The organism is Streptomyces sp. NPDC096136 (assembly GCF_044763325.1).
Taxonomy (GTDB): Bacteria; Actinomycetota; Actinomycetes; order Streptomycetales; family Streptomycetaceae; genus Streptomyces.
In genome coordinates this window covers 1-56,154 of record NZ_JBIWFZ010000013.1, presented here as the reverse complement: position 1 = coordinate 56,154, position 56,154 = coordinate 1, and the positions used below count along the sequence as shown (strand labels likewise).

General features: G+C 69.7%; 52 protein-coding genes and 6 pseudogenes (1 of these 58 only partly in view). 29 read left to right on the top strand and 29 right to left on the bottom strand.

All coding sequences use genetic code 11. The annotated features are described in order from the left end of the window. Positions 1-33 carry the start of a serine hydrolase domain-containing protein gene (locus ACIRBY_RS25055; protein ID WP_403904131.1) on the bottom strand. The gene continues 1,203 nt to the left of window position 1, outside the view, so 33 of the gene's 1,236 nt are visible here — the first part of the coding sequence; the start codon lies at positions 31-33; its stop codon lies beyond the left edge, outside the window. A gap of 716 nt (positions 34-749) precedes the next feature. After that, positions 750-1,079 (bottom strand): hypothetical protein, encoded by a 330-nt coding sequence (locus ACIRBY_RS25050; protein ID WP_403904445.1) that lies wholly within the window; start codon positions 1,077-1,079, stop codon positions 750-752. Between the two features lie 5 nt (positions 1,080-1,084). Here ACIRBY_RS25050 and ACIRBY_RS25045 point away from each other — a divergent pair, with 5 nt between their 5' ends. Next, positions 1,085-2,047, top strand: coding sequence for a ricin-type beta-trefoil lectin domain protein (locus tag ACIRBY_RS25045; protein WP_403904442.1), 963 nt, complete (start codon positions 1,085-1,087; stop codon positions 2,045-2,047). Positions 2,048-2,602: 555 nt separating this feature from the next. Here ACIRBY_RS25045 and ACIRBY_RS25040 read toward each other — a convergent pair. Next, positions 2,603-2,827, bottom strand: a complete 225-nt coding sequence (locus ACIRBY_RS25040) for a hypothetical protein (protein WP_403904129.1) — start codon at positions 2,825-2,827, stop codon at positions 2,603-2,605. Positions 2,828-3,221: 394 nt separating this feature from the next. Further along, entirely contained in the window at positions 3,222-3,551 is a 330-nt protein-coding gene (locus tag ACIRBY_RS25035) for a hypothetical protein (protein WP_403904127.1), read from the bottom strand. 119 nt (positions 3,552-3,670) lie between these two features. Between ACIRBY_RS25035 and ACIRBY_RS25030 the strand changes: the two genes are divergently transcribed. Then, positions 3,671-4,576: an IS256 family transposase gene (locus ACIRBY_RS25030; protein ID WP_403904124.1), complete on the top strand. Its 906-nt coding sequence runs from the start codon at positions 3,671-3,673 to the stop codon at positions 4,574-4,576. A 5-nt stretch (positions 4,577-4,581) separates the two neighbouring features. After that, the gene (locus ACIRBY_RS25025) at positions 4,582-5,022 is read left to right on the top strand and encodes a hypothetical protein (protein WP_403904121.1); all 441 of its coding nucleotides are present in this window, start codon (positions 4,582-4,584) and stop codon (positions 5,020-5,022) included. Between the two features lie 22 nt (positions 5,023-5,044). Here ACIRBY_RS25025 and ACIRBY_RS25020 read toward each other — a convergent pair. Beyond that, positions 5,045-5,664: pseudogene (locus ACIRBY_RS25020) on the bottom strand (IS110 family transposase); the annotation flags it as partial. A 921-nt stretch (positions 5,665-6,585) separates the two neighbouring features. On the opposite strand from ACIRBY_RS25020, the gene ACIRBY_RS25015 reads away from it, so the two are divergent. From ACIRBY_RS25015 to ACIRBY_RS25005, 3 genes are all read left to right on the top strand, one after another. Beyond that, positions 6,586-9,186 (top strand): PEP/pyruvate-binding domain-containing protein, encoded by a 2,601-nt coding sequence (locus ACIRBY_RS25015; RefSeq protein WP_403904118.1) that lies wholly within the window; start codon positions 6,586-6,588, stop codon positions 9,184-9,186. Positions 9,187-9,228: 42 nt separating this feature from the next. Continuing rightward, positions 9,229-10,302: a cell division protein ZapE gene (zapE, locus tag ACIRBY_RS25010; protein WP_403904115.1), complete on the top strand. Its 1,074-nt coding sequence runs from the start codon at positions 9,229-9,231 to the stop codon at positions 10,300-10,302. Positions 10,303-10,498: 196 nt separating this feature from the next. Continuing rightward, positions 10,499-11,731 carry a phosphatidylserine/phosphatidylglycerophosphate/cardiolipin synthase family protein gene (locus ACIRBY_RS25005; RefSeq protein WP_403904113.1) on the top strand — a complete coding sequence of 411 codons (1,233 nt, stop codon included), beginning with the start codon at positions 10,499-10,501 and terminating at the stop codon, positions 11,729-11,731. A 154-nt stretch (positions 11,732-11,885) separates the two neighbouring features. Here ACIRBY_RS25005 and ACIRBY_RS25000 read toward each other — a convergent pair whose 3' ends face one another. Together ACIRBY_RS25000 and ACIRBY_RS24995 are read right to left on the bottom strand one after the other, a co-directional pair. After that, complete coding sequence (locus tag ACIRBY_RS25000) at positions 11,886-12,281, bottom strand: CocE/NonD family hydrolase (protein ID WP_403904110.1); 396 nt, start codon at positions 12,279-12,281, stop codon at positions 11,886-11,888. A gap of 158 nt (positions 12,282-12,439) precedes the next feature. Continuing rightward, a complete protein-coding gene (locus tag ACIRBY_RS24995) occupies positions 12,440-13,447 on the bottom strand; it encodes a hypothetical protein (protein WP_403904107.1) in 1,008 nt (335 codons plus the stop codon). A 687-nt stretch (positions 13,448-14,134) separates the two neighbouring features. Here ACIRBY_RS24995 and ACIRBY_RS24990 point away from each other — a divergent pair. Further along, positions 14,135-14,272: pseudogene (locus ACIRBY_RS24990) on the top strand (transposase); the annotation flags it as partial. A 258-nt stretch (positions 14,273-14,530) separates the two neighbouring features. Here the strand turns inward: ACIRBY_RS24990 and ACIRBY_RS24985 are convergent. From ACIRBY_RS24985 to ACIRBY_RS24975, 3 genes and pseudogenes are all read right to left on the bottom strand, one after another. Continuing rightward, on the bottom strand, positions 14,531-15,073 hold the full coding sequence (locus ACIRBY_RS24985; RefSeq protein WP_403904104.1) for an SMI1/KNR4 family protein: 543 nt from the start codon (positions 15,071-15,073) through the stop codon (positions 14,531-14,533). Between the two features lie 450 nt (positions 15,074-15,523). Next, on the bottom strand, positions 15,524-15,880 hold the full coding sequence (locus ACIRBY_RS24980; RefSeq protein ID WP_403904101.1) for a hypothetical protein: 357 nt from the start codon (positions 15,878-15,880) through the stop codon (positions 15,524-15,526). A gap of 355 nt (positions 15,881-16,235) precedes the next feature. After that, positions 16,236-16,754: pseudogene (locus ACIRBY_RS24975) on the bottom strand (PP2C family protein-serine/threonine phosphatase); the annotation flags it as partial. Between ACIRBY_RS24975 and ACIRBY_RS24970 the strand changes: the two are divergent. Then, a complete protein-coding gene (locus ACIRBY_RS24970; protein WP_403904098.1) occupies positions 16,727-16,915 on the top strand; it encodes a hypothetical protein in 189 nt (62 codons plus the stop codon). The pseudogene ACIRBY_RS24975 and the gene ACIRBY_RS24970 overlap by 28 nt on opposite strands. 190 nt (positions 16,916-17,105) lie before the next feature. Here ACIRBY_RS24970 and ACIRBY_RS24965 read toward each other — a convergent pair whose 3' ends face one another. After that, positions 17,106-17,267 carry a hypothetical protein gene (locus ACIRBY_RS24965; protein ID WP_403904096.1) on the bottom strand — a complete coding sequence of 54 codons (162 nt, stop codon included), beginning with the start codon at positions 17,265-17,267 and terminating at the stop codon, positions 17,106-17,108. Between ACIRBY_RS24965 and ACIRBY_RS24960 the strand changes: the two genes are divergently transcribed. The 3 genes from ACIRBY_RS24960 to ACIRBY_RS24950 are packed head-to-tail and all read left to right on the top strand — an operon-like array spanning position 17,254 to position 19,258. Next, a complete protein-coding gene (locus ACIRBY_RS24960) occupies positions 17,254-17,946 on the top strand; it encodes a LysR family transcriptional regulator (protein WP_403904093.1) in 693 nt (230 codons plus the stop codon). The two genes, ACIRBY_RS24965 and ACIRBY_RS24960, sit on opposite strands and share 14 nt — an antisense overlap. A 28-nt stretch (positions 17,947-17,974) precedes the next feature. Then, on the top strand, positions 17,975-18,412 hold the full coding sequence (locus ACIRBY_RS24955) for an endonuclease/exonuclease/phosphatase family protein (protein WP_403904090.1): 438 nt from the start codon (positions 17,975-17,977) through the stop codon (positions 18,410-18,412). Between the two features lie 6 nt (positions 18,413-18,418). Next, positions 18,419-19,258 carry a methyltransferase domain-containing protein gene (locus tag ACIRBY_RS24950; RefSeq protein WP_403904087.1) on the top strand — a complete coding sequence of 280 codons (840 nt, stop codon included), beginning with the start codon at positions 18,419-18,421 and terminating at the stop codon, positions 19,256-19,258. An 88-nt stretch (positions 19,259-19,346) separates the two neighbouring features. Here ACIRBY_RS24950 and ACIRBY_RS24945 read toward each other — a convergent pair whose 3' ends face one another. After that, the gene (locus tag ACIRBY_RS24945) at positions 19,347-19,664 is read right to left on the bottom strand and encodes a nucleoside triphosphate pyrophosphohydrolase (protein ID WP_403904084.1); all 318 of its coding nucleotides are present in this window, start codon (positions 19,662-19,664) and stop codon (positions 19,347-19,349) included. A 703-nt stretch (positions 19,665-20,367) separates the two neighbouring features. Further along, positions 20,368-20,997, bottom strand: coding sequence for a winged helix-turn-helix transcriptional regulator (locus ACIRBY_RS24940; protein WP_403904083.1), 630 nt, complete (start codon positions 20,995-20,997; stop codon positions 20,368-20,370). 81 nt (positions 20,998-21,078) lie between these two features. On the opposite strand from ACIRBY_RS24940, the gene ACIRBY_RS24935 reads away from it, so the two are divergent. The 4 genes from ACIRBY_RS24935 (at position 21,079) to ACIRBY_RS24920 (ending at position 24,171) form a co-directional block, all read left to right on the top strand. Further along, positions 21,079-21,831, top strand: a complete 753-nt coding sequence (locus tag ACIRBY_RS24935; RefSeq protein ID WP_403904080.1) for an MBL fold metallo-hydrolase — start codon at positions 21,079-21,081, stop codon at positions 21,829-21,831. A gap of 23 nt (positions 21,832-21,854) precedes the next feature. After that, positions 21,855-22,499 carry an NAD(P)-dependent oxidoreductase gene (locus ACIRBY_RS24930; protein ID WP_403904078.1) on the top strand — a complete coding sequence of 215 codons (645 nt, stop codon included), beginning with the start codon at positions 21,855-21,857 and terminating at the stop codon, positions 22,497-22,499. A gap of 3 nt (positions 22,500-22,502) precedes the next feature. Then, positions 22,503-23,813, top strand: coding sequence for a multidrug effflux MFS transporter (locus ACIRBY_RS24925; protein ID WP_403904076.1), 1,311 nt, complete (start codon positions 22,503-22,505; stop codon positions 23,811-23,813). A 133-nt stretch (positions 23,814-23,946) separates the two neighbouring features. Next, on the top strand, positions 23,947-24,171 hold the full coding sequence (locus tag ACIRBY_RS24920) for a hypothetical protein (protein WP_403904072.1): 225 nt from the start codon (positions 23,947-23,949) through the stop codon (positions 24,169-24,171). 703 nt (positions 24,172-24,874) lie between these two features. On the opposite strand, the gene ACIRBY_RS24915 is transcribed toward ACIRBY_RS24920, so the two are convergent. After that, positions 24,875-25,489: a ferredoxin gene (locus tag ACIRBY_RS24915; RefSeq protein WP_403904069.1), complete on the bottom strand. Its 615-nt coding sequence runs from the start codon at positions 25,487-25,489 to the stop codon at positions 24,875-24,877. Between the two features lie 111 nt (positions 25,490-25,600). Between ACIRBY_RS24915 and ACIRBY_RS24910 the strand changes: the two genes are divergently transcribed. The 6 genes and pseudogenes from ACIRBY_RS24910 (at position 25,601) to ACIRBY_RS24885 (ending at position 29,615) form a co-directional block, all read left to right on the top strand. Next, positions 25,601-26,056 (top strand): hypothetical protein, encoded by a 456-nt coding sequence (locus ACIRBY_RS24910; RefSeq protein WP_403904066.1) that lies wholly within the window; start codon positions 25,601-25,603, stop codon positions 26,054-26,056. A gap of 415 nt (positions 26,057-26,471) precedes the next feature. Beyond that, a pseudogene (locus ACIRBY_RS24905) lies at positions 26,472-26,900 on the top strand (3,4-dihydroxy-2-butanone-4-phosphate synthase); the annotation flags it as partial. A gap of 197 nt (positions 26,901-27,097) precedes the next feature. After that, positions 27,098-27,451: a hypothetical protein gene (locus ACIRBY_RS24900; RefSeq protein WP_403904063.1), complete on the top strand. Its 354-nt coding sequence runs from the start codon at positions 27,098-27,100 to the stop codon at positions 27,449-27,451. 44 nt (positions 27,452-27,495) lie between these two features. Continuing rightward, entirely contained in the window at positions 27,496-27,792 is a 297-nt protein-coding gene (locus tag ACIRBY_RS24895) for a hypothetical protein (RefSeq protein ID WP_403904061.1), read from the top strand. 797 nt (positions 27,793-28,589) lie between these two features. Beyond that, a complete protein-coding gene (locus ACIRBY_RS24890; protein ID WP_403904058.1) occupies positions 28,590-28,865 on the top strand; it encodes a hypothetical protein in 276 nt (91 codons plus the stop codon). Positions 28,866-29,144: 279 nt separating this feature from the next. Beyond that, positions 29,145-29,615, top strand: a complete 471-nt coding sequence (locus ACIRBY_RS24885) for a hypothetical protein (protein WP_403904055.1) — start codon at positions 29,145-29,147, stop codon at positions 29,613-29,615. Between the two features lie 119 nt (positions 29,616-29,734). On the opposite strand, the gene ACIRBY_RS24880 is transcribed toward ACIRBY_RS24885, so the two are convergent. After that, positions 29,735-31,177 carry a TerD family protein gene (locus tag ACIRBY_RS24880; protein ID WP_403904052.1) on the bottom strand — a complete coding sequence of 481 codons (1,443 nt, stop codon included), beginning with the start codon at positions 31,175-31,177 and terminating at the stop codon, positions 29,735-29,737. Between the two features lie 370 nt (positions 31,178-31,547). Between ACIRBY_RS24880 and ACIRBY_RS24875 the strand changes: the two genes are divergently transcribed. Then, positions 31,548-31,724: a hypothetical protein gene (locus ACIRBY_RS24875; RefSeq protein ID WP_403904050.1), complete on the top strand. Its 177-nt coding sequence runs from the start codon at positions 31,548-31,550 to the stop codon at positions 31,722-31,724. A gap of 721 nt (positions 31,725-32,445) precedes the next feature. Here the strand turns inward: ACIRBY_RS24875 and ACIRBY_RS24870 are convergent. The 5 genes from ACIRBY_RS24870 to ACIRBY_RS24850 all read right to left on the bottom strand — a co-directional run bounded on the left by ACIRBY_RS24870 (position 32,446) and on the right by ACIRBY_RS24850 (position 37,832). Next, the gene (locus ACIRBY_RS24870; RefSeq protein ID WP_403904047.1) at positions 32,446-32,628 is read right to left on the bottom strand and encodes a hypothetical protein; all 183 of its coding nucleotides are present in this window, start codon (positions 32,626-32,628) and stop codon (positions 32,446-32,448) included. Positions 32,629-33,337: 709 nt separating this feature from the next. Then, complete coding sequence (locus ACIRBY_RS24865) at positions 33,338-33,691, bottom strand: hypothetical protein (protein WP_403904044.1); 354 nt, start codon at positions 33,689-33,691, stop codon at positions 33,338-33,340. A gap of 137 nt (positions 33,692-33,828) precedes the next feature. Next, entirely contained in the window at positions 33,829-34,563 is a 735-nt protein-coding gene (locus ACIRBY_RS24860) for a hypothetical protein (RefSeq protein ID WP_403904041.1), read from the bottom strand. A 291-nt stretch (positions 34,564-34,854) separates the two neighbouring features. Further along, positions 34,855-35,778 carry a D-alanyl-D-alanine carboxypeptidase family protein gene (locus ACIRBY_RS24855; RefSeq protein WP_403904440.1) on the bottom strand — a complete coding sequence of 308 codons (924 nt, stop codon included), beginning with the start codon at positions 35,776-35,778 and terminating at the stop codon, positions 34,855-34,857. Between the two features lie 239 nt (positions 35,779-36,017). Beyond that, positions 36,018-37,832 (bottom strand): FG-GAP-like repeat-containing protein, encoded by a 1,815-nt coding sequence (locus ACIRBY_RS24850; protein ID WP_403904438.1) that lies wholly within the window; start codon positions 37,830-37,832, stop codon positions 36,018-36,020. 578 nt (positions 37,833-38,410) lie between these two features. Here ACIRBY_RS24850 and ACIRBY_RS24845 point away from each other — a divergent pair. The 6 genes from ACIRBY_RS24845 to ACIRBY_RS24820 all read left to right on the top strand — a co-directional run bounded on the left by ACIRBY_RS24845 (position 38,411) and on the right by ACIRBY_RS24820 (position 46,389). After that, the gene (locus ACIRBY_RS24845) at positions 38,411-42,574 is read left to right on the top strand and encodes a DddA-like double-stranded DNA deaminase toxin (RefSeq protein WP_403904038.1); all 4,164 of its coding nucleotides are present in this window, start codon (positions 38,411-38,413) and stop codon (positions 42,572-42,574) included. Then, positions 42,571-43,068: an Imm1 family immunity protein gene (locus ACIRBY_RS24840; protein WP_403904036.1), complete on the top strand. Its 498-nt coding sequence runs from the start codon at positions 42,571-42,573 to the stop codon at positions 43,066-43,068. The genes ACIRBY_RS24845 and ACIRBY_RS24840 overlap by 4 nt, the downstream gene beginning before the upstream one ends. A gap of 1,222 nt (positions 43,069-44,290) precedes the next feature. Further along, the gene (locus ACIRBY_RS24835; protein WP_403904435.1) at positions 44,291-44,773 is read left to right on the top strand and encodes an endonuclease domain-containing protein; all 483 of its coding nucleotides are present in this window, start codon (positions 44,291-44,293) and stop codon (positions 44,771-44,773) included. Continuing rightward, on the top strand, positions 44,691-44,900 hold the full coding sequence (locus tag ACIRBY_RS24830; protein ID WP_403904468.1) for a hypothetical protein: 210 nt from the start codon (positions 44,691-44,693) through the stop codon (positions 44,898-44,900). Before ACIRBY_RS24835 ends, ACIRBY_RS24830 begins: the two co-directional genes overlap by 83 nt. A 381-nt stretch (positions 44,901-45,281) precedes the next feature. Next, positions 45,282-46,199, top strand: a complete 918-nt coding sequence (locus tag ACIRBY_RS24825) for a hypothetical protein (protein ID WP_403904034.1) — start codon at positions 45,282-45,284, stop codon at positions 46,197-46,199. Beyond that, a complete protein-coding gene (locus tag ACIRBY_RS24820) occupies positions 46,186-46,389 on the top strand; it encodes a DddA-like double-stranded DNA deaminase toxin (RefSeq protein WP_403904432.1) in 204 nt (67 codons plus the stop codon). The genes ACIRBY_RS24825 and ACIRBY_RS24820 overlap by 14 nt, the downstream gene beginning before the upstream one ends. A 90-nt stretch (positions 46,390-46,479) precedes the next feature. Here ACIRBY_RS24820 and ACIRBY_RS24815 read toward each other — a convergent pair whose 3' ends face one another. The 9 genes and pseudogenes from ACIRBY_RS24815 to ACIRBY_RS24775 form a co-directional block, all read right to left on the bottom strand. Further along, the gene (locus ACIRBY_RS24815; RefSeq protein ID WP_403904032.1) at positions 46,480-46,971 is read right to left on the bottom strand and encodes a hypothetical protein; all 492 of its coding nucleotides are present in this window, start codon (positions 46,969-46,971) and stop codon (positions 46,480-46,482) included. Between the two features lie 166 nt (positions 46,972-47,137). After that, positions 47,138-47,689 carry a transposase gene (locus ACIRBY_RS24810; RefSeq protein WP_403904029.1) on the bottom strand — a complete coding sequence of 184 codons (552 nt, stop codon included), beginning with the start codon at positions 47,687-47,689 and terminating at the stop codon, positions 47,138-47,140. Then, complete coding sequence (locus tag ACIRBY_RS24805; protein WP_403904027.1) at positions 47,686-48,225, bottom strand: winged helix-turn-helix domain-containing protein; 540 nt, start codon at positions 48,223-48,225, stop codon at positions 47,686-47,688. Before ACIRBY_RS24805 ends, ACIRBY_RS24810 begins: the two co-directional genes overlap by 4 nt. A gap of 448 nt (positions 48,226-48,673) precedes the next feature. Then, entirely contained in the window at positions 48,674-49,888 is a 1,215-nt protein-coding gene (locus ACIRBY_RS24800; protein WP_403904024.1) for an IS110 family transposase, read from the bottom strand. A gap of 181 nt (positions 49,889-50,069) precedes the next feature. Beyond that, positions 50,070-50,567, bottom strand: a complete 498-nt coding sequence (locus ACIRBY_RS24795) for a hypothetical protein (RefSeq protein WP_403904022.1) — start codon at positions 50,565-50,567, stop codon at positions 50,070-50,072. Positions 50,568-50,584: 17 nt separating this feature from the next. Next, positions 50,585-50,945 (bottom strand): annotated as a pseudogene (locus ACIRBY_RS24790) (transposase); the annotation flags it as partial. A 167-nt stretch (positions 50,946-51,112) separates the two neighbouring features. Continuing rightward, complete coding sequence (locus ACIRBY_RS24785; protein ID WP_403904019.1) at positions 51,113-54,184, bottom strand: hypothetical protein; 3,072 nt, start codon at positions 54,182-54,184, stop codon at positions 51,113-51,115. Positions 54,185-54,583: 399 nt separating this feature from the next. Next, complete coding sequence (locus ACIRBY_RS24780) at positions 54,584-54,976, bottom strand: hypothetical protein (protein WP_403904017.1); 393 nt, start codon at positions 54,974-54,976, stop codon at positions 54,584-54,586. Positions 54,977-55,069: 93 nt separating this feature from the next. Further along, a complete protein-coding gene (locus tag ACIRBY_RS24775) occupies positions 55,070-55,399 on the bottom strand; it encodes a hypothetical protein (RefSeq protein WP_403904014.1) in 330 nt (109 codons plus the stop codon). A 104-nt stretch (positions 55,400-55,503) separates the two neighbouring features. Here ACIRBY_RS24775 and ACIRBY_RS24770 point away from each other — a divergent pair. Continuing rightward, positions 55,504-56,051: pseudogene (locus ACIRBY_RS24770) on the top strand (IS5 family transposase); the annotation flags it as partial. Between the last annotated feature and the right edge of the window lie 103 nt (positions 56,052-56,154).

The following is a 56,154-nucleotide window of genomic DNA, read 5'->3' as shown; positions in this document are numbered from 1 at the left end:
TGCCAGGACGGTGGGCGTGCGGTACCGGCCCATGGAGGATCACCCCCTGGCTTTCGTCCCCGAGCGGTCCCCGACTCCCCGAGCGGACCTTCCCATCGTAGGAACCCGGGTCCGCGGTGGCGACCGGACACCGGGCGGAGGCCCGCCTCTGGCCAGCGTAGTCGGTGGTGCCGTGCATGATCGGCGCCATGAAGTCGTCCGTGCCGCCGCTCGGATTGCCCTGGGACCGCATCGACTGCTGGCTGCGTGAGCACGCCCCCGCCTCGTACGAACCCCGCGGTGCCGACCGATCCTGCCGCGGTCGAAGCTTTCCGGCGAAGGCCGTGGTGGGTCTGTCGCGTACGGCCCACACGCGCGGGACGACCGGCATACAGCTCGGTCGTGTGGTACTAGGCAAAAAGCTGGGGCGGTGCGGTCCGTCGAGGAGGGTGCCCGCGCGGCGCTCGCCCGGCGGCACGCGACCGCCGGGGAAGAGTGCCTGGTGGAGGACCTCCCGGTGGCCTTCAATTTTCTTCGGACCGTCGCCCGGGGCTACGCGGGTAACGGCGACGCCGCCCCCACCCCTGGGGAGCGCGGGGTGGGGCGCGGGAATTCGCACGGATTCATGCTGCTCGAGCGCGAGCGGCGGCGGACGGCCCCCCGTGCGCAGGGGACGACCGGGCGGGCTGTGCTCGGCCTGATCCCTCGGGCGTACGGTTCACACGGGCAGGAGACATCTGGTGAGCGTGGCCATCGAACCCCCGGGGACTTCAGTGTTCGCTGCTCAGGTGTGCCGCGAGGCGTTCCGTGAGCTCGGCGGTGGGGTGGGTGCCGTCGAGGACGATGTCGGCCTGGTCGCGGGTCGGTGCGACGTGATGGGTGTAGGAGTGGCTGCTGGTGGTGTAGCCGCGGAGCCCGGGGGCGGGATCTTGTCCTTCGTTGATCTTGCGGAGGGTTTTGCGGACGATCCGGATGTCCGCGGGGGTGTCGACGAAGACCTTCCGGGTGGTGATCGTGGTGAGCTCGGGCAGGGTGAGCGCGAAGGTGCCCTCGACGATGACGAGCGGGGCGTCGTTGTGCGCGGCGAGGGCGGCTTTGATGCGGGCTGTGTCGAGGGCGCTTCGAAGTTCATGCCGCCAACGGCAAGTGCCTCGATGTCGAGAACTCCGGCACGAACGACGGCACCGCGGTCCAGATCTGGACGTGCAACGGCACGGCGGCGCAAAAGTGGCGGATGTTCGGTGACGACCACGGCCTGCACTTGCAGAACCTCAACTCCTACAAGTGTCTGGACGTGTCGAACAATGATGCGGCGAACGGCACTCGGGTCCAGATCTGGACGTGCAACAGTTCCCCGGCGCAGACGTGGGAGTACAACCTGCGCGCAACCACAAGCCTGAAGAGCGTCGGTACGGGCAAGTGCCTGGACCTGCACACGTACGAACCTGGCTACGACGCATGGTTGTGGGTGTGTAACGACACCGGCCCGCAGCAGTTCGATGTGAAGCCCTCCGGCAACGGAGCCGTTCCGGCGCAGAGTGAGTTCACCAAGGCCAAGGCAGCCGTCACCGGGGCCCAGGCAGGCGCGAAGCAGCAGCTCGACGTCCTCAGGGCCCAGGCTGCGAAGGCGAAGAAGGCAGCGACGACCACTGATACCGCTACGCAGGCCGCCTACACGATCGCGGACGCGAGCGGTGCTCCGCGGGGCCGTGGTCTGCTGGTCGGTCAGCAGAAGGCGCAGGTCACCAAGGGCGCTGTCGCTGCGTTGGACGCGATGGTGAAGGCCGGCGAGACCGCAGAGGCAGCCACCCGGGCCTCCGGCGCGGACAGCGAGACCATCGCCCACCGTGCTCTGGCGCAAGCCGCTCAGGCCAAGGCCGAGTTCCGCAGGGAAGCGGCGCACACGGCGGAGCTCCAGGCGAAGGCCGCATCGGAGGTGGCCAAGATGCGGACCGGAATCGGCATCGCCGACGCCCTGCGCGCTGCGGTCGCTGAGGCTCAATCCGGAGGCCCTGGCGGCCACCGAGTACGAAGCGAACATGGCCGAGGCCGTCTTCACCTCCTGTAAGACGAACAGCTTCCCGGCCCACACACGCGCCCTCATGGCCGATGGGTCACATCGCCCGATCGGCTCACTGCGGTCGCCCAGCAGGTCGCCCACGCTCTGGAGGTAGTCGACGCCGTTGCGGATGGGCGGGTAGTGCAGTTGCCCGGCGTGCGGGTCCCGGAAGCGCTTCCGGACGGGGCGCTGGCTCGGGATGGTGGAGTCGGTGTCGGTCATCGGATCGCCTGGAAGCAGCTGGCATGCTTGTGCCACACCGCAGCCTGACCGCCCAGCCACAGTCATTGCTTGGCGGCGCCATCGGGGTCACCGTGGTCCAGGCAGGCCTCCGCGTAGCCGTAGGCCCAGCCGAGGGAGCGGTGGAGGCGGGTCTCGTACTCGGGTACGGGTCTTCCAGGCGGGCGGCGATGGAGGTGGCGACCCGCTCGATTCGCTCGCGCAGCTTGTCCGCGCCGTCGGCGGCGGCCACGGTGATGTTTGCCTCGCGTTCCTGGTGGTCGGCCTCGGAGCGAAGCGCGGCGGGCGTAGGGAGCGTGCCCTTCTCCTCTGTGGGGGTGTCGCTCACTGCTGCCCTCCATCGCGAAGCGGGGCTGCGGACGGCCAGGAGACGGCCGGGTACCCGCGCTTGGCCCAGTGGTCCTGGAGGTCACGCAGGTAGGTGTCGGGGCTGCGCAGTTCCCAGTTTCCGTGGTCGTGGTTGCCACTGATGATGAACCCCAGAGCGGTGCCGGGGTGGTTCTCCGGGTACAGCGGCCCCAACGGACGGACCAGCACGTCGCGCTGCACGCTCTCGTGGTAGCTGGGGAACCAACGAGGCCCCTGTGCGGGTGGGTTGAGACTTCGAACACCTCCCCCAACGGCACGGGAGCCTTGTGCGTTGCGGCCCTCACCTCGGGCTCGCCGCCGTCACCCGATCGGTGGCCACGCTGAAAACGCTCAATGCTGAAAAGGCTCAGTGCCTCACCCAGCCGGTGAAGACGCCAGACCTGCTCGGCAATCAGGTAAACAGATCAGCGCGCGAAGATCATCACTACTGTATTCGCCCTGGTGATCGATGGTTTCGTCGCGGGCCCCTCCGCCCCCGATTCTGGGTTGTTGCCGGCGGGAGGGCTTGCCCGCAGCCGCAGCTGGGCCCTCCGGCGAGGGGTGGCTGGGTCGGTGAGTGCCTGAGTGCGCCGGGTCAGTGAGGCGGGCCGAAGCCGGCTGACTGGTCGAGGTGGAAGGGGGATCCGGGGGTCTGGGGGGTCCAGCCGTCGGTGAGAGCGGTGCGGATGCTGTCGGCTACCTGGGAGGGCAGGACCGGGCTGCCGGCTGCCGCGAACCAGTTGCTCGGGTGCGGCTGGTTGGTGGTGACCACCAGTGTGGTGCCGGGTGTCCGGGCATGTTCGACCGCATAGGCAAGGGGTGACACGACCAGGCCCTGGTCGTAGGTCGGCCGTCCGCGGAGCCGCCACCGGTAGGTGGTGCCGTCCACCGTGATGAGCCGCGACCCCTTTCTGACCAGTGCCATGTCCACACCCTTCCCCTGTATGACAATAGTGAACGGCGGCTGATCGCTTCGCACCGAGGGCCGGGTCAGGGCCTGTGTGTGCGGATCACGTCCCGGCTTGCCCGGGCTCCAGGAGTGTGATGCTGCTCTACCTGCACGGACTGTCGTCCGGGGACTTCGTACCCGCCCTGGAGCAGTTCCTCGGCGGCACCGCCGGCCTGTCCCCGGCCACCGTCACCCGGCTGACCAAGCAGTGGAGCGACGACCACGCCGCCTTCCAGTCCCGGGACCTGTCCGACCGCGACTACGTCTACGTATGGGCCGACGGCGTGCACCCCAAGGTCCGTCTCGGCCAGGCCTACTCATGCGTCCTGGTCCTGCTCGGCGTCCGCCTGGACGGGACCAAGGAGCTCATCGCGCTCGCCGAGGGCCTGCGGGAATCCACCGAGTCGTGGGCCGACCTGCTTCGAGACTGCCGCCGGCGCGGTATGCGCGACCCCGAGCTGGTGGTCGGAGACGGCGCCATGGGCCTCTGGCGCGCGCTCGCCGAGGTGTTCCCCAGCCGCACGGCATCAAAGGCGCTGGGTCCACAAAGCCCGGAACGTCACCAACTGCCTGCCGAAGTCCGCCCAGCCCCGGCGACGAAGGCGATGCAGGAGATCTACAACGCGGAGGACCGAGGCCGCGCCGAGAAGGCGATCGAGGTCTTCGCGAAGACCTACGGCGCCAAGTTCCCGAAGGCCGTCGCGAAGATCACCGACGGCCGGGAGGAACTGCTCGCGTTCTACGACTTCCCGGCCGAGCACTGGATCCACCTGCGAACCACGAACCCCATCGAGTCGACTTTCTCCACCGTCAAGCTCCGCACCAAGGTCACCCGCGGCGCGGGCAGCCCAGCCGCGGCCCTGGCCATGGTGTTCACGCTCGTCGAGTCAGCCCAGGCACGATGGCGCGCGATCACAGGCGCCCACCTGGTGCCCCTGGTCCGCGCCGGCGCCCGCTTCGAGGACGGCGTCCTGGTCGAGCGGTCCGAGGTGGCAGCATGAAGGACATGCTTGCGGCACTTGAAGCGCTGACCGACCGCGATCCGAGCCGCCGGGACGTTGCCGCCGACATCCTCGGGGACCTCCTGCGCGGCACCGCACTCGACACGGACTCCGCCCGCCTGGTCGTCGGACGCCTGGTCAGCCTGGCCGTCAACGAACGGGTGACCACGGTGCGCGAGTCCGCCCTGAACTCGATCAGCGAGGCGTTCAACCACCACCGCCTGCCCCTGGACCTCGTTGAACCGTTGACCGTCGCCATGCCGACGATGGAACGCGAACTCCTCGAACACGCCCTCTACATCCTCGGCGCCACCCACGACCCGCAGGCCCGACCGCTGATCGAGCCCTTCCTCCACCACCCCGACCCACAAGTGTGCGAAGAAGCCCAACTCGCAGCAGCCGAGATCACCGCAGCCGAGCCGGAGAGCCCCACCCACAACTCTTGACTATTGCTCGGTTTTTCGGCCGTAACAGGGTGACCAGGCGGCGCCGTCCGGCCGTGCGGATCTGAGCTGGTGACCCGAACCGTTCCAGCAGGGTCAGGACGGCCGGGTGCTGCGACCACGGCCCCAACACGCGTTCCAGCGACGGATGGATCTGGGTCAGCAGGTCGTGGAGCCGGTTCGCGACCCGGGTGGCCTCGCCGGCGAGGTCGTCGTCGAAGCCGACGATCACCTCCAGCTCGGCAATCGTCTCGTCCTCGCCATCGATCGCCCGCAGCGTGTGAGGCATCGCCTGGGACGCGTCCGCGATGATGAACGCGTCCCTCGCATCCGTCTTGGCCTCGCCCGGGTAGAGGTCCCGGCGATCCGCCGCATCGTCAGCCCCGGCAGGTAGGCGACCGGGCAGCCCATGTCTCTGGCGACCGCCAGCGGCAGGGCTCCGATCGAGGCCGGCTGGTCGACCACGACCAGCACCGTTCCGTGCTTGGCCTGTAGTTTCGCGAGCAGCTCGCGGAGCTTGGGCCCGGTGTTGGGCAGCCGTTTGTCGAAGGCCTTCTTCCCGGCGGGTGTGACGGCGGTGGCGTGGTGTTCGCCTTTGCCGACGTCCAGGCCGAGGAAGACGTCGATGTCGCTGGTGTCGATCACGTGCAGGCCCCTCCATCACGCCTTCGTCCGGCCTTGCCTCGGCACCGAGCTGCCACACCCACGTTACGGAGAGCTCTTCCGGCTCGGGCGAAGCCGGTGCTCAAGCCCCTCATCAGCGGTCCGTCGATGCCTCCGGGCCCGGTGACACCACCCCCCGGATCATCAACCGCAACAAGGGGGGAAGCCATGCCGGACCCCAAGGCCGGAGGCCCCATTGCGGAGCCACGAAAACGGTATCGGGGGGTGCCGGTGGACGTGGCGCCCACCGAACTCCGCGTCGGCGACCCGGTCCTGGCAGGCGGCCGCCTGGCCGCCATCGCCGATCCGCGCCGGTGCTACTGCACCATCCACACCACGATCCTGAGCACCTGCCACGCCCGCGCCCGCCGCCCGCCGCCCGCTGCCCGGCGCACGGTGCGCGGTGCGCGGTGCGCGGTGCGCGGTGTGCGGTGTGCGTGTGGCGCCTGGTCAACGGCTGACCCCGGTGGATCGGGGATCCGCCCAGAACTTCCTGGTTCACCTGGCCGGAGGCGTGTCGGGGCGCCCTCGCCCCTGGTACGGGCCGGGACAGGGACGCCGTGCGGGCTCAGGCGAGTCGTGCTGTGCGCAAAGAACAAGATCTGGCGGCAGTCGGTGCCGGTTCGGCTCGTGGCGTATGCGTCCCGGCGAAACCGGGCGGGATGGCGGGATGCGGGCGCATGCCGTGATCCCCACGCTCCTGCCGGTCCCGTGGCCGAGCCGGATCGGCACGGGCGTCCCGGATGAGGCCGTGGGCGGGCCGAGTGCTTCCTGAGCCGAACACGGGGTGGGGTGGCCGAGTCCTCCCGGTTCGGCTGTGATGCGGATCGGGTGGACCTGTTGGGGGGAAGGGGTGTCGGCGAGGCGTTCCGCGGTGTGATCATGATGCTTCTCGGAACCCGAGTGGGTGATCAGATCATGGACTTCGTGCTGCCGTTGGATGCTGCTGCCGCGACACTGGAGACGGCCGGGGGCAAGGGGGCGGCTCTGTCCGAGCTCGCCCGCGGCGGGCTGCCGGTGCCGGGCGGGTTCCACGTGACGACCGCCGCGTACGAGGAGTTCGTCTCCTCGACCGGAGTGGCGGACCGCATCCGTGTGGAACTCGCCGCCGCATCCGGACCGGACGATTTCGCGGACACCGGCGCAGGCGCCCGCATCAGGGCACTGTTCGCAACGGGCCCTGTGCCTGCCCCCCTGGAGCAGGCCGTCGCGAAGGCGTATGCGGAACTCGGCGACGGCCACCGGAGGGTCGCCGTGCGGTCGTCGGCCACGGCGGAGGACCTGCCCGACCTGTCCTTCGCCGGCCAGCAGGACACGTATTTGAACATCACGGGCGAGGATGCCCTCCTGGCAGCCGTCCGCCGCTGCTGGGCCTCTCTGTGGACGGACCGGGCCCTCGCGTACCGTGCTCGGGCGGGCATCGCGCACGAGGACGTCTCGCTTGCCGTGGTGGTGCAGGAGCTGGTGGCCGCCGACGCCGCCGGGGCGATGTTCACCGTCGACCCACTCGGCGGGCGATCCGACCGGCTCCTGGTCAACGCGGCCTGGGGACTGGGCGAGGCCGTCGTCAGCGGGCTGGTCACCCCGGACACCCTGGTCGTCGACCGGGCGAGCCTGTCCGTCGTGGAGGAACGTGTCGCCTCGAAGGAAGTGACGACCGTACCCACGGCCGATGGCACGGCCGAGCAGGCAGTCCCCGCCGGCCTCCGCGAGGCTCCGGTCCTCACCGCCGCGGAGGCGGGTGACCTGGCTCGGCTCGGGCTCGCGATCGAGGAGCTGTACGGGGAGCCCCGTGATGTCGAGTGGGCGCGCGAGGCAGGTTCTTTCCGGATCCTCCAGGCGCGCCCGATCACGACGGTTGCGACGCCCCGGCCCGAAGTGTGGAACGACAGCACCGGCACCGACTCGCTGTGGACGAGCGCCAACCTGCGCGAGGCCGTCCCGGACGTGATGACGCCGGCGACCTGGTCGTTCGTGAAGGCGTTCATGGGCGATGTCATGGTCGGCGCCAGCCTGGAGGGTCGTCCGATGTACGGGAACATCGGCGGCCGCTTCTATATGAACCTCAGCGTCACGGCCACCCTCACGGCCGCGTTCGGTCAGGGCCGGAAGTTCGCCCGCGCCAACGAGCTGGTGTTCGGGCGCCTGCCGGAGGACGTGGTGATTCCGCTCCTGCACGCGTCCAGGCCGCGGGTCTGGCGGGACACCATCGGTGAGGCGTTCGCGGTGATGAGCCGCATCCGTGCGAACGGCAGGCAGCTGCCCGCATTCTTGGCGGAGGCGCCCGAACGCTGCGAGGACCTGCGCGTCCGCGTCGCCGCCGCGGAGGTCGGAGAGGACCTGTCGGCGCTGTGGGAGTCGGAGGTGGCCCCGTACTTCCGCCGCTGCTGCCACATGCTCCAGGCCGCCACCCGTCAAGGCGGCGACTCTCTGGTCAAGGTACGCGGCACCCTGGAGTCCCTGGTGGGCGAGGAGGACGCCGACCTGATGACCACCGGTCTCGGCGACGGGGGCGAACTGGCCAGCATGGGGCCGCTGCTCGGCCTGGAACGGCTCGCCCGTGGTGAGATCGACCGCGAAACCTACACCCGCACGTACGGGCACCGCGGCCCTCACGAGTTCGAGGTGTCCCTCCCGCGGCCCGCGGAGGACGCACGGTGGATCGACCGGCACCTCGCCGCCCTGAGCACCGTGGAGGAGGACGCCGTGCTGCGGATCGGACGGCAGACGGCGGCGCGCGCAGCGGCGTGGGACCGCCTGGCCGCCGAACACCCCCGGCGGGCGGCCGGCATCCGCGCCGCGGTGAACACCTGGGCGGCCTCGGCACGCCTGCGCGAGGCCGCCCGCACGGAGGTGGCCCGGGTCTTCTGGCTGCTGCGCACGTTCGTCCTGCGCGCCGGCGAGATCAGCGGGGCGGGGGAGGACCTGTTCTTCCTGTCCCGCGAGGAGATGCTCACCGTGCTCGGCGGCGACCGGGCTCCGCTGGCGACGGTGCCGGCCCGCCGTGCCGCGTACGAGGCGTACCGCGTACGAGGCGTACCGCGGTCTCCCCGTCTACCCGACCCTGATCCGGGGCGAGTTCGACCCGGCGCGCTCTGGGCCGCCGACCCGAACCGGCGGGCCGACCTCTTCAATGCCCACGACGCGCGGCCCGCCGCGGACGTGGTCGCGGGCTCGCCCGCGTCCACCGGCGTGGTGGAGGGCATCGCCCGGGTCATCGCCGACATCGAGCAGGCCGGGACTGTCCAGCCGGGCGAGATCCTGGTGACCACGGTGACCAACATCGGCTGGACGCCGCTGTTCACGCGGATCTCGGCGATCGTGACGGACGTCGGCGCGAACCTCTCGCACGCCTCGATCGTGGCGCGGGAGCTCGGCATCCCGGCCGTGGTCGGCTGCGGCAACGCCACGACACGGATCCGGACGGGGGACAGGATCCGGGTGGACGGCGGCCGCGGGACCGTAGACGTTCTGGAAGCGGCGACGGCCCCCGGCCCCGCCTGATCCCTCCGCCAACACCGTGCCCCCGCCCCAGCCCACGAACGGATGAACCGGCCAGTGCACCAGCACGCCCAAGCCATGCGCCGCCACTTCCATGAGGCCGCCGCACGAAGCGGCTTCTCGGTCGCTCCCGCGCAGGAGGCCGCCATCGAACGGCTGGCCCGCATGGCGACCGAACTCGCCCGTCCGGCCTGGACCTTCCCCAGACCGCCTCGCGACCTCTACATCTGGGGCCCGGTGGGCAGGGGGAAGTCCTGGCTCGTGGACACCTTCTACGAAGGGCTGCCCACCCCGCGCAAACGCCGCCTGCACTTCCACGACTTCTTCCGCCGGCTGCACGACGGGGTGGTCAGGCCGGACGCCCGCCGCGACGGGCAGAGTGCCGTGGACGGTGCTCTCGACGAACTGATCGGCGACAGCCGTGTCCTGGTCTTCGACGAATTCCACGCACACGACGCGGGTGACGCGATGTTGATCGCGCGCCTCTTCCGGACGCTGCTGGACCGCCGGATCACCCTGGTCACCACCTCGAACTACCCGCCGGCCGGACTGATGCCGGACCTGCTTTACCATCACCTGTTCGAGCCGACCATCCTCCTGATAGAGGAGCGGATGGACGTCATGGACGTCACGGGTCCGGTGGACTTCCGTCGTGTCGAGGCGCCCGCGGCGGCGGACGGCGGCCGCCGGTTCGCGACGGGACTGTGCGTGCCCCCGGACGGCAACGGCCTGGATGCGCTGGGCCTCACCGCCCCGGACCCCGCAGAGGCCACCGGTGTCCAGGTCAACCTGCGGGAGCTGCCGGCCCGCGCGGTGCGCCGCGACCTCGTCTGGTTCACCTTCGACGCGCTGTGCGAGGCCGCGACGGGAGTGCCCGACTACCTGGCCCTCGCCGAACGGTTCGACACCCTGGTCCTGGACGGTGTGCCCCCGCTGGCCGAGGCCTCCGCAGACGGACGGCAGCGGTTCGCGAACATCGTCGACGTGGCCTGCGACCGCGACATCCGGCTCGTCCTCATCGGAGCCGACCCCCTGGCCACCCTCCCCGCCGACCAGGCCCTCACCCGCGATGTGGACCGTACGGCCAGCCGCCTCGCGATGCTCCGGCGGACGAGCTGAGCCGGCCCGCCGACGCAGCCGGGTGTGCGGCCGCCGGGGTGGGACGGTGCGGCCGAAGCAGGCGGTGAGCCGGTCGAGGGCGGGCGCGTCCCGAGGGGAGGGCTTGGAGAGCTCGAACAGCGGTCCGGTAGGTTCCTGGGCGTCAGATTCAATGATCTTCAGGTCGGGTGGGGACGTGCGGATACGAAGTGCAGCGGTGACGGCGGTTCTCGTGATGGGGGCTTCGCTGCCCGGGGCGCCGGGGGCGATCGCCGTGGACGACACGGTCGCCCTCACCGCCACCTTCAACGACCCGGCCGGGACCACGGCCCAGCAGGATGCGATTCGCAACCAGCTGATCTCCCTGGTCAACCGGACGCCGGCGGGCGCGGAGATCAACGGCTCGGTCTACCTGATCACCGACGGCGGCGTCAGCAGCGCGCTGGTGGCCGCGCAGCAGCGCGGGGTGAAGGTCAAGCTCATCGTGGACGGGGACGCGGTCCCGGACGTGGATGCGAACGGGAAGGCCACCGGGTCGGAGTACTCGATGCTCGCTGCGGCGACCGGTCTCGGCACCGATCTCAGCGCGGATTCGTGGGTGCTGGCCTGCCCGGTGAGTCGGGGCTGCATCGGCAACCGCAGCCTCGGCGGAAGCAGCGACACCGGCGCGATCAACCACAACAAGTTCTTCTTGTTCTCCAAGGTCGGCAGCACCGACAACGTGGTGTTCCAGACCTCGGCGAACCTGACCACGAGCCAGCGGCGGAACCTGTTCAACAACTCCGTGACGATTCCCGACGCGGGCTCCGGCCTCTACGCCGGCTACCGCGCCTACTGGCAGGACCTGCAGACCAACGGCTCCACCGGGACGGGCCTGGCCACCTACTACAAGACCCAGGACGCCGGCCCCTACAAGACCTACTTCTTCCCCCGCCAGGAGAAGGCCGGCACCACGTACGACAACGACGCCGGCACCGACACCATCGTGTCCCTGCTGAACAACGTGGACTGCGCGGGCGGCGCCACCCAGATCCGGATCGGCATGTACGCCTTCACCCGCGTCCAGGTCGCCGACAGGCTCGTGGCCCTGAAGAACGCCGGCTGCCGGGTCGAACTCCTCCACAACGGCGAGGACGGCAACCTCGGCACCGCCGTCCAGGGCTCGATCGCCGGACACCTCACCTATGCTGCCCGCTGCGCCGGCACGGCCGTGGACAGCACCGGTGCCTCCCGCACCATCGGCATCCACTCCAAGTACATGCTGATCGAAGGCACCTACCTGGGCGGAGCCAACCGCAAGCTCGTCTTCACCGGAAGCCACAACTACACGCTCCCGAACCTCCGGGCCAATGACGAGACCCTCCTGAAGATCGACAATCCGGCCGTCTACGACGCCTTCAAGGCGAACTTCGAAACCATCAAGACCGGCCCGCACTGCACCGCCTGGTAGACGACTCGCGCGGAAACATGCCGAGGCGGGCCTCGCGCCCGAACGCGGTCGGCTTGGACGAGGGCGACGGTGCCGATCGGGGGCCCGTCGGGTCCGGCTCGTCAGCGGTTCTCCGCGGGGCTGAGCCGGGAACGGTCAGCAGGTGTCGCAAGCATCAGCACCGAGTCCTCATGGAGCGTGATGTGCACCGGTGTGAAAGTGGTGGCGTCCACCGGCGACTGTCCGGTGCCGGGTTGCGGGCGTAGCGCGGATGGGCGCCGCCGCTGATCTGCCAGCGCATGCGATGACCGGCCTCGAAGCGGTGGGCGGTGTGACCCATCGCCACGGTGACCTGCGTGGGCTCCTGGCCGTCCGCCTGGAGCCGGCCCAGCCCGTCGCAGACGTTGACGGAGCGGCCTTGCGGGTCCACGTCGCACAGGCGGGTGAAGACGTCGGCGTGGCCGGTGTCGGTGGAGACGCTCAACCGAGCGGAGACCGGGCCGAGCACGTCCACGGCTTCGGTCAGCGGAGGGCTGGTGAAGGCCAGGACGTCGTCCCGGGCCTCCGGCATGCCGTTGTCGCGGGGGCCTGCCGCAGGGGATGGCGGGCGAGGGCCCGCGGCCGTGTGAACCCCTGGGGTCAACCCGGCCCTCCTTGCCCTCGGGCCCCTGAGGTCGTGGCGGCAGGGCCCGACGGCATATCTCAGGCTGACGCACAGTTGCGGGCCCGTCAGCAGGCTGAGCCCGCCCGGGTCCTTAGCCGTGTGGGAGCGACGATGGAAGCGAGGGTCTTCGCCGCGTGCAGCTCGCCACCCCACGCCTGCACAGAGCGTTGCGTCTCCCTGCGGGGGAAGCGAAGTTCCAGCTCGCCGGCCTTGTCCTGGGTGCTCCTCAGCTTGACGAGGCACATCTGTCCCCGCCGGGCGCACGAACACCAGCGGTCCGTGACCTTGACGCGCATCCCCCATTCCGGGTCGGTCAGGAGGCCGACGAGTTCGTCGTGGTGGAGGGCGTCGGGCGTGGGCTGGTGGATGTGCTCGATGATCCACTGCTTCCCACCGTTCTCGGGGTTGGTCCAGGACGTGGTGGACAGGGCGATCCCGGCGGCAGACCACAGGCCCACCCGCCTGAGCAGGGCGCTGGCCAGCCAGGCGGAGGCCTCGGCGCGACGGGACCGGGGCACCGCCCCGATTCCGGCACCAGCCACGTAGAGCAGTTCGCGGTGCGTCCAGGAGTGAGGCGACCCGAGGTGGCACAGGACGTCGCCCTCCTTCGCCGCTTCGTGTTGTTCCTTCTTCCACGCGGCCTTCCACGCCTTCGGATCGATTCCGGCAAGCCGGATCCGGGCGGAGGTCCCCGGCAGGATCATCTCGACCCCCTTCTTCGAGGCAGGGGAGAAGCGTGCGCCAGGAATGCCGTAGAACAGGCCGTCGGAGGTGACCCTGGGAGGAAGCAGGCCAGCCAGCTCACCAGCCATGTAATCGCCCTCGCAGTGGACAGTCAGACCGTCGGCTTCGGGACGAACCCAGGTGATGCCCCACGGACGGACCGGGTCGTACATCGGCCAGGCGATGCGACGGAACAGCCAGCGCTCCAGCAGCTCCTGCTGCGGGGAAGGCCGGGGAATCACCGCGGCCCTGCGCCGGATCGCTCCAGCGATCTGATGGGCACTCTGGTAAGGGAGACCGGTGTAGAGGGCGAGCCGATCGGCATCACGCTGTAGCGCGGTAGTGGCCATGCGTACCTCGGCCGTCGAACCGTCCCGACTCCGGCTCGCGGCGGGTCGCGGGCTCGGACAATGGCAGTCAGCCGGCGTGGGCGGAGCCCACTTCTGCCCCCGCTGAGGACGTCCTCAAGGTCGGGCGGACGCCGGGGCACGGCCTCCTTGAGACCGATCCGCATTCCACCCTGAGAGCCGACCCGCTGGCAAGCGACACGCGGTACGCGATGTCGAGAGCGCCTGTCCGCCGGTGTGGGCTGGCTGGGGTAGGACGGGTGCTGAGTGCGCGGCTGGTGCCACGAGAACGGGAAAGACGCAGAGGCGAGCACGGGAAACAGCATCCCTATCACCTGTGCGACGGCCGGAATCGCCACAGAAGCGCGCCTCCGCCTTTTGCGTGGGGCGACGCCCAATGCCGTCCTACAGTCCCTGCACTCGAGCCGCTTCCCGCGCCCAGTAGGCCTGGTTTTGTTGGAAGGCGATCGTGTCGGTGTGCTCCGCTCCCAGGATTCGGCTGCAGTCGGAGACAAGAGCTGCGTAGAGGTCACGCGCGGCGGGGGATCGCCTGCTTCGCCGACCCACCAGGCGTGGTGGTTGCGGGCTGTGAGGGTGTCGGGGTGGTCGGGTCTGAGGACGCGGGTGAGGTCCGGGGGGCCTTGACCCTGGATTTTGGACACCGGAGACACTTGGATCTTGATGGTCCCCGTGGGGATGAAGCATTACCCCGCCGAGTTCAAGGCGGACGCGGTCGCGTTGTACCGATCGAGGCCAGCAGCGACGATCAAGTCGGTCGCCGGTGATCTCGGGGTGAACACCGAGACGCTGCGGAACTGGATCCGGGCCGCCGACGGGCGCCGCCCTGGCTGACCCGATACAACACCCGACGCCGGCACTCCCGCCTCGGCCAACGATCTCCGATCGCCTACCAGAACGACTTCCAAGTAGCAGCAACTACCCTGGTCCAAGCCGCATAGACGTGTTAAAAATCCGGGGTCAAGGCCCGCAGCCATCCTCACCCTGGAACGTCAACGCTGGTGAATCTCATTCCCCTTCCAGGGGAAGGACGGATGGGCAATGGCCGTCATCCAGTGGGGAACCGTCTCACGTCCAGACAAGTCGCCCTTCGATAACGGAACAGACCGGATAGTCCCCCGCGCCGATCCTCGTCAGCACCTCCGCCACGGAGTCGAAGTAGTGAGCCATCGATTCGTACTCGCCGGTGACCGTGGGCTCACCCACGAACCATCTGCCGATACGTCCGTCCCTCGCGTCGATGAACTTTCCCATCCAGCCGTCCTGGTCCGACAGGAACGGGATCCACTCGTTACGCCAGAACGGGTAGTCCGGCTGGTCCGGCGGGTCGAATCCGCGGGACGTGGAGCGGTTCGCGTAGAGGCTCTCCACCGCCCGGATGCCCAGAAAGAAGCTCCCTTCGTCGGGGAACCCGTCGAAACCGCAACATTGCACTTCGTCGTCGAAATCTTCCTCCGGCAGATCCAGATTGTTCTGCAACAGCCACGTCCGCAGGTCCGCAGGCAGGGAGATCCCCATCCGTTCCTCGGCTGCCGCGAGCATCTGCTCCGTAGCGGGCCCGGGCAGATCCGCGTGATCGGCCGGCGCGTGCTGCCGAAGCAGACTCGTCACACGCGACCAACTCTCAGCCACACTCATCGCTCTCTGTCCTCTCCACGGGGATGACTCCGTCCGACTACGTCACTGCGGAGGTCGGGAAGCACCGGCCGGAGAACCTGGCAGGGATGATACTTCGAGCATGCGTTCTATCTCCCCCGCGATCGTCTTCCGCCCCGAAGTGCGGAGCCAGACCTTCAGCGAAGTGACCGCCCGCGACTTTTCACAGAAATCCCACCGTGCTGACGGGCCAGCCGAGGAGCTTCCAGGACTCAAGCGAGGACCATGGCGTCGCCCGGGAGTGGCGGAGCTGAAAACGCTCACTGGTTCAACGACGAGAGCGCGGGCGACCGCGAGGGCTCCAACAGCCGCCTCCACACCTGACGCGGACAGAGCACAGCAACGGGTCTCACTGCCCCCGGCTGCGCCGCACAGGCCCATCGGCATGCCCCGCCGCGTCCGGGCTCAGCTCGACAGCACAGCGACGGCGATGACTACCGTGAGCATCAGCACCACGCAGCCGCAGGTGGCCAGAGTGTCACGCCGGGCACCCCTTATCCCCTCCTTGGTGTCGACCCGCCAGGACAGGTCTAGGACCACCTCACCGGATTCGAGCTCCGCCACCACCCGCTGAACCTCGGCGTAGGAGTACACGGTGAAGGTGTTCTCACCTAAGGTTCCGTAACTCTTCTGCTCCTTGGTCCCCACCCCGTGGGTGGAGGCCAGCTGGGGCACGAACCTACGTCTGACCATCCAGAGAGCGGCGACCCTGTCGGCCGTTACCCAGTTCAGGCCCGGGGGCAACGCTTCTGGTGTGGTCATGCCCGCCATGGTGCCGCTGAGGGCGACATGGGACATCCGCAGATTTACGTAAACGACTACGCACCTACCGCATAAAAGCCCGCATGGCGCCATGACGTTTGAAAGCGGTGATCGCGAGCACAGGAGTGTCACGACCAATCCGGTACTACACGAGGAGGTCCCCATGTCGGGCACCGAGAAGACCAAGGCCCACGCCGAGCAGGCCAAGGGCAACGCCCGCCAGGCCAAAGAAGACGTCAAGGACGCCTTCCGCCACTGACCACACCTCGCGCGCAGCCTCTTGACCGTGGCGCCCGCCGGCCCCGACCACCTCCCCCGGGTCGGGGCCGGCCCCGTACTCGTGGAAGGGGTCGGCTCAGGCGGGGGTGCGGGCGCCGTGCCAGTCCAGGCACAGAACGGTGGCGTCATCCCGGAGCGCACGGCCCTCGTAGGCGTCGGTGACCGCGCCGACCAGGGCGCGTACCACTTCGCGGGGGTGCTCCTCGGCGGTCTTGCGCAGGAGGTTGGGCAGGTCGACGGTTTCGGCGTCGCGTTCCTGCATGCCGTCGGTGTGGAGCAGGAGCCGGTCACCGGGGCGCAGGTCGAGGTCCTGGACCCGGTAGGGGCCTGCTTGGCGATGCCGAAGGGCAGGTCCGCTGTCAGGCTCAGTTCGGTCACGGCACCCTCGCGCAGTCGCAGCGGCCAGAGGTGACCGGCGTTGACCAGGAGGGTGGCCATCAGGGAGGCGCTGACGTCGTGGCCCATCGCGTCGGTGATCGACAGGCAGTGTGCACTGGTCGAGGCTGAAATCGTAGGTGTCGCCGGCGATGTCCGAGGCGGGCACCAGGGCGCCGGCGAGGGTGAACCGTGGTGTTCGCAGACGAGGGAGAGCAGGGGATTCATTCCTACATCCTGACCAACAGCACCTCTGGCACCATCAAGATCGGCGGCTACTGGTCCGACACCAACGCCACGTTCAACTACAACGACGACAATGACTCCTACTTCTGGCCGCGTGTGAAGTGCAGCAAGGCCAACGTCAAGGTCACGCTCTGACCCGCTGGACCACGTACCGGGTCCCGCACGCCGATTCGGCGGCGAGGGCCCGGGCGCTGATAGGCGTCATGAATTCCGCGTGGGCAGGCGACACCGGCGTTCACCGGGTTATGGGGCGCTGAGCTGAACTGACAGGCGGAGGATGTGACGTCCGTCTGCTGCAGGACGATGCCGTCTTTCCGGGTAGGTGTCACGGCGCCGCCTGGAGCCAGTCCGAGAAGGTGGTCCGGATTCTGTCGACGACCTCGAGTCCGGTCGGGGTGAACAGTAGATCGCGGCCGCGGCCCTGTTTGACCACGACCGGCATCGCGAACTCCCGGCGCCGGCTGGGGAGCATTTTGACCATCGGCACCACCGAGTTCACCCTGCCGTTCCTTGCCCGGGTGTGGGAGCGTGTCGAGCTCGAGCTGATGGCGCGCGAGGTAGAGCTCAAGGTCGTCCACGTACGCACCCGTGACTTCCGCCAGCGCCTCGACTCCAACCAGGTGGACCTGCTGTGCGGGGGACTGGCCGCGCCGGTCGGGGACGGCCCGCTCGCCCCCGAGTACGACTTCCTGGAGTGGCGCCGCGAAGGCCTCGCCCTCCTGACGAACCTGTCTGTCCGCGAGCTGCCCGCCAGGCGGGTCGGCGTCGAGCGGCTGCGGAACCTGCCGCTGGTCATCCCCTCCCGCGGGGTGATCGCCGATTTCGTCGAGCGCTGGTACGGGCCCGACTTCCGCACCCATCTCCAGGTCGTCGCGGAGATCGACGACGTCTACTACGGGCTGGCCCTGCTGCGCTCCGAGATGACCCGCGGCTGCATGCTCTGCGCCCGGTCGATAGGCGAGGCGGCCGTCGAGGGCCGGCTGCCCGGCGGCGAGGGCTTCCGCCTGGTCGAGTTCGCCGACGACTTCCACCCCATGCTCCAACTCGTCTCTGGTGTCTTCGCGCGCAAGGGTGAGCGGGACACCTATGACGTCTCGCACCCGCTGAACGTGCTGTGGGAGGCCTTCCGCGAGGAAGCCGCCTCCGGCCGTCCGATCCCGTTGTGACCATCCCGTCCGTCGAAGGGCACTGCTGATGCTGCTGGCCTCGATCAACCTCAACAAGCGGCTTGGCGAGGACGGCGCCCGGGCCCGGCTCGCCACCTGGCTCCGCGGGCACGATGTCGCGGTCATCGTTGCGCAAGAGCCGTACAAGCCCGCCGACCGGCGCCCACCGCTCTTGCCCGGGTACGTCTTCGCAGGCGGCAACGGCCACCTCGCCACCTGGGTCCGTGAGGACATCGCCACCCCGGCCACCTCTGCGCCGACCGGCTGGGCGCAGCGAGTGGAGCTGGGCTGGCTCACCGTCCTGCAGGTTCACCTCGACGCCTACACCAGCGCGGCGCGCACCACCCAGCTTGGCGAGCTGGCGGCGCTGGCGGCGCTGGCGGCGGCCGAGGGTGGGCGGCCGCTGATGATCTGCGGGGACTTCAACCTCGCGCCGCGGCCGCAGGACGGGCTGTACGACGGGTAGGTCAGCGTGTTCACCGCGGACATCGAGCGCAAGGCGTTCCTGCACCTGCTGCAGACTGCGTGGCTCGTCGACACCACCGGCGGGGACGGGGAGGCGGAGTTCACCTTCGAGCGGATGTTCACCGGCAAGCTCAGCCGCTTCCGGTGTGACCTGGCTCTGCTGAGTGGCCACCTGGCCGTCGGCGTCCCGGTCGCGGCCCGGCACGAGGTCCGTACGGGGCCGGAGGCGTTCACCGACCACTCCGCGATCCTGCTCGACCTGCCGCTCACACCAGAGGTCGCGGAGCCGGACGACGTCCTGTTCGCGATCAGCGACCTGACGGGCCAGCAGCCGGCGGCCGCGGGCGCGCGCTCGTACCAGGCGCACAAGACCGCGATGAGCCGCCAGACGGCCTCACCGGCGGCCCGTGCGGTCACCGGTCACCTGACGGGCCCGCTGGGCGCCCGTTCGTTGCTCGATCACGGGTGCGGCCGCGGCGCCGACGTCGCCCACTACCGGGCCGCCGGGCTGGACGCGCACGGGTACGACCCTCACGAGGGATTCGGCTGGCCCCGCCCGGAGCGGGACGGCTACGACCTGGTGACCCAGATGTTCGTCCTCAACGTGCTGCCCGACCCGGGAGCGCGGATCCGCGCGCTGCAGGACGCGGCCATGTTCGTACGCCCCGGAGGGCACGTCGTGGTCGTCACCCGTTCCCCCGAGGAGATCACGAAGGCCGCCGCCGGCGGCAACTGGAGGCCCACCACGACGGCTACTGGTCAAGTGAGGGGAAGGGGACCTTCCAGCGCGGCATCAGCGCGGCGGAGACCACTGCGCTCGCCCGCCGTGCCGGCCTCATCCCCGTGAGGGGGGCCGGGCTTCCCCTGCCCGGGGTGAGCCACATCGTGCTGGTCAAGCCCGAGCTGTAGCGGCGCTACGGGACTGGCGCCGCAGGTCAACGGTTGCCGGTCCAGACAATGCGCTCCGAAAATCCGCCCCGCTGCTCGGCCTTGGACGCCCGGATCTTCTCCAGCTGGGCAGAGTCGACGCCGAGGTCCGCCGCGAGGGCGAAGGCGACCTCGAGGACGTCCGCGAGCTCCTCGGGGGCGTCGGTCTCGTCCGCCTCCATGTACTCCGCCACCTCCTCGGCCAGCTTCGCGCGGAGCCTCTCCCGGTACTCGGCCGGTTCGGCCACGTAGACCTCCGGCTCGGCTCCGTCTGCGCGGATGATCTGAGGGATTCGGTCCCGTACCAGCTTGCCCGTGGTGAGCACGTACTCTCCTGCACCAGTTCGTCCTTGGCCGGTCACGCGGCCGGCCACATGTTGTTCGAGCGTAGAGATGACGCCTCATCCGGCGCCATCAGAACCAGGAATCCCACCCGAAGTGGTCAGTCCTCCGGATCCGTGTGCGCGCTGGTGAGGAGCACCCTGCCCAGGACTGACTCCCCACAGGGCGAACATCTCCGTGGTCGGCTCGCTGGCCCCCGGGCCGGGCAGGGCGGTGACGGGGACGACGATCCGCTCGACGACGTCGACGAGCAGCTCGGCCATCCGCGGCTCGGCGTCGGCGAACCCGCGGGCGGCTGGGACGTCCCCGGCCTGGACGGCGCGAAGGTAGCTGCACCACCCGCCCCCCCCGCGACCGAGATTTTTGCTTGGCGGATGAGTGCAGTTGTTGGCGGATCTTGCTTCCGTAACTGTCGTCTGCCATCGGGACGTCAGCGGAGTGCCGCGGTGGAGCCAGAGCGGATCGATGCCGATGCGTCGGCAGGTGCGCAGCACGACCTCGGTCAGGGCGCGGTCGGTGGCTTCGAGTTCGGGGGTTCTTGGGGTCGGCGAAGAAGCGGCGGAGGGTGCCGGCGCCGTCCGCGCGGCGGTGGGTGAGGTGGGCGGCGATGATGTCGGGCGCGTCGTTTCTGAGACCGGTGCAGACTCGGTAGAGCTTGAGATCGCAGGCCCGCGAGCGGCCGGTCGGTCAGCGGGGCAGGATGCGCATTACTGCCTCGCGTTCGCCGCTGAGCCGCAGGCCCTGCTGTACTGCGGCGCTCAGATCGAGGTCGCCGAGCAGGGTGGCGGCCAGCAGGTGCGGCGGTCCGGTCAGTGACGCGGTGGGGTGGTCGACCCGGCCGGCGTGGGTGTGCACCGAGCCGTCCTTGACTTCGATGACCAGGTCTTCGTTGCCGTCGGCGTGCAGTTGCAGGGCGATTGCCGGCTGGTCGGGGTGGTGGTCGGTCAGTGCCCGGGCCGGCATGTCCAGCCAGTGGGTGCGGAAGGTGTCGTTGCCGCCCGGCTCACGCAACAGCGGCATGCCCCACCGGCTCAGTTCCCGCAGCACCGGCTCGAGCTCGCGGCCACGCTCGGTGAGGGAGAACAGGGTGGTGGCCACCGGCGGCGGGGCGGCCTCGCGGTGGATCAGGCCGGCGTCCTCGAGTTCGCGGAGCCGGTCGACCAGCAGGTTGCTGGCGATCCCGGGCAGCCCGTTGCGCAGGTCGGTGTGCCGGCACGGACCCAGGGCGAACAGTTCACGGACGATCAGCAGGGTCCATCGGTCGCCGACGGTGTCCAGTGTTTTCGCGATGCCGCAGTACTGCCCATAGGTGCGCATGCCACCACCATACATCGTGGTGTTGAGATTCAAAACTTGCTTGTTGACTTTCTAAACAACCTCGGTCTAGCGTCGCTGCCCATGACCCCCACCCTTTCCGTGCGTCGGCTGGCCTGGGCCGGCGTCGAGATCCGTCTCGGCGACACCCGCCTGCTCATCGACCCGCTCGAGAACGTCGCTCCGCTGGCACCGGTGATGGGGCCGCCGCACCGGCCGGTCGACCCGGTCGATACCCCGCCCGGCACCCACGCCCTCATCACCCACCTGCACCCCGACCACTACGACCACGACCTGATCGCCCGGATCGCGGCCACCGGCACGATCGGCTGCCACACCCCCAGCGCGGCGGCGCTGCGCGAGGCGGGCATCACCCCCGTCGCCCAGGACCTGGGCCGGTCACGCCGCATCGGAGAGCTGACCGTCACCCCGGTGACCTCGCTGGACTGGCGCGGCAACGACTGTGACCAGGTCGCCTGGGTCGTCGAAGGCTCCGGCCGGCGGATCATCCACTGCGGCGACACCCAGTGGCACGGCAGCTGGTGGCAGATCGCCCGCGACCACGGCCCGTTCGACGTCGCGTTCGTCCCGGTCAACGGCGTCATCGCCCACTTCGAGGGCTACGCGGCCAACGTCCCGGCGACCATGACCCCCGAGCAGGGCGTCGAGGCCGCCGTCGCACTCGGCGCCGGCACCGTCTGCGCCATGCACTACGGCCTGTTCCACAACCCGCCGTTCTACACCGAACAACCCGACATCGAGCAGCGCTTCCAGCACGCCGCCGACGAACGCGGCATCACCGCGGCCATCGTCGCCGACGGCCAGCCCGTCCTGTGACCATCAGAAACAAGGAGCAGCACATGAAGATCGTCCTGTTCGGCGCCAGCGGCAACATCGGCCGGCCCGCCACCGAGGAACTACTGCGTCGCGGCCACACCGTCACCGCGGTCACCCGAGCCGGCCACATCGACGGACTGGGGCACAAGGCCCTGACCGTGACCACCGGTGACGTCACAGACGCCGCCGCAGTCGCCGGCCTCGCCGCCTCCCACGACGCCGTACTGTCGGCCGTCGGCCCCCGGATCGGCCAGGAGAACGACCGCGCCACGATCGTCGGTGCCGCCCGTGCGCTGATCGACGGACTCCGCCGAGCCGGTGTCACCCGCCTGGTCACCATCGGCGGTGCCGGTAGCCTACGCACGCCGACCGGCACCCGGGTCATGGACGACCCGGACTTCCCCGCGCTGTGGAAGGCCAATGCCGAGGCCCAGTCCGAAGCACTCGACCTCTACCGCGGCGTGCACGACCTCGACTGGACGTACGTATCGCCCGCCGCAGTCATCGAAGCGGGCGAGCGGACCGGGACCTACCGCAGCGCCGCGGACACCCTGCTCACCGACGACGACGGCAACAGCCGCATCTCGTACGCCGACTACGCGATCGCCTTGGCCGACACGATCGAGAGCGGCACCGCGATCCGCCGCCGCATCACCGTGGCGTACTGAGCCATGAGCAACGACGCCGCCGGCCCACAAACCCGATTCATCGTCCTGCTCGCAGCCCTCGCGGCCCTGGGACCACTGTCCATCGACGGCTACCTGCCCGGACTGCCGGACCTCGCCGGCGACCTGCGCGCCAGCGCCGCGGCCACCCAGCTCACCATCACCGCCTGCCTGGCCGGGCTGGCCATCGGGCAGCTGATCGCCGGGCCGTTGAGCGACACCTACGGCCGGCGGCGTCCGCTGCTGGCGGGCCTCGCCCTCTACACCATCGCCAGCGCGCTCTGCGCGGTGGCGCCCGACGTCCGTACCTTCGTCGGCCTACGCCTGGTCCAGGGCATCGGCGGGGCGTTCGGCATCGTCATCGCCAACGCCATGGTCCGCGACCGCTCCTCCGGAACCCGCGCCGCACGTCTCTTCTCCGTACTGACCTTGATCACCGGCCTGGCACCGGTGTTCGCGCCGGTCCTCGGCGGCCAGCTACTGCGCGCCACGGCCTGGCCGGGGATCTTCGTGGGCCTGGCCGTACTCGGCGCCGTGATGCTGGCGGCCTCCGCCGCAGGACTGCCGGAGACCCGGTCCTCCGCGTCACGCCAGCCGCTGCTGGCCGTCGTCGGGCAGCTGCTCGGCGACCGGGTCTTCACCGGGTACGTCCTGGCCAACGGCCTGGTCTTCGCGGCGATGTTCGCCTACATCTCCGGCTCGCCGTTCGTCCTGCAGGAAATCCACGGCCTGTCACCGCAGCAGTACAGCGCCGTGTTCGCCGTCAACGCCGCCGGACTCATCGCGGCCGCCCAGATCAGCGGCCGGCTGGTGGCCCGGGCCGGCGCCCGCGGGCTGCTGCTCGCCGGGCTGCTGGGCGCGACAGCCGGTGGCACCACGGTCCTGGGCGCGGTGCTGACACGGGCACCCCTGCCCGCGCTCCTGACCGGCCTGTTCGTCCTGGTCTCCAGCGTGGGCCTCGTCATGCCGAACGCCGCGGCCCAGGCCCTGGCCGACCACGGCGGACACGCCGGGTCGGCTGCCGCTCTGCTCGGCTTCAGCCAGTTCATGTTCGGCGGGGCACTTGCTCCGCTGGCCGGCGCGGGTGGCGCCGCCGAAGCCTTGCCGATGGGAATCATCGTCGCCGTGCTGCCGGCGCTCGCTCTGCTCACACTAGGCGTCCTCACCCGGTCGACGTCCGGTGAGCGCACTCGCAGGTCGGCTCGCCAAGGACCTGCCGGGCACCGGAGACCGCGTCGGCACATCGAGCGCAGACGAGCCGGCATCCAGAGAATCGGGCCGGCGTCTGGCGAACAGGGTGATTCGCGATCAGCGTGACAGACGTACCGCTTGTGAGAGACGCCTGGCCGGCCGTCGCTCAGCGTGTGGGACGGACGCGGCGCCTCCCGCTCCCGGTGCCCGACGAACGCGCCCACTACTTCGCCGGCCAGTACGCCGACATGCACAACTCGTGGAGGACCTGGTCGTGCCCGACGGCGTCCCCGAGGCCGCGACGACCGTCCTGCGCACGGCCCGGGAGCCGCTGCGCCAGTCGTACTACTGCTACGAGTTCTCCACCGTGGCGGTCATGCACTCCCCGATCGCGGTGGAGATCGTGCTGCACGACCGCATCCCGGGCGCGGCAAGAGCCCGCTGCAGCAGCTCATCAAGCAGGGCGCCGAGAGGGGTGTCCTGACCGCCCGGCAGGCGGAGTACCCCGACCACGGGCGGCAGATCCGCAACGGCATGGCGCACGGCAAGACCACGCACGCGGTGATGCCGCCAGCCATGGCGGCGGGGATGGTGACGACCTCGTTCACGATCGTCTCGGAGCTCTGCGCCGCACCCACCGAATGATCACGGCTCGATAACAGGCGTCACACCATCGGCTTCGGCGACACCAATACCGGGTGAATGGGGGACTCTGTCCGGAGTCCCACGCCCACCCGCGTGAGGAGCCTTGACCATGACGTACGCCAGCGGCGCCCGGCAGTCCGAGCTGCACCGGACCTGGTCAAGGGGTGCACAGCGCCCGACAGACGAGCCGGAACCCGGTGCCGCGTCCAGTGCCGTGAACAATTCCAACGTCGTGCCCATCCCCGCAGCTCACACTGTCCGGCAGGGTCTGCCCGGCAAGCCGACACCTCTCTCCCAAGCCCTGAGACACCGGGCCGGTGCGGCCGCCCTGTCAGGCCGCTCGTGGCGGCGGACCCTGGAGGAGGGGGCGGGCGAGGAGGCCCCGGAGATGGTCCTCAGGCCGCCGGCGGAGCCGATGCTGGCGCAGGCCGCAGAAGCCGTGCCGGGCCCGGCCGCGCTCCGTGCCGGGTCGGCCTATGAGCAGAAATCATGGACAGGGTTCTATGTTGTCCGTTGCTCGGGCTGCCGCGGTCGGTGGATAGCTATGGGCCCAGCTCCGGCAGCCGTTCACCCATGGCCGCCGGGCGACCCTCGGCGAGCCAGAACGCGTAGTCGCGCAGGTACTGCCCGAGGCCTTGGTCTAGGTGGGCGACGTAGGCCCGTGCGCCGGCCGCGGCGTCCTGGAGTGCTGCGACCTCGGATGTTGCACACTCGCCGTACCCCACGCGCAGGGCCCACTCCCGGACTCTGTCGCGCTCACGCCACCAGTGCTGGACCAGTTCAGGGGTCCAGTGCGAGTCGCCGTCGCCGCCGTACGCTCCGAACGGGTCGCATTCCGCGGCGCAGGTCAGCTCGTGAACCTCCCCTGCCCTGACCGGCTGGCGGTAGACGAACTCGCTGCAGTACTCGTCCTCGTACGCGACTTGGTGCGGCGCGCATTGCCGCCCGGTCAGGCAGTTGTCGGTGTTGGTCGTGTAGAAGGGGCCCGGGACGCTACGCCAGTCACGACTGGCCCAACCCTCGGGTTCCGGCCCGGACCAGTCGTGTCTCACCAGGCCGCCGCGCCACAGGGGGTGGGGCTTGCCCACCATGGCACGGGTGGTCGGTATCGGGTCCCAGTAGGTCATGGTCCGCAGGATGTCAGACGGCCGCGACATGACGGGTGTCGCGTAGCAGCCCCCTGCCCGCCGCCCCGGTGCCGCCGTCTGCCCGGGAGCCTCGGACAGTCCAACACCGCATAACAGAAACTCGACGGTCACCGCGCGATCTTGTTCACCGCGGCCGGTCCCGGCGGGGCGCTGGTGGTGCAGACCCGGCGCGGGGCGCTGGTCCAGGACCGCTGGCCCGACCTGGTGGCCTCCGCCGAGGCACAGCTCCCCGCCGGCCTCGTCCTGGACGGCGAACTGGTCGTCTGGGACACCGAGGCCGGCGCCCTGTCGTTCGGGGCGTTGCAGCGCCGGGCCGCCGCCCGCGCTCGTGGAGCCGTCGCCATCGCCGTGAAGTGGCCGGCCTACTTCGTGGCCTTCGACGTCCTTCAGCTGGACGGCGAGGAGCTGCTCGCACGCCCCTATGCCGAGCGCCACACCCTCCTGGAGGCCCTGTTCGCCGACCACGCCCTGACGGCCCCCTGGACCCTGTGCCCGATGACCACCGACCTGGCCAAGGCCCGGCAGTGGCTGGAGTCCTGGACGGACGTCTCCGGGGTGGAAGGCAATCGTCACTAAGCCCCTGACCAGTAGATATCTGGTCTGCTATCGCGGCTGGACCAAGATCAGACGACGGGGCACCACCGAGGCCGTCATCGGAGCCGTCACCGGCACCCTGACCCGCCCCCAGCTCCTGGTCCTGGGCCGCTACGACCAGGCCGACCGGCTCCGCGCGGTCGGCCGGACCACACCGCTGCGCCCGGACGTCTCCCGGGAGGTCGGCGAGCACCCTGACCGCAGCCGGCGCCGGTCACACCGGGCCGTTGACCATGGTGTTTACCGCCATCCGCTCAGGTTCAGGCGGATCCGCGTGGACGTCACCGTGGAGGACGTCCCGCCCTTCGGCCAGGGGCCGGAGGCGGTAGCCGGCTGACCGGCCCGCGAGGGCTGGCTGCGTAGGTGAGACGTAGGAACGAACGTCGGTGAGTCTCGGCAACGCTTCCTCGAACTGCCGCAGATGGCGGCCGACAACTCCGGCCTCCACGGAACGGCCTTCACCGTCTCGGTGGACCTGATCGCCGGCGGCATCACCGGTATCCCCGTCGACGAGCGCGCCCGAACCGTGCGGGCGCTGGCCGATCCGACCAGCGGGCCCGGCGACTTCGCCAGGCCCGGCCACATCTTCCCGGTGCGGGCGGCCCGCGGCGGCGTACTGGAGCGCGACGGCCACACCGAGGCCGCGGTGGACCTCTCCCGCCTGGCAGGCCTGTCCGACGTGACCACGATGTGCGAGGTCGTCCGACCGGACTGGAGCATGGCCCGCCTCGGTGATCTGGGGGACCTCGCCGAACGCGACGGGCTGGCGCTGATCTCCGTGGGTGACCTGAGGGCCTACCGGCTGGCCAAGGAACCGACCGCCTGACAGCTCGCCCCTCCTGCCTGATCGAGCGGGAGAAGCCTTCCCCACCGGCGCCCGGAACCGCCTCCAGGCCGATACCGGCCTGCTGATGGGTCTGGACGCCCTCGGGGAAGGTTTCCTCCGCCTGTCCGGACTGGCGGTCTTGCCTGGCTCCGCAGCCGTCCTCCAACGCCCGACCACCCGGGCCCAGGGACGATGCGGTGCCGGCCGCGGGTGACCGCCACGACGGACGGCACCTCGTGAAGGCCGGTCTGCTCGTCTACCTCGGCGGCGACATCGCGTTCCCCGACGCCCACCCGGGCCAGGTAGCCGCGCTCGGCCGGCGCCGGGATCTGCCCGCCCTCCTCGACCGGCACGTGCCCCTGGGCCCGGATCAGGCGGCGGTCCGCCTCGGCCTGCGCCGCTCCTGCTTCGACATGGCCGTGAAGCTCGGCCTCGTCGCGACGGTCGCGTCGGTGGACATCGAGGACCGGTTGTCGGGGTGGATGACCGACGAGGCCGCCGAACAGCTCGCCGTTCTGTCCGGCGGGTCGGGGCGGCGGTGGGCCGGCTGACCGCGCCGGCCGCGCCCGCGCTCGCTGTTCAGGGTGGGGCGCGGGTGTTCGGCACGCTACGGCCCGGCTCGGGTGGTCTGCTGGTGACGCTGGGGTGGCCGGCCAGGCTGCGGGGCACGGCGGCGGACGGGCCGGCGGGCGGGGTGGTCGGGCACGGGGTGCCCTACGCCGATTCTGTGGACGGGTGTGTGTGCCGCCGGTTCGGCTGCGGCGGTCTGGCCCCGGTCGGCTGGTGCGCCGAGCACGGGAACGCGGCCGGCCCGGCGATGGACTGGCACCCCGGCGGCGGCCTGCGCTGCACAAGCCTGGCCCGGCGGCGGACTGCCGCCGTACACGGCTGAGCCGAACTCGCGCTACACGCAATACCGTTGGTGGTGGTGGTGAGCGGCTGGCGGAGGAGCTGTGGGCCCGGGCCTCGCCCATGTTCCACATGGGCGGCCGACAGCTGCCGCCGCCCCTCCCCTTCGGGGGCGCAGTAGCGTGACGGGTATGCGTACGGCTTCTTGCGTGATGTGTGGTCAGCCTCCGCTGCCTGTCGGGTTCCTGGTCTCCGGCGCGGTCCGGGCGGACCGGGGGGCGTGGATGGGGGAGTGGCTGGTGATCTGCGAGGCCTGCTACCGGGCCGGCGCCCCGGACCCGGTGACGGGACTGTCCCGCCCGGCTGCCGCCCACCGCGCCGCCGACGCCCTCTGGTCCGGCGAACTGGTCGGCCGGGGCGAGGTGATGGCACCGGCCCCGTGCGCGGCCTGTGGCCAGGTCGTGGTCCGCCGCACGGAATCCTCGCTGGTACGGGTGGTGTGCTCCCCGGCCTGCCGCACCTCCCTTACGCGCATCCGTAACGGCAACCGGGGTTCGGGCCTGGCGTGCGGGGGTGGCTGCGGGCGGCTTGTCACGGCTGGACGTGCGGATATTCGCTACTGCTCACCGGCGTGTCGCCAGCGTGCCTTCCGGCGGCGTAAGGCGGCCGGCCCGTACGTGCAGCCGTATCACTGGGCGAGGGGCGAGGGGCGAGGGGCGAGGGGCGGAGTGCGGGGGGCCAGGGGCGTCAGGGGGCTGCTTGCGGGCCGGAGTTCTCCCGGCCGTAGACAGAGTGCTCATCCCCACCCCGGGCGCGAGGTGGGGATGGGAGGCTGGTCGGATGGATGCCGCGCGGTGGGACCGGTGGGTGTACGGGGCGGAGGCGGACGGATCGGATACGGGCCCGAAGCCCGGTCACACCTACGTGGAACTCGTCGGCGGCCCGCCGGACGGGATGCTCCTCGATATCACCGGCTGGTCTCCGCGGGAAGTAGTGGATGGTGCGCTGCTGATGTCGGACCGCGGCTCGTTCGGCCCCGGCGGCCGCTGCGACTACGTGCCGCCCGAGGGCGGCGGCGCGGCCGGCCCGTTAGTGTGGCGGGGCGACACCCCGTAGCCGCACGGTCCATCGCGGTCCGGGGGTCGGCGGGTGTACAGCGTGGATCCGACCCGGAGGCGCTGCGGGGGCCGCTGGGTGCCGGGGTGGCGGCGCACTGGCTGACGGAGGCGCTGGGGTCGTTGCGGTGCCGGCCACGACTGCCACGGCGGTCGAAGCGGCTCTTCGCGGGGACCGGGCCACGGAGTCAAGGGCCATCCACGCGGCGAGGCCCTGTTCCTCACCGCCAACTCCACCCCGGCACCCGCACCCGTCGACTCAGCGACGGTTGCCACAAGCGTGTCTGAAGACCCCCTTCCCGCGATCCTCGCCGCGGCGCGTGCGGGACAGCACGAACGGGCGGTGCTCCTCGCCGTCGGGTGGGAGGACTGGGCGGTGCGGACGTACGGGCCGGGATCTGCCGAGGCGGTCCACTGGCTCGAGGTGCGGGCCGACCTCGCCCACCTCGCCGACGAGGCGGCAGGCAGCTGCGAACTCTGGATGGCGGTCGCCGAAGGTCGCCTCGCCCGCCGGCAGGCCCCTGACCCAGTGGAGGTGGAGCCCGCCGTGGACCGGGCCCACCGCCAGGGGCAGGCCGTGCGCGACCCGGCCCGAGCCCGTGAGCTCGGGCCGCGCTTGGTCTCCCCGCGCCGCAGGGCCCCCGGGAATCGGCCAGGAGCGACAGAGGCGGTACAGCGCCGGCTCGAGCTCCTGCACACCATGCCGCAGGCCCTGACCACACGGCGACGAACATCCCTGCCTGCGCCATAGCTGTCGCCGCGGCCGTGTCCGCGCTCGGCCCCTCCGTACCGGACGCCCTGCGCCTGCTGGGTCTGCCGGAGGAGCTAGTCACGGCGGTGGGGGCCCGCTGAGCGCGCGGGGCGTGCCCGTCAGCGCAGGCGCCGCCAGAACGGCGGGATCTCGCCCTCCCGCCGGTTGGGGTGCGGGGTGACCTCGCGGGGGGTGAGGGACCAGGCGCTGTCGTAGTCGACGATCAGCAGCCGTGCCCCGCGGGTCAGCGCCACGGTGCAGCGCCCCGGCCACCGGTCGCCGCTGTGCAGGGTGCGGCGCGAGGCGCTGCGCCGGAGGGACTCCAGCCGGAACCAGCCGTCGTCCTTGCTGTTGCGGTACCTGACGGCGAGGTCGACGGCGGGCCCCGAGTACGCCAGGACGTCGGAGCCGACGCCCTCGACGCGTTCGGAGGCGTCCCGCAGCACCGAGACCGGGCTGACGGTGATCTTCCACTCGCCCCGCGCCTTCACGCGCAGCCGCAGCGGTCCGTTCCCGTCGTGGTCCACGATCCCGCGCCCGGTGAAGTCGTCGGCCCAGCCGCTCAGGGCCGAGGGGCTCTGCTCGCGGTTGCGGTGGTTCAACCGGCTGACCTCGACGTGGCCGTCCCCGAGGCGGACCAGGTCGACGACCGCGAAGCCGGCGGCCGTGGCCGATTCCACCCGGACGATGTCCTCCCCCTTGCCCTCCTGGGTGAAGACGGGGAAGTCCGGGCCGAAGTCGGTCGGGAGGCTGTTGATCCGCCTGGTGATGGTGCCGAGCAGCGGGGCGCCCGCCTTGGAGACGGGGACGCCGGCGGGTGCAGGGGGCGCCGCGGCCGCCGCTTCGGTTCCGGCCCCCGACGGGACGGCCGTCGCAGCCGCCCCCGGAGTCGCCGCGGCCGGAACGGTCCCCGCTGGGGCCGCCGGCGCAGGCAGCGGCGGGGCGGGCGGCGGGGCCTCGGGCAGCGCGGGTGCGGGCGGCGGACCGGCATCCGCCTCAGCCTCCGGCTCGGCGTCCGTCTCGTCCTCCACCGCGAACCCGTAGTCCGCGGCCAGCCCCGGGAGCCCGGAGTCGTACCCCTGCCCGACCGCGCGGAACTTCCAGCCCCCGTCGCGGCGGTAGAATTCGCCCAGCACGTAGGCCGTCTCGGTCGTCGCGTCGTCGTCGTCGACCGAGTACACCACCATCCTCTCGCCCGTGGCAGTGCTGACCGCCTCCAGGTACAGCCCCGGTATCTCTCCGAAGGTCGCGCCCTCGGAGGAGGCGGCGATCACGATGCGCTCCACCTCCGGCTCGACCCCGCCGGGGTCGATCTCCAGCCAGTCCGCCATCCGGCCGTCCTCGCTGCGGGCGTTGCCCAGGAGTTCCACGGCGCTGGCGGCGTGCGCGCGCTGGTTGTAGAAGACGAGGTCGCTGCGGCCCCTCACCTTTCCGCTGTCGTCCAGCAGCAGTGCCGCCGGGTCGATCTCGGGCACACCCGGCCCGGCCGCCCGACGGACCACGGCGACCCGCATGGGCTCGCCGGACATGGGCAGATTGCCCCCCTTGATGATCTGCGTCATGACGGCATCGTCGCAGGCCAGCCCGGCACAAGTCGAGCCTTTCCGACCCGGGGTGACGATCTGTGAGACGTCGCCCGGCACACTCGGCCCGGCCGGGGGCGAACCTCGGCCATGCCCGTCTCCGGGCACGGCCGCCTCACAAACCCGCGAGGACCGCCAGCCGGTCTTCCTCACACAGCGCGCTCGTTCCACGCCTTCGGACAGCCCCGGGCTGCGTGCCCAGTCTCGGCGTCCGTCCCGGGGGCAGCCACGGCAGCGTGTACCGAACGTGCTGGTAACGAGGCATGGACTGCACGGATTTGATAGGTGTGGTCCCTTCCCGGTGCCCGCTGGGGGGCGGGTCCTTCATGGGCCCGGGAAAGGGGAGCGTGTGGTGATTCCGATTGTGCCCACGACGCTGCGGCCGTGCCGGGCGTGCGGCGCTGACGAGGAGCGCGGGCAGGCGCGCACCGTGGTGATCGGTGAGGATCGGCTGCTGGTGACCTGGCACTTGTCGCACTGCCCGCACTACTTGGCCGACTTCGTCCTGGCCGACCGTGACTCCTGACTCGTGACTCGTGAGCCGTGTCCAGGGCCTGGAGGCCCTGGACCGCCGGGCCGTCCGCCCGGCCGTCGCGGACCCACGAGTGGAGGAGCCCGGCCGGCCTCGGCTCCGACTGGCTCTGCCCGCGGTGCCGACAGCGGGAGGGCGGCAGGAAGCGTCGAGCTGGTCTTGGGCGGATAGGTGAGTGGGCCACACGAGCACAGGCAGGCCCTGAGGTGGCTTGGAGACCATCTGTTGGACAGCCCCTATGGGTGATCTGGCGTCTGACATAGCATCAATCGCCCCGGGACGCCGCCGCCTTCCCGCGCGACGTACCGGGGGAGGGCCCGGATGCCCCGGCTTCCGCGCCCCGTCCGGACGGGGTTGATGGTCGCACCGGTCTTCGCGGGCGCCTGGCGGGCACGTGCGACCCGTGCCAGGGCGACATCCAGTGCGGCGTGGGGCCTGCTGTTCGGCGTTTGGCCGGCCCCAGTCCCGTCGTTGGGTGGCCGGCCAAGGGCCGATGTCCTCGCCGTGGCAGGTCGCGTCAGGCTTGACGGACGTCAGCCGTGTCCCTTCGGCGAGGACCTGGGAGAGGTAGGCGTAGTGGCGTTGCAGTCCACCGTCCACCCGGAGTCGTCGTCGCCCGGATTCCAGTCCTCATCGATCGCGGCGAGCGCGCCCGCCCGCCGCGCGGCGCGTATGGGGTCCTTCCGAGCCCGCCATGCCGGCGAATGTTGGTGAGTCACTGCCCGATCTGGACGTCGAGGATCACCGCGTCCTGCGGGGCGGTCAGGGTCGCGTGCTGCTCGTAGTAGGCCCGGCCGGCGGTGAGGTCGGTGGCGAAGCAGTAGTCGGCGGTGTCCCACACGATCCCCAGCGTGTCCAGCTCGGCGGCCCGCTCCCCGAACACCCGCACATCGTCCATCGAGCACGCCATCTCCTTCGGCAGCCGGTCACCGCGACCGGGGCACATTGGCCCTGCCCTGCTTTCAGCATCCCTGTGCCGCTTCTCCTCGGTCAGGCGCCGGCTCTCCTCGGCCGCGCGGGCGTCGTGCCCGTCCTGCGTGGGTGCGACTGTACTGCGCCCCTGCCCGTCGTGGTCGAAGAGATCCGTGTCGACCAGCGAGAGGACGGGGCCCGCGCCACGGCGCGGCCCCGGCGGGCGCAGGGGTTGGTGGGGTCCATTCGGTGGTAGTCGGCCTGATCGTCGTGGGGGTGTCCGCCCGTGGCCCGCCGCATCACCTCGGCCTGCGCGGCGCTCCAGCCCAGGGCGGAGGCTTGCCGGTGCCATCGTGCGCAGTTGAGGACCCTCCTGGCGGGCCCGCTCGTGCGCCTCGGCGTGCAGCTCGGCGGCCAACCACGCGTCAGGGCGCGCCCAGGCGTAGAGCCTGCCGCTGAACAAGGACAAGATGCTCGCCCTGCTGGCCAGCCTTGCCACCGCCAACACAAGCTCGATATGTCCGGTGAACTGGATAAAATTGGACCAAGTTCGATCTGTGTTCGACAGCAGTCCGTAAACGACAACCTCAGCCGGGCGAACGGGGCTGTCCAAGACGGACGACGCCGTGATCACACCAGCCACGCAGGGGTCGTCGCACCGGGGGCGGCCTGCCACGTCAGCAAGCTACGCTGCCTCAGCGGAACTCGTGTACCACCTGAATCTCGCCGACGATGTGAGCGTTGAAGTCGTCCAGATCCTCAGCCGGCACCCACAGCTCGAGGATCGTCCGCCCCCCAGCCTGCTGGACGGGGTACCGGCCCAAGAACTCCGACTCGACCTCGAATCGGGTAACGAAGCCGACACCGCTGTGCTTCACGTTCCAGTCCCTCGCGATCTTGATCGCGTAGTCCTCGTTGAGGACTGGGTAGAAGATCGGCTGCTCGGGGAGCCGAGGCGGCCAGGCGCGCCAGTCCAGCTCGCGGACCAGGTCCAGCTCCTTGGGGCCGGTGGGGCGCCACAGGGCCGTCGTTGCTCGCTGGCTGGCCATGTGATGAATCGCTCTCTGAACGCGGGAAGCCGCCGGTACGGCTGGTTTGTGACCGGATGGTACCGACGCCAGAAACCCAACAGCTACGCAGTTCCCGTACCACACGCCCGCTGTGACCAGCAGTTATGGGACACCCCTCAGCTGCCAGGCAGGCCGGCGGCGAGGTTCTTCTCGGCGAGGACCTCGATGGGCGCCGAACGGACGGTCAGTGAGGCGGCCGGCGGTGTCACGGTGACCGGTTCGCCGTAGGCGTCCAGCTTGAACTCGACCGGAGTGGGAGAGAAGGTCGCTATGTCCACGACGAGCTTTCGTGGGTAGGGCTTCTCGCCGACCGCGACGTACGCGGTCACCGAGTTGCGGTCCTCACCCCGGCGGACGGGGACGACGCGTTCGCCGTTCTCGGTGGTCTCGGGCTCACGGATGGCGCGTTGACGGGGGTCCGCCAGCACGTTGGCGACGTTGTGCAGCGAGGTCATCGTGCACAGGTCGACCATGCTCTTGCGGATACGGCCTTCCTGGCCGAGCTCCAGCCACTTGCCGCGCAGTGCCTTGTCCAGCCGCTCGCCGTCCGGGGTGGTTGCCGCGTTCTCGAGGAGGTCCTCACGCCATTTCATCCAGGTGCGGCCGCCGCGTTCCACGGCAACGCGGAAGGACCCGTTCTGGGCGTCGACGCGACAGTTCTTGTCCCGGTCCACGGAGATCTCGACCGCACTCCCCATCGCGACCGCGGACCTGGCCGTGACACGTACCGATGACGCGTCCCTGAACAACTGCATCGAGTCGGAGAGGAACTTCCCGTCGGCGTCGTTGCCCCGCTTGGTGTTGCTCGAACTGCTCGCCTGGCCGTGGCAGGCCGTCAGAGTCAGTGCCATACCCGCGGCGCACAATGCCGCCAGGCGTCGTGCCCTGTCGCTCACTACGTTCCCACTTTCCTTATCTAATATGGTGATTTAAAGCGGAAGGGCCGGATACCTCGTCGCCATGGCCTCAGGCTCGCGAGACCACCGCCCGTCATCCGATGTCGGGTCGCTGAGACGCCAGGGGAATCAGGGCGGGCCCTGGACGTGGCCTGTGATCCCCGGGCGCGCCGTTGCTGCCGACGCCCTTCGGCGTCGGCAGCAACGGCGTCCGGCGGACTTGCCGGTGTGTGCTTCGGAACGAGGTCAGTCGAGCACGTCGGGGATCGGGGCGGTGTTGCTGCGCTGGAGGGCGTTCTTGGAGCCGGCTGCCGGGCCGAGGGCCCAGTCGGTGAGGGCCATGGAGTCCATGTAGCGCTCCTCGTCGTTCAGCAGGACACCGATGATGGTCTTGCCGTTGCGGGTGACGGAGAAGACGAGGCACTTGCCGGCGGTGGTGGTCGTGCCGGTCTTCACGCCGATCGCGCCCGGGACGCCGTAGCCGGTCGGCCGAGGCTGGACCAGCAGGTTGGTGTTGCTCCAGGCGGCGACGGCGGAGGTGCCGCCGGTGCTGTACGTGGTGGTCTTCACGAGCGTCTGGAACAGGGGGTCGGCCATCGCCTGACGGGTGAGCGTGGCCAGGTCGCGCGGGCTGGCCAGGTTCTTGCCGGTCGACGAGATGCCGTCGAAGGAGTCGAAGACGGTGTTCGCCATGCCGAGTTCCTTGGCCTTGGCGTTCATCTTCGCGATGAAGTCCGCCGTGCGGGCCGCCATGGTCGTACCCGTGCCGAAGGTGTCCGCGAGGGCGTACGCGGCGTCGCAGCCCGACGGCAGCATCATCCCGTACAGCAGCTGACGGACCGTCGGGGTCGCCCCGGCCTTGAGCTGGGCCGAGCTCGCTCCCTGGACGTAGACGTAGTCCAGGTACTCCTGCTTGACCGTGACCTTCTGGTCGAGGTTGAGGTTCGGCAGGGAGGTGACCACCAGGGCGGTCATGATCTTCGTGGTGCTCGCCATGGGGCGCTTGGTGTCGGCATCCTTGGCGGTGAGCGTGGCCCCGTTGGTGCCGTCGATCACGATGGCGCCGGCCGCGGTGAGCGTCGGGACGGGTGCGGCCTGGGCGGGGGACGTGGCCGCGAGCAGGGCGCCGGCGGCGATGGTCACCGCGAGCGTGCCCTTGGCGCGCCGCATCAGGTTGGAGATCACTTCAGTCCTTGATCGTGTGTAAGACCCCGGACGGGAGGCGCCGTGGAGGCGTCTCCCGTCCGGGAGGGTGCATTACCGGATTCCGTCGTCGGCGTCAGCCGGAGCCGCCGGAATCGGGTGGGTGGGGGGTGTGCGAACGGGACGGAGGTCCCGTCGCCTGGCCCGCCGCCGCGCCGCCGGGAGCGTCCCGGTCACTTGCGACGGAGGGTCGATGGGCGTGTGGGTCAGGGCTGGACGCCCTCGAAGGTGCCGTTGCCCCTGCCGCGGTGGAAAGTCATCTTGGTGCCCTTCCAGCTGACGATGTCGAGCTTGCCGTCGCCGTCGACGTCACCGGTGACGATCTTCAGGTCGGTCCAGGTGCCGGCCGCGGCCAGACCGCCGGCGTCCAGGGTCCCGGCGGCGTTGCCGGTCCAGCGGACCAGGGCGCCGTTCTCCCAGACACCCACGACGTCGTCACGGCCGTCGCCGTTGAAGTCGCCGGTCCCGAGGATGATGACGCTGTTGAAGGAGGCATCAGGCCAGATCTTCTTGCCGCCGTTGAAGTCGAGCTGACCGTTCGAGCCGACCTTGTACGCGTACAGCTCGCCGTTGGGACGGGTCGCCAGGACCCCGTCCTTCGGGCTGGCGGGGTCGACCTTGTAGCGGGTGAGGTGCTTGAGCTGCGCCCAGGTTGCGTTCTGGGGGCTCAGGGTGACCGTGGTGGCGAAGGTGCCGTCGCCCTTGCCGGCGTGCAGGAGGATGCGGTCGCTCTCCCAGACGGCGGCGATGTCGCGCTTGCCGTCGCCGTTGAAGTCACCGGCGAAGATCCGCTGGACCGTCTTCCACACACCGGGCGTGCCGACGGCGGTCGGGGTCGACTCGAAGGTGCCGTCGGCGCGACCGCGGTAGACCTGGAGGGTGCCGTTCTTGTCGACGGCGGCCAGGTCGGCCTTCCCGTCCCCGTTGAAGTCCGCCAGCGCCCGCTGGTCGGTCAGGCTGCTCGTGTCGGGTCCTGGCACTACGACGTTGCTTTTGATCCACTGACCAAGGTCATCGACGCGGACGTCGTAGACGCCGGCGGTGGTGTTGGCGGCGTCGAGGCAGCCGGTTTGGCCGGAGCGGGCGGTGACGCCGACGAGAACCGGCTTGCCGGCGTCCATCCGGACGGCCGGGCCGCCTGCGTCGCCCTGGCAGACGGTGGCGTCAGACGGGTCCTTGGGTGCGAGGAGAACGCCGGTGGCGTCGGAGGCGCCCGTGGTGAAAGTCGCCGAGTGGATCTTGGAGGGCACCCAGTCCGTCTTCGTACGGCCGAATCCTGCGACGGTGACGTCCTGGCCGACGGACGGAGGAGTAGGGGACAGCGCGACCGGGGTGACAGTGGAGGCGGGCTTGTCCAGGCGGGCCAGGACAAGGTCGCGGTCAGCGTGCGGGACGAGTTCGACAACGTCAGTGGTGTGGCCGCCGGAGGTGGTCAAGTCGGTGCGGCCGACGGTGACTGTCGTCTTCTCCTTGGGCATCCCCGACATCACGGTGCTGGTGTCGGCGGGGTTCTCCGCGAAGCAGTGCTTCGCGGTGAGGACCCAGCGGGGGTCGACGAGGGTGGCGGTGCAGGACCGCTTGCCCTCACCGATGGCGATCTTTCCGGTGAACGCGAGAGTGCTGTCGCCGGCGGGTGCGGGAGGGTTGGTGTTCTCGCCGGTGACGCGGAGCTCGATCAGGGTGGACTTCACCCGGTCCGAGGTCGCCTCGCCGTAGCCGGTGAAGTCGTTGGCGGGGGCGTCGATGACGGTCTTGGTGCCGTTGGCCTCGATGGTCGTCTTGACCGGGTAGGCCCCGGTCCAGATCCCGAACGCGGACGGCAGTTCAAGGGAGAGGTAGGCGGGCTTCGACTTGACGTCAAAGCAGTAGTCCTTCAGGCCACGGGTGTTGACCGTCATGTCCTGAGTTCCGTCACACGCCTGCAGCATCAGGTTGCCGTCACCGCGCTTGAGCGTGACGCCCTTCTCCGCCTGGATGGCCGCCGCGCCGGGGTAGGAGAAGTCCTCCACCGCGTACGACATCGTGTCCACGCCCGGCAGGGCAGGGTCAGCGCTCGCCGCAGGCGCGGCCGCGAGGGACAAGGCAGTCAGTGCGAGCGCTGACGGAATATTCACTATCAGATATCTGCGCGCGCGGGATGCAGCCATTGCAGACCTTTCAAAGATATCGGGATACGGGAGCGTAAGCACTCGTAAATTTTCCCAAGCAAGCTAACCACAGCCAAGATCAAACCTACGTCGAATGATCTTTCGGGGGCCAGATCTGGGCGCGGCAAGGGCCGCCCACCTGACTACCACTCAGTAGTGCCGATGGTTGTACTTCGAAACAAAGTTTTTTGAGATGTAGATCAACCCCCGCTCGTGGCTGAGATCGTATGGCTGAAAGTGCAGGTCAGAGGCCTAGATGGACGGTGGGGCGGGGTGTGGCGGAGGCCTGTCGCAGCTGTACGATCTTCCGGACCGAGCCCCTCTCGAACGGCATGACGGGTGGCCTTCAGGCACTTGCATCACAACCCAGAGTTCCGACCAATTAATTTCCTTGGGTTAATTCCATGCCATCTCGAAGGGCTTAAGTTCGACATTTTCAAAGGGGGCGTCGCGTGAGGCGACGAATATCCTCCCGACCATTTGATTCGGGAGCATTGAAAAGATTTTCTGGGCGCAACTTCGCCCTTCGGGGGCTTCTTGCGGTCGGCCTGCTGTCCGGGTTGCTGGGTACGCCTGCGGCAGCGGCCGCGGAAGCCCCGCCCCTGTCGCCGCAGGAGGTGCGGAGGCAGATCGTCACCTTCTGGGAGACCGGCGGCCCGGGCATCAAGGAGGCCGCCGAGCAGGCGCTGCTGGGCGGTCCGGAGGCGATCAAGAAGTTCCTGGACGAAGCTGGCTCCATCGAGCACGACGACAACCGGGTCGATGCAGCCCGGATGGCCATGGCCGGAGGCCCCGCTGTCCGCCAAGCCGCCAAGGACGCCATGCTCGGCTCGCCCGCCAGCCTGCAGACGTTCCTGCTGTACGGCTACGAGACTCCGCTGGATGACGACCGCAGAGTCGACATCGCACGGATCGTCACCTACGGCGGACCCGGTGTCCGTGAAGCCGGCAAGGCAGCATTGCAGGGCACCTTCGCCGACCGCGAGGAGTTCTTGAACTCCGGCCAGTACGTGGCCCAGCAGGACGACAACCGGGTGGACGTGGCCCGGATGACGAACACCGGCGGCCCGAACGTGAAGGCGGCGGCGAAGGCCGCGCTGAAGGGCACACCCGAGGACATCGTCGAGTTCCTCGAGGTCGGACAGTTCACCGCCCGCAGCCGTGACCAAGTGCACGCCTCGATCGAAGAGCTGACCGAGCAGGCCAAGCAGGCCGGAAAGCAGGCAGAGGCCGCGACCAAGCTGGCTGAGGACGCCTCCGCCAAGGCCGTCACTGCGGCAGAGCTAGCCAAGAGCGCGGCCCAGAACGCCGCCCGGGAGACTCAGGCCGCCAAGACTGACTCGCAGCGCGCCGCCGTCAAGGCCAGGCAGGCCGCCGACGCCGCCCGGGCCGCAGCCTCCGCCTCGCAGGAGGCGATCGGCTCGGCCAATGCCGCCAACCGCGCCGCACGCCGCGCCGCGTTGGCTGCGGCCCAGACCGCCTCGGCCGCCGCCGCTGCCGCTGACGCGGCCAACAGGGCCTACAACGCCGCGATCGCCGCGGCTGGAAACGCCGGCCAGGCCGAAGGCGCCCGGGCTGCTGCCGCCACCGCTCGTGCCGCAGCGCAGTTCGCACGGCAGTCCGCCGCCGCGGCGGACTCCGCCGGCAGGGCCTCCGCAGCTGCTGGTGTGGCGTCCACCGCGGCCAAGGGCGCGGCGGCGAACGCCGACGCCGCCGCGGCTGCCGCCGAGGAGGCGAACGGATACGCCGACCAGGCGGGCGTCCACTCGGACGAGGCCCGCCAGGCCGCAGGTGAGGCACGACGTCACGCCAACGCCGCGCGTGCCGCCGCCGACCGCTCGAGCGCCCTGGCAAGCCGCTCGGCGAGCGCGGCCTACAGCGCGAAAGACTCCGCGAACTCCGCAGCCACGCACGCAGAGAACGCCGCAGACTTCGCCGAGGAAGCCGCCCGCCAGGCCGGCAACGCCGCCACCTACGCCGACCAGGCCAAGAAGAACGCCGACGCTGCCAAGACCGCGGCCGAGACAGCAACGGCCGCGGTGAAGAAGGCCCGGGAGGTCTTCGACCTCGCTAACGAGACCGAAGCCGCCGACCTGGCCACCCGCACCGACGCCGCCATCGAGCGCGCCCGCTCGGCGAAGTCCGCCAGCGACCAGGCCGTCTCCGCCTCAGCCGCCTCCCAGGTCAACGCCCTGGGGCTGCAGGACACCGCTACCCTCCTCGCCCGGGAAGCGGACCGGCCCGACGGCGACGCCGCCTACACGGCCAAGAAGGGCCGCGAGCTGGCCATACAGGCGATGAAGTCCCTCGGCCCCTGGCACCAGGAAGCCGCCGCCCGCGCGCTCGCAGGCACTGACCAGGACGTCCTGGACTACCTGCGCACCCGCTGGAAGGAAGCCGAGCAGCAGGACGTGCGCCAGCGCGTTCTCAATCTCAGCACGCAGAGCCCCTATGCCGGGGTACGTGCCGCGGCCGTCGAGGCCCTCAAGGGCGCGCCCGAGCAGATCCAAGGGTTCTACAACACCGGCCAGTACGCCGCAGGCGCCGACGACATGAAGGTCGACGTCGCCCGGCTGACCAACACCGGTGGCCCCGGTGTCAAGGAGGGTGCCAAGGCTGCCCTCGCCGACGGCACCGGCAAGGCCCTCGCGACCTTCCTCCAGATCAACCAGTACACGCAGCGCCTTGATGACGAGAGGGTTATCGCCGCCCAGCTCGCCACCGCGGGCGGGGCCGAGGTCAGGGCCGCTGCCAAGATCGCCCTGGCCGGACCGGCCAACCAGATACACGAGTTCGTCGCCACCGGCCAGTACATGGCCCAGCGCAAAGACGACCTCGCAGACCACCATAAGAACCAGATCGAAACGCTCCTCGCCGAAGGCGACGAGGTCGCCGCCAAGGCACAGGAGAACCGCTGGAAGGCCGCCGAAGCAGCCTACAGGGCCAAGCAGGCCGCCTCGGAGGCCAACGACGCAGCCGGCCAGGCCCAGCAGTCCGCCAACCAGGCAGCCGGATACGCCGCCTCCGCGAAGGCCTCGGCCGACAAGGCCGCCGCAAGCGCCACGGCAGCCGCGAACTCAGCCGCCACAGCACGCGGGGCCGCCAGCCGTGCCGAAGCCGACGCCTCCGCAGCGGAAGGCTCCGCGGCCCAGGCCGAGTTCTCCGCCAGCTATGCCCGCCAGTCCGCCCACGAGGCGAACAAGTCAGCAGACGAGGCACGTGCCTCAGCGACTGCCGCCGGCAGGAGCAAGGAAGCAGCTGAGGCCGAGGCCCAGCAGGCCTGGACCGCTGTTTTGATCCTCCGGGAAAGGGAGGAAGCCGAAGCGCGCCGACAGGCCGAAGAAGAGCGCAAGCGGCAACAGCAGATCAGGCCGAGGCGGATCTGTACTCCGCACCCCACCCGCGAGACCATGGCCCCGATCATGGCCTGCGTGCGGGACCCGGAGAACTCCGAGATCCGCATGCCCGAGATCGACCCCACACTCCGCGAAATCGTATGGGAGCTCACAGGCCTCAACGACATCAAGGAGTGTATAAAGAACCCGACACTCTTCGGCTGCACGATGGCGGCTGCTGGCGTCCTGCCGGTCGGCAAACTCAAGCTGCTGACCAAGGTCGACGACGCGATCGACGGCATCCGAGGTGCGCGGGCGATACGTCCAGCCATCGACTGCCTCAAGACGATGGCCCCGCACAGCTTCCCCGCCGGCACGAAGGTGTTGATGGCCGACGGCACCCGCCGGGCCGTCGACCAGATCCGGGTCGGGGACCTCGTCACGGCCACCGACCCAACCACCGGCACCACTGCCGTCCGGCCGGTCACCCAGACCATCGCCACCCCCGACGACCGTGACTTCACCGACGTCACACTGTCCGACGGCTCCGGCTTGACGTCCACGGACCACCACCCGTACTGGGTAGAGAACCGCAAGCGCTGGGTCGACGCCGTCGACCTCCGCATCGGCGACGCTCTTCGCACCCCAGTCGGCACCGCGATCCAGATCGGCAACACCAGCCACTGGAAGGGTCTCCAGCCCGCCTACGACCTCACAGTCGACGAAACCCACACCTATTACGTCAACACCGGCACCACCGACGTCCTTGTTCACAACACCGGCGGGGCCTGTCCCGCCTGGGTATCCGACATCCAAGACCAGCTGCCTAAGTGGACCAGAACTAACGCGAGCAAAGCTGACAAGACTGTGGGGCAGCTCCGCGCTCCGGACGGAACTCACTTCCCCAATCTCCCGAAAGAGCTCCGCGAAGTAATCAGCAGGGAAGTCCTGCCGGACGGCAGTCCTGACCCTTGGTACGTGAAGGCCAACAAATTGATTTACACATCGGATGCCGGTGACTTCAAGAGGCCGAGCAAAGTCATCCCAGGGTATCCGCCAGCATCGCATGTGGAAGGGAAATATGCGGCCTGGATGGCAGAAAGCGGAATCAGCGAAGCAACCGTCGTGATCAATAATAGCGAAGGTGTCTGCAACAAGGCTATCAACTGCAGCATGGCGATCGAGGCGATCCTGCCTGACGGACACAAGCTGCACGTGTACTACCCTGGCGACGGCTCGCCCAAGACACTGGTCGGCAAGAGAAAGAATCCGGTACGATGATCTTGTTTGTTCATGTCGATGAACCCCTCGTTCTTGCTGACGAGCCCGAGGCGCTCGAGGCGGTCAACCGTGCGCTGACAGAGCGGATCAGTAGTCACGGCTGCGATACCGCCTCCTTCCTCTACAGGGAGGAGGCCAATCTGTCACGCACGGAAGCTTCACTTACCGTATCGGTGAACCATGAAAACGGATATGGCGGCCTTGCATGGTTTGCTGACGGAAACACTGCCAAGCGCTTGATGGAAACCCGGGGTGAAGAGTTCGCTGATTCGATCTGGGTCTCCATGAACCCCACTCCTCCAGAGTTCGATCCGGAGATTCTTAGCGACCCCTGGGTGCCAACATACATTCATCGAACCAGCGCTCTCCCGATCCCGATGCTACGTGCAGCTTTGGAAGAATTCTGCAAGGCCGGGACCGGCGATCGGCCGGAATGCGTCAATTGGGTGGAAGGTAACTTCAATGGGACACTTCTCAATCCTCCGATTGAATAGCTTGAATCCTGCGCCCTGAGTTAGATGCGGGGCACCGCCTCGGTGGCGGTGCCCCGCTTGGGTGTCTACCGCTGCCTTCTACCGGCAGGTCCTGGCGGCGGCTCGGTAGCTGCTGGTACCGCTGCCCGGCCGTGCTGCCCGCGCCCTTGAGCTGGCCGCTCTCCACCAACTACTTCTTCCGCTCCGGTCCGGGCCCGGCCTGGCTTGAAGTCTTGGACGAGCACGCCGGACACCTCCTGCTGCCCGACGGGGCAACCGGTGGGTGGCCGGCTGCTCCGTTCCTCAAGCACCTGACCACCGCCGACCCGCAGGCGGCCCGGACGTGGCTGGCCAGCCACGCCGCCGAACTCGCCGGCGCAGGTCCCGACGCGCTGGACGCGCTGCTGCGCCTGGCCCTGGCCGGCGCCCTCACCCCCAAGACCGTCCAGCAGCTCACGCCGTACGTCGCCGCGCGGCCGGGGTCCGGGCTGGGGGTTCCGGCCCGGGCGGGGTGGTCGCGCTGGCTGGCCGCGCGCTGGGCGCGCGTCGTTCCGGTGGTGGACCGGGGCGGGGACTGGCTGCAATGGGCAGCATCGTGCCCAGGCCATGATGTCGGCCGGCGTGCGCCGCACCGTCGTCCTGCACCATGTCTACGAGGCGGCGTAGCCGCGCTCCCCCGACACGTTGCGCCGCGTAGCGTGGTGTCCCCGCGTGACCTGCACGACAGCGGGCCGCGAGCCGACGGGGGCCGCCTGACGGGGACCGTCGGCCGAGGTGGCCGGGCCGGAGCCGGGGCCACGTCGTGCCGTTCCGCCCTCACCTCTCCGCCGGTGCTCCGCCTGCCCGACTCCTTGCCCTGCAGTAGCGGCCGGCGCCGCGGGTCGGGGCGCACACCGGTCGGCCGGTGTGCGCCCCGACCGGGATGGTCGCGGGCTTCTAACGTGCTGGTGGGGGTGGCGATGACGGGGTGGGCCCGGCTGGCCGGTCTGGTGGGACGGCGGGGCCGCGCACGGGCCGCGCCGGCCGCGCAGGCTGCTCCAGGGCCGCCCGCCCCCGCTCCGAACGCCGGGAGTTTCTCTGGACCCGCCTTCACAGCGGTGGAGACCGGCGCGCCGGCGCCGAGCGGCCGGCAGGCCGAGGCAGGCCACGAGGCTCTGGCGGCGCCGCGCGGGCGGTTCCGGTGCCGGTCGTGTCCGCGGCCCGGTGGCGGGCGTGGCGCGACCCGGACCTGGTTTACGCGCGGATGTCGGATGCCGAGCGTGCCGGACTGCGTCGGCGGCACCCCGACTGCCAGCTGTGCTGGCGGCGTCCGTCGACCGCCGTCGACCACGATGCGAGGACCGGCCTGGTCCGCGGTGTGGTGTGCAGGAGCTGCAACAGCTGGCTGGGGTCGATGGAGGCGGCCCTGCGTGTGCCTGAGCGGCTGATGCAAAACCAGGCGGCCTATCTGCATTGGCGGTTCGAGGTCGGAGGGACGACGGAGCTGGCGGCCCGGTACCGGGGCGAGCTCTCCTACCTGGACATGACCCCAGCGCAGTACGCCGAGGGCCTGCGCCGGCTCATCCCGCTCCCGTACGTGTACTGGAGGCCGTGGACAGGCTCGGGCCCCGTCTCCCGCGCAGCAGTGGACGAAGATCGGCCCGTTGCCGGACGTCGAGGAGGCGGACCGCCACCATCTGCTGCGCCTCGTGGTCGAGCCCCGGCTGGTGGTGGTGACGACCCTTGAGCCCGAGGACGGCGTGAACAGCCGCCACCCGCGCGGCCTGGTCAAGTACTTCACCGGCGACGCCCGCAGCCTCTACGGGCGGCGGCCCGGTCTTCACGGGCAGGTGCGGCCGCAGGAGCGGCCCTGACCGGTGTGCGCGGCCGGCTGCCGAGGCTCTGGACCGGCGAGTGGTCGCGGGTGCGCCGGAACCGCGCGGCGATCGAGCCGTGTCCGGCGTGCTCAGGCCGTGCCACGTGCCCGGCCGGCCGCGGCCCCCGGCTGGCTGGCCGTCCGCCGTGCTTGGCCGGCCACACTCCGGCGACCCACCGTCCGGCCCGTCCAGCTGTCCGGCCGGTGCTTGGCGTTCGGCCGGCTGGGGTGTGGCGTCTGTGTCTTCGACCTTGACCGGGACGAGGCCCGCCCCGGCGATGTGGCACTCGGCTTCCTGGCCCGCTGCCGACCCGGTCGGTGCTGGGCCCGGCCGGGCGGTCGCCACCGCAGTCGGGCCGTCGGCATCGCCGAGCGCCTGATGGGGGTCCTGCTCGGCGCCGCCCAGGAGGAGGCTCTGGACGCGTGGGGAGAGGTCTACGGCAAGACGTCCGGCACCCTGCATGGCGCCGCCGCCGAGACCGGCCGTCCGGCCCGTCTCTACGCCGAGGTCCTCGCGGCGGCGCGGGAGCTGCTGGTGCCGCTGCCCGCCCGCGCCCCACGGGTCCTTGAGCTGACCGCGCTCGAGCGCCCGGGCCCAGCCCACGTGCGGGAGCTGGCCCGGTGGGCGGACCCGCGTGCCACCGCGTACTTCTTCCGCTCCGCGCCGGCCGCAGCCTGGCTGCCGCTGCTGCAGCAGTACGCCCCGCACCTGCTGCTCCCCGACCCGGCGGCCAGCGGTGTATGGCCGGCCGCCGGGGGCCGGGCCGCGCTGGACGCGCTGATGAGCCTGGCCGGCCGCGATCCCGCGGTGGTGGCGCCGGCGCTGGTGCGCGCCGTCCTTGAGGAGCACACCGTAGGCACCCCGGTGGGGGAGGGGGCCGTCCTGGTCCGGCACCGGGTGCTGCGCCTGGCGGCCGAGTGGGCGTGCATGGTGCCGGTCGTCGGCCGGGACCGCGACTGGATCCTGGTGGCCGAGCGCCTGCTGCGGGCCGCGGTCGAAGCCGAGCACGAAGCGGCCGCCCGTATGCGGGCTGCGGAGGCCGGTGTCCGAGCGGCTGCGGTCCGGCCCGTCATCGGCCGCCGTCGGCTCTTCGACAGAGACCCGGCCGACTGGGCCGCGGCGGTACGGGCGGACAGTGCGCGGGTGCCGCAGCACCTGGCCGGCCGCCTCCTCCAGGAACTGGGCGCCGCCGCATATCCGGGTGGGCCCGCCGCCGCATTTCGAACTCGAAAAGGGTGGAGTTTGGGCTGCCGGGCACGTGGAAACGAAGCTCGCCCTTTTTATGCGGAAGGGTAAGGTTCCAAATGAAATGGACGTCGTCATCAACACCAACCACGTCTGCCCGAAGAATGGGGGGAATCAGGGGTGTCAAAATGCTGTACCAGCACTCCTCTGTGTGGGCCAGGCCTTGATCGTCCACTACCCCGGAATGCCAGAACCCATGGAACTGGAGGGTCTCGCAATCGGAAAGGACTGCGAAAGGTAGTCGCTGCATAGATGGAGGCCACTGCCCTGTACGTAGAGCAGTGGCCTCCATTCGGCCCCTGTCGGAGACATTTCTGAGGCTAGGGTATTCTCACCAGGAAATAGGTAGGGAATCCCAATCCTCATCAACCCATTCCCCGCCCAGCAAGATAGGCCGGCTCAACGCCCGGTCCCCGTTCGGGCGAAGTTGCAGGAGAATACCTAGGTCGCGGAAACTGGGCTGTCCGTTTGAGGTGAAGAGAAGCTCATGTCCAAGGTCTGCCATCCGGTCGATCCACGGATCAAGTTCAGACGGTATTCGGCCCGTGAGTCCCTCGTCGCTAAAACTCACCTGAGGGCCGCGAAGAGGATCCGCGGCCACGGATACCAGCCGGGGGTCACTGCGATCTGAATAATATGCCGTAATCCCCAGCTCCCTGAACTGTGTGAAAATTGTCGACCCATTCGACTGGAGTCCATCATTCATGCCGAGCGTCGTAGCCACCTCGCGGGAATCCATGCCGAACCGCAGCGGACCCACGGACAGCAGCGGATCCAATGGCCAATTCTGGCGATTCTGAGACAACGGCTTCTGGAACCACATATTCCCTCACAGTAATTTAACAGACACTGGATGATCGCATACTATTCGACAGCTGATCGAAACGTGATCAGGTATCGGTATCGCCCTCCCCGCGGCTTCTGTTGGAAGAGCAGGGCTGTGACCTCGCGAACCTCCAGAACCGGGAGCTGGACGCGACTGCGGCCAGCTACTGAACTTGAATGCGTGATGTCGGTGATCCGTCCATGATCAGGCCGGTGCCGTCGAGGCAGCTGTCGACCAGGTCGGGGTGGTGCTGGATCTGTTTGAGCCTGTGCTTCACGGCTCGGGTGATCTGGCCGAGGTCGGCGGCGAGGTTGCCGATGTCGCGTTTGACCAGCGACCAGACGCCCTCCTGCGGGTTGAGGTCCGGCGCGTAGGTGGGCAGCTGGAACACGGTGAGCCAGTCGGCATTCGCGGCGATGAACGCCCGCAGCGGCTTGGCCAGGTGGAGGCGGACGTTGTCCCAGACCAGCACGATCGGGCCGCCGAGCTGGATCCGGGCGCGGACGATCAGGTCCCGGAAGTCGCGCCAGCCGAAGCCCTTCGGCTCGTCCTTGCGGCCCCGGTACTCGCGGATGCGGTAGATCAGTCGGGACCGCTCGCCGGGTTTGTAGCAGGTCATGCCCGCCATCGACACACGGCCGGAGCCCCGACCGCGCACTCTGACGACCGGTGTCCGGCCGATCCGGCCCCAGGTCCTGGCACGCGGCGGCGTCATCGACTGCCCGGCCTCGTCCTCGAAGACGATCCAGGCTCCGAGAGCCGCCGCGGCGCTCTTACCCGCGGCCAGGTCTCCTTCTTCCACACCTCGACCGCCGCGTCGTCACGCTCGATCGCCCGGCGGGCGGGCTGCTGCCACGACCAGCCGTGCCGCTTGAGCAACTGCCATGTGCCCTCGACCGTGTAGGAGACGTGGAACAGCCGACCGATCAGCGTCTTGATCCGCGCGAGCGTCCACCGCTGGTCTGCCCAGCCATGGGCGAGCGGGCCACGTTCCAGCTCCCTTTCGAGCCTGGCGATCTGGGCCGGACCGAGTCTCGGTCGACCCGGGGATCCCTTCGACTGGACACCGGCCTCTCCACACTCGCGCCAGGCCCGGCGCCACCGCTCCACCGACCGCTCGCTCACGCGCAGCGCGGCAGCGATCTTCCGGTTCTTCTCCCCGCCCTCGAAGCGTTCCACGGCCTGCAGCCGGATCCGCTCCCGCGCGGCCCTTTCGGTGTCGGTCAACCCGCCGCCCTGCGCGTACCTCACGATCCCAGAGCTACCGGAGCCCACCCACCGCTGTCAGGCGAACGGCTCCGACATCACTCAATCAAGTTCAGTACCCCAGACTCTCGCGCATGCCGATGGCGGATTCCAGCGCCTTCAGCCCCGGCAGCCGCTCCAAAGTGCATACCGGCGGACCGGCACGAGGACAGTGCGGAGCGGTTCGTGCGTCGGGGCAGCGTCCCGTAGCAGGAACCGTGTCGGGCCAGCGTCCGCGGGGGCAGGAGGCGGCGCCCGGGCGGGTTCTACGCCGATCGTGGTCAGCCGTGCCTGTTGCTCGGGCAGCAGCTCGACGGCTGCGGCTGATGAGGAGGCGGCGACGTTCTACACCGGCCGGGCCTACGGTGGCTCAGGTCTGGGTCTGGAGGCGCGGGGGGTGTCTCTATGTCCTTCGTCAAGGACGTGGTGTCGAGTTTGAAGCGTTTTGGGGTGGTCATGTGGCGAGGGTGACGGTGCGGGTTCTGGACTCGTAGAACGTGCCGTCGCGGAGCATGGCGAACAAGACGCTGATGCGTTGGCGGGCGAGCCTGAGGAGGGCTTGGGTGTGGGTCTTGCCGCGGGCTCTTTGCCGGTCGTAGTAGGTGCGTGAGGCGGGGTCGGCGTTCATGCAGGCGAAGGCGGAGAGGAACATGGCGCGTTTGAGCTGCCGGTTTCCTCCTCTGGGTGCGTGTTCGCCGTGGATCGAGGTCCCGGACGACCTGGTCGTGGGGGCGAGGCCGGCGTAGGAGGCGAGGTGGCCGGCGCTGGGGAAGCCGGTGCCGTCGCCGACGGTGACCAGCAGGACGGCGGCGGTCCTGACTCCGACTCCGGGCATCGAGGTCAGGACCGGGTGAAGAGGGTGGGCCTCCAGAAGGGTGCTGATCTGGGCCTCCAGGGCCCGGCGGTGGTCGTGGACCGCGGAGAGCGAGCGGGCCAGTGAGGGGATGACCACGTCGAGCGTGCCGGTTCCCGGGACCACGACGGTCTGCTCGTCGAGGGCCGTGAAGACGTCGTCGATCAGCCTCTGTGCCATCCGCGGGGCCTTGGGACGGATCACCTCGACGAGTCTGCGGCGGCCGGCTTTCCGCAGAGCGTCGGGGGATCCGTATCGCTCGAGGAGCCAGGTGATGGCGGGGTGGTCCAGCCTTGGGCCCAGGACTCGCTCCAGCGACGGGTGGAACTGGGTGAGCAGGCCGCGTATCCGGTTGGAGGTGCGGGTGGCTTCGGCGGCGAGGTCCTGGTCGAAGCCGGTCAGCACGGTCAGCTCGGCGGTGATCTCGTCGGTCAGCTCCAGAGACCGCAGGGTGTGGGGCATGGTGCGGGCGGCGTCCGCGATGACCGCGGCGTCCTTCGCGTCTGTCTTTGCTTCCCCGGGGTAGAGGTCGGCGATCCGTCGCATCGCGAGTCCGGGCAGGTAGGCGACCTGGCAGCCTGCGTCGCGGGCGACGGTCAGAGACAGGGCGCCTATGGACGCGGGCTGGTCCACGATCACCAGGACGGTGCCGAACTTGGCCTTGAGTTTGTCGAAGACGGCCCGCAGCTTCGGCTCGCTGTTGGGCATCGGCTTGTCGAAGACCTTCTTCCCGGCCGGGGTGAGCCCATGGCCGTGGTGGGCGGTCTTGCCGACGTCCATCCCGAGGAAGACGCCTACGCCTTCGGTGTCTAACATCGCACCCTTCCCAGGTGGTTGACCGTGCCGGCCTCGGCAATGGCACCGTGCTCGCGCATCCACGTTATGCAGACCTGCCGCCCACGTCTCTGCCCGGCATTGCGCCGGACCGGGCGGTGGCCGGGTCTCTCATCAGCGTCTCCGACGGCGCCTCCCAGGCCCGGCGACACCACCCCCCAGGTCATCCGTTCGACAGAGGGGACACAGTCATACCGGGCCCGGAGGCCAGCGGCCCCATTGCAGGACCGCGAAAGACATAACGGGGGGCGGGATGGACCCCGGCGGATGTGAGTGTGCTTTCAAGTAGTTCATGCAGGTATGGCGGGTATGCCGCGCGGGAGGTAGGCAGGCCCAACAGGACACGGTGGCGCATCCGCAGGTCGGTAGCTTCGGCGAACACCCGCAGGGATGCCTCCAGCCAGGCGGCCTTCATGTCCTGTGACTTGTCCAGCGCGGGATCACGTACCCCGTCGGGTCCGTACGCTGGAGACTGGTCTGCGCGCAACGGCACATGGGCGCTGTACCAGGCCCGCACGGCACCGGCTCGCTCGGCATCCGTGCCGGCCTGTAGGTAGTGGACCAATGCCGCCATCACACGGCGGCGTCCGAATGCGTAGACCGCCGGCTCGACGAACCAGCGGCAGAAGCTGGGATCCGGGTCGTATACGGCTGCTGCCATCAGCGGGACGAACCACTCGACGCCGGGCGGGCGCGGTCGACCGGCGAGGGGCCGACATGGTCCCCGCCTTTGAGGGCGCGGACATGCGAGCCGTCCACGGCGCAGTTCGGTCAGCAGGGCGGCGTGCAGACGCGGCCATACTCCGGCCTCGGTCCAGTCCCGCAGCCGGCGCCAGGCTGTGACTCCGGAGCAGCCCACAGTCTCGGCGGGAATGTCGCGCCACGCAACGCCGGTCCGCAGCACGTAAAGGATGCCGGCGAGAGCCGCCCTGTCCGGAACGCGAAGTCGCCTGGGATGGCGGTGGCGTCGCTCGGGGGTGGGTGGCAGGAGCGGAGCCACCCGCTCCCACAGGCTGTCCGCAACAAGATCAGCTCGCATTGGGATGCCCTACTGGCCAGGATCGCCTGGTGCAAGACCCCCGGCTCAACTCACTCTGGAGCGAATGGCCCTGGTAGAAGACGCGCGGGCCATGCATCTCCGGAGCACCCACTGTTCGGATGGTGGGGCGGGTCCAGGTGGCGGCCCGGACCCGCGACGTGGGGCGATCAGGCCTTTGCTGCGGTCCCGTCCGTGGACGGCGGCTCGGCCTTCTTGTCCGGAGCGGCGGCCTTGGCGCCTTGGTTCAGCATGCCGCCGAGGGCGCTGAGGCTGCCGCCTCCGCCTCCGCCTCCGCCTCCGCCCGCGCCCATGGCCAGCTTGGCTGCCTCGAGGACGATCTGGGCGACCTTCTCCTGGTGCTCGGTGGCGGTCTTCAGCGCCTCCTGGGCGCGGATGCCGGCTTCCTTGTCGTTGCCGGCGGCGGCCTCGATGCCCTTGGTGAGGAACTGGCTCATGTTGTTGAGGCCGCTCATGTCGCGGAACAGGTTCGCGGTGGCGATGGCCTGCGTCGTCTGGAGGCCGACCGGGTCGGGCATCGCCACCAGCGGCGTGACCTTCGCCTGGGAGACGCCCATGCCGACCGCCGTGGTGTCGAGGTTCTGCGCGCGAGAGGCGGTGGACACCGGGGCGATGTCGGCCGGGGTGATCTGGATGGGCGAGTCCTTCCAGTTCCAGAAGCGGGTCAGGTCGATCTTCTCGGCCGCGTTGGACCGGCCGAGGACGGCCTCGGCGAAGACGCCGTTGGTGGCGATGGCGATCGTGTCGGACACCGGCGTGCCGAAGGTGCTGTCGCCCAGCCGGCGGTCCTTGGTCCACTCCTCGCGCTCCTGCTCGCTGGCGAAGTTCCAGCGGAAGCCGAGGTAGTTGCCGGTGGCCGCGATCGGCTTCGGGTCCAGCAGCATCCCGAGCGGGACCGGACCCGCGCTCGAACCCGCCGGGGTGTACGAGTAGTTGGCGAGGATGCGGCTGAGGGTCAGCTCGTCCGCGTTGGCCCAGACGGCCTGGCTGTAGTGGCGCCGGTTGTCGTTCAGATGGTCCAGGACCGGCTGTGGCACGTTTCCGCCCCGCACGTGGAAGCCGAGCGACGCGACATAGGTGCGGCTGCCGGACTTCACCGTCGAACCGAACAGCCCGCAGATGGCCGATCCACCGCCGGCGTCTTCGGACAGGTCGGCCGCGACGGTGGTGGTCGCCGCGATGCCGAAGTTCGCCACGCCCGAGGTCATCTTCAGACGCAGCCCGGCGAGGCTGCCGCGAGCGGTCCTGCCGGACCAGGCTTCGTAGGAGATCAGCTTGTCGGCGCCGCCGAAGGTGTAGGACGCCTGCTGCACGCTGGAGCCGCCGATGTCGCCGCATCCGAAGGTGTGGCTCGGGAAGACGACCTGGATGCCGCGGATTCCGTCGCTGTCCGACCAGACGTCGATCCTGGACGCGTAGGCGGAGTCCTCCTTCGGCTGGTCGTCGAAGGCCACCGGTGCCTCGCGTCCCAGAATCCGGCGCACGGTCCCGTTGCCCATCAGCACCCAGTAGTCTCCGCCGCCGACCGAGGCGATCTGCGCCAGCCCGGTCACGCTCTGAAGGCCGCCGGCCGTGGGACGAACCAGGGTCGTCGCACCGGACTCCACCAGGAGCGGCATGGTCTCGGTGCTGGACTGGGACTGGACGACGGCCCAGAGGGCACCGTCGGATGTCGCGGACAGACGCTGCACACCCGACCCGCCCCGCTGCACCCAGCTGGTACCGCTGCGCTCGTACAAGAGACCCTGCCGGGAGTACCACAGCTTGTCCTTGCCGGTGACGGCTATGTCGTCGGCCGTGACCCCCAGGTTCGTCCACATGGAAGGGCCACGCTGGTGGATCGCGTTGTTGGTACCGATGACGTAGACCGTGCCGTCCGTGGCGCAGACGATGCGCAGCCCGTAGCCGCCCCAGCCGTCAGCTCGCCAGGTCGTCCCGTCGAACTGGACGACCATGTTGTCGGTGGTTCTGATCGCCCAGACGGTGTCCTTGCCCGGTGCGATGCGGGTCAGGCCGCCGCTCAGTCCCGTGGTGGGCAGCGGCTTCCACTGCTGGGTCGCGGGATCGAACTTGACCGGGCTGCCGTCGGCCTTGCGCACCCCGTACACGCCCATGGCCGAAGCGGCGACGTCGGCCAGCTCCACCCCGGCGAACTCCTGAGTGGTCGGCACCTCCGGTGCCGCGCACGCGTCGAGACTGCGCACGACCGTGTCGAACGGGTTCGCCGCGCGGATCTTCGTCGCCCAGTCGGCCGGCGCCACCGACGCGAGCACCTCCTTGTACCGCTGGAGGCTGGTGTGGGTGAAGGTCAGCTCCTGGAGCGGGATGAACAGGCAGCGCTCCAGCCGGGTCGGCTTCGTCGTCACGGTGTAGATCTGGACGACTTCGTAGTACTGCACCGACATCGCGTGCATGTGGTTGTAGTTGGTGACGACCCGGGTCAGGACCTGGTCCTTCTCCGCCTGCGACGTCTCGCGCACGACCGTCATGTTCCGGCTGCGGGCCGCGGTCGCGAGCTGCTGGGTCCGCGCGCTGATCCGCTGCGTCGCCTCCTGCGCCACCGACCTCACCCCGGTGGAGCGCGACACCGCGCTCGCGATGCCGAAGTTCGACGACTTGCTCCAGTTGCCGCCACCGCTGATCAGAGCGCCGAGCGAGCCGCCGACACTGCCGCCCGAGCTGGACGACTGGCCCAACTCGAACCCCTGGGAACTGCCGTGCTGCTCCTCGCGGGCGATGGCGTTCGCGACCTCGCTGATCGACCGGTTCTGGTCGGTGGAGCCGGTCAGCAACTCGTTCTCGCCGGCCGTCTCGGCGCCCGTCGCCCGGGTGGTGCGCTGCCAGTCGACGACCGCGACCCGGGTGCTCTCGCCGGGCGCGAGGGCCAGGCTGTGCAGCAGCCGGCCGAGCGTGACGCCCTGGGCCGACCAGCTCTGCTCCGTTGTGACGACCATGCCCTCGGCGGGGCGGTCGTAGAACGGGAGGTTCTCCTCGCCGAGGTCGATCGCGCCGGTCAGGGCGCGCCCCGGGGCCGCCCCGGGGATGTCGGTGAGCACCACCGACTGGTACCGGACGACCTCCGTCGGGTAGTTGCCGGTGGAGGGAAGCAGGTCCTTCGGCGTCGGGCCGTCGAGCATCGCCTTGTCCGCATCGGGCGCGGGCGGCGTGGTCGTCGGGGTCGTCGGGGTCGTCGCCGGTGTGCCGCTACTGGGGGTGGTCATCACGTGTCCCGTCGTGAGGGTGGAGTGGAAGGCGAACGACGCTTCCGGGTCGCGAACCTACACAGATCAATCACAACTACGGCACGCTGTGGCGGAAATGGCTAGAAACAGTACTGAAGCCAACGGCTCTACCGCAGTGGGTGTCCAAGGATGGTGCCCGCCTTCCCCGGAGCCGGATCGTCACCGCGTCAACCACAGACCCGCCTACCTCCAAGGGCAGGGGGCCTACGCACGGGACGCGCGGCGGGCATCATCAAGAACTAACCTGGCCGCGGGGCGGTCGCACGCCACGACGCCTTGCCGTTTCAGAGCGGAGACCAGCGTGGCCACCAGCCCCGTATGGTCGAAGCTGGCAGCGCCTGCCTTCGGAAGATCCGAATCCCATTCTGAAACGATCAGTTATGCGGAGAACTCCTTCAGCCGGTTGACCTCTGCCGCGTGTTCGCTGAGTCGATGCCCGGTACTGCCCGAGGTGTAGAGGACCGTGCCCACCACGGCCGTCGGGAGCGAGAGCAGCAGCAGGGCGAGGAGCCCTGCCCAGTCGCGTTCGGCGGCGCAGCGGGTGCCTTGGGAGTCGGCGTAGCCCTCGTACGGGCGGCCCCGGTCGGTCTGCTTGGTGTAAAACACCCGGGACTGGCACTCGTCGTCGCGTCCCATCACGGGGTAGGGGAGCAGCAGCTGGGCGGCGATCCAGAGCCAGATGCCGGCGGAGGCGGTCAAGAGGCAGAAACCCCAGGCCTGCTTGCGCCGGGCCCGCTCACGGAATGCGTTGTCGTACACCAGCGCTCTCATGCGGGGGAAGGTAGCAGCCCGTTCGGCGGCATGCCGGCCGGGATCGTCAGCCGTCTCGATTCGAGAGCCCCAGGTGGACGATAGCGGTGGCGGTCAGGCGGGCCGCTTCCAGACCGCGATCTCGGTCGGCTGCATTGCCACCCATGACTCGTACGGCAGTGCCACGGGTGGGGGCCAGGCGAACTGGCCGGGCTGCATCGGCCATAGCCGCTCCGTGCGCGGCGTGCGGCTGAGCAGGCCGACCTCGTGGGCAGGCGGCACCCTGATCGAGATGATCTGCACAGCGAACCAGCCAACGCGCAGCTTGACGTGGTAGCCGCGGTGGTGGGTGTAGAAGCGGCGGACGACCAGGTCGCCCCAGATGTGGTGCTCGTCGTCGCCGGGCGGTTCGACGATGAACGCGTTGGCCCTCATGCGTCGCACGGACAGCTTCCCGTACTTGTACAAGTGCGTGTAGTCGGCCTTAGAGGTCCTAACAGAAGCTGTCGATCATGTGACTTTCGGTTTGGTTTGTCGTTGGTCTGGTCGTGGGGAAACGTCAGTCGCGGCCGTGGATCGTGTCGGATGAACTGTGGTCGCTCATCGAGCCGTTGTTGCCTGCGCCGGTGCCGAAACAGGTGGAGGGTCGCCCTCGGATTCCGGACCGGCAGGCGCTCTGCGGGATCCTGTTCGTGTTGCATACCGGCATCCAGTGGGAGTACCTGCCGCAGGAGCTGGGCTTCGGTTCCGGGATGACCTGCTGGCGGCGTCTGGCAGCGTGGAACGATGCCGGCGTGTGGGACCGGCTGCACCTGGTGCTGCTGAAGAAGCTGCGGGTCGCGAAGAAGCTGGACTGGTCTCGGGCGGTGATCGACTCCTCCCACGTCCGGGCCGCTCGACGGGGCCCAAAAGTGGTCCCAGCCCGGTCGACCGCGCACGTCCGGGCAGTAAGCACCACCTGATCGTCGATGGCCAGGGCATCCCATTGGCTGTCTCGCTGACCGGCGGGAACCGCAACGACGTCACTCAGCTGATGCCGTTGCTGAACAAGATCCCGCCGGTCGCCGGCCTCGTCGGCCGGCCACGCAGACGGCCCGACACGCTCCTAGGCCCTGTCTGATAATTGATCTTGTGGTGGGTCGAGGTGAACTGACGGATGCGGCGTGGGAGCGGATAGCGCCCCTGCTGCCTGGTGTTGA

Coding starts and splice junctions, on each gene's coding strand:
- ACIRBY_RS25035 (WP_403904127.1), bottom strand. CDS start 3,551: ATGGCACTGGTCAGAAAGGGGTCGCGGCTCATCACGGTGGACGGCACC.
- ACIRBY_RS25030 (WP_403904124.1), top strand. CDS start 3,671: ATGCTGCTCTACCTGCACGGACTGTCGTCCGGGGACTTCGTACCCGCC.
- ACIRBY_RS25025 (WP_403904121.1), top strand. CDS start 4,582: ATGCTTGCGGCACTTGAAGCGCTGACCGACCGCGATCCGAGCCGCCGG.
- zapE (WP_403904115.1), top strand. CDS start 9,229: ATGAACCGGCCAGTGCACCAGCACGCCCAAGCCATGCGCCGCCACTTC.
- ACIRBY_RS25000 (WP_403904110.1), bottom strand. CDS start 12,281: ATGCCGGAGGCCCGGGACGACGTCCTGGCCTTCACCAGCCCTCCGCTG.
- ACIRBY_RS24995 (WP_403904107.1), bottom strand. CDS start 13,447: ATGGCCACTACCGCGCTACAGCGTGATGCCGATCGGCTCGCCCTCTAC.
- ACIRBY_RS24980 (WP_403904101.1), bottom strand. CDS start 15,880: ATGACCACACCAGAAGCGTTGCCCCCGGGCCTGAACTGGGTAACGGCC.
- ACIRBY_RS24955 (WP_403904090.1), top strand. CDS start 17,975: ATGCTGCTGGCCTCGATCAACCTCAACAAGCGGCTTGGCGAGGACGGC.
- ACIRBY_RS24940 (WP_403904083.1), bottom strand. CDS start 20,997: ATGCGCACCTATGGGCAGTACTGCGGCATCGCGAAAACACTGGACACC.
- ACIRBY_RS24935 (WP_403904080.1), top strand. CDS start 21,079: ATGACCCCCACCCTTTCCGTGCGTCGGCTGGCCTGGGCCGGCGTCGAG.
- ACIRBY_RS24930 (WP_403904078.1), top strand. CDS start 21,855: ATGAAGATCGTCCTGTTCGGCGCCAGCGGCAACATCGGCCGGCCCGCC.
- ACIRBY_RS24925 (WP_403904076.1), top strand. CDS start 22,503: ATGAGCAACGACGCCGCCGGCCCACAAACCCGATTCATCGTCCTGCTC.
- ACIRBY_RS24915 (WP_403904069.1), bottom strand. CDS start 25,489: ATGTCGCGGCCGTCTGACATCCTGCGGACCATGACCTACTGGGACCCG.
- ACIRBY_RS24890 (WP_403904058.1), top strand. CDS start 28,590: ATGGATGCCGCGCGGTGGGACCGGTGGGTGTACGGGGCGGAGGCGGAC.
- ACIRBY_RS24880 (WP_403904052.1), bottom strand. CDS start 31,177: ATGACGCAGATCATCAAGGGGGGCAATCTGCCCATGTCCGGCGAGCCC.
- ACIRBY_RS24870 (WP_403904047.1), bottom strand. CDS start 32,628: ATGGACGATGTGCGGGTGTTCGGGGAGCGGGCCGCCGAGCTGGACACG.
- ACIRBY_RS24865 (WP_403904044.1), bottom strand. CDS start 33,691: ATGGCCAGCCAGCGAGCAACGACGGCCCTGTGGCGCCCCACCGGCCCC.
- ACIRBY_RS24860 (WP_403904041.1), bottom strand. CDS start 34,563: ATGGCACTGACTCTGACGGCCTGCCACGGCCAGGCGAGCAGTTCGAGC.
- ACIRBY_RS24855 (WP_403904440.1), bottom strand. CDS start 35,778: ATGCGGCGCGCCAAGGGCACGCTCGCGGTGACCATCGCCGCCGGCGCC.
- ACIRBY_RS24850 (WP_403904438.1), bottom strand. CDS start 37,832: ATGTCGTACGCGGTGGAGGACTTCTCCTACCCCGGCGCGGCGGCCATC.
- ACIRBY_RS24840 (WP_403904036.1), top strand. CDS start 42,571: ATGATCTTGTTTGTTCATGTCGATGAACCCCTCGTTCTTGCTGACGAG.
- ACIRBY_RS24835 (WP_403904435.1), top strand. CDS start 44,291: ATGTCGGATGCCGAGCGTGCCGGACTGCGTCGGCGGCACCCCGACTGC.
- ACIRBY_RS24825 (WP_403904034.1), top strand. CDS start 45,282: ATGGGGGTCCTGCTCGGCGCCGCCCAGGAGGAGGCTCTGGACGCGTGG.
- ACIRBY_RS24820 (WP_403904432.1), top strand. CDS start 46,186: ATGCGGAAGGGTAAGGTTCCAAATGAAATGGACGTCGTCATCAACACC.
- ACIRBY_RS24815 (WP_403904032.1), bottom strand. CDS start 46,971: ATGTGGTTCCAGAAGCCGTTGTCTCAGAATCGCCAGAATTGGCCATTG.
- ACIRBY_RS24810 (WP_403904029.1), bottom strand. CDS start 47,689: ATGACGCCGCCGCGTGCCAGGACCTGGGGCCGGATCGGCCGGACACCG.
- ACIRBY_RS24800 (WP_403904024.1), bottom strand. CDS start 49,888: ATGTTAGACACCGAAGGCGTAGGCGTCTTCCTCGGGATGGACGTCGGC.
- ACIRBY_RS24795 (WP_403904022.1), bottom strand. CDS start 50,567: ATGGCAGCAGCCGTATACGACCCGGATCCCAGCTTCTGCCGCTGGTTC.
- ACIRBY_RS24785 (WP_403904019.1), bottom strand. CDS start 54,184: ATGACCACCCCCAGTAGCGGCACACCGGCGACGACCCCGACGACCCCG.
- ACIRBY_RS24780 (WP_403904017.1), bottom strand. CDS start 54,976: ATGAGAGCGCTGGTGTACGACAACGCATTCCGTGAGCGGGCCCGGCGC.